The organism is Staphylococcus sp. ZWU0021 (genome assembly GCF_000798895.1).
GTDB classification, from domain to species: Bacteria; Bacillota; Bacilli; order Staphylococcales; family Staphylococcaceae; genus Staphylococcus; species Staphylococcus saprophyticus.
Genome location: NZ_JTLN01000027.1, coordinates 518,652 through 576,322 on the forward strand (window position 1 = coordinate 518,652; position 57,671 = coordinate 576,322).

General features: G+C 33.0%; 55 protein-coding genes, 1 other RNA gene, 1 pseudogene, 1 riboswitch and 4 other annotated features (2 of these 62 cut by a window edge). Of the genes and pseudogenes, 4 read left to right on the forward strand and 53 right to left on the reverse strand.

Features of this window, described 5'->3' with window-relative positions:
* Positions 1-1,588, reverse strand: partial view of a Sal family ABC-F type ribosomal protection protein gene (gene sal / locus L987_RS07945; protein ID WP_081979845.1) — the 5' portion only. The gene continues 44 nt to the left of window position 1, outside the view; the window shows 1,588 of its 1,632 coding nt (coding positions 1-1,588); it begins with the start codon at positions 1,586-1,588; its stop codon lies off the left edge, out of view.
* 293 nt (positions 1,589-1,881) lie between these two features.
* On the opposite strand from sal, the gene L987_RS07950 reads away from it, so the two are divergent.
* Positions 1,882-2,880: an LLM class flavin-dependent oxidoreductase gene (locus tag L987_RS07950; protein WP_047503952.1), complete on the forward strand. Its 999-nt coding sequence runs from the start codon at positions 1,882-1,884 to the stop codon at positions 2,878-2,880.
* Between the two features lie 146 nt (positions 2,881-3,026).
* Here L987_RS07950 and L987_RS13910 read toward each other — a convergent pair whose 3' ends face one another.
* The 3 genes from L987_RS13910 to cymR form a co-directional block, all read right to left on the reverse strand.
* Positions 3,027-3,197 (reverse strand): hypothetical protein, encoded by a 171-nt coding sequence (locus tag L987_RS13910; RefSeq protein ID WP_164905595.1) that lies wholly within the window; start codon positions 3,195-3,197, stop codon positions 3,027-3,029.
* 37 nt (positions 3,198-3,234) lie between these two features.
* Entirely contained in the window at positions 3,235-3,417 is a 183-nt protein-coding gene (locus L987_RS07955; RefSeq protein ID WP_002483111.1) for a CsbD family protein, read from the reverse strand.
* A 126-nt stretch (positions 3,418-3,543) separates the two neighbouring features.
* Positions 3,544-3,963, reverse strand: coding sequence for a cysteine metabolism transcriptional regulator CymR (gene cymR, locus L987_RS07960; RefSeq protein ID WP_002483110.1), 420 nt, complete (start codon positions 3,961-3,963; stop codon positions 3,544-3,546).
* Between the two features lie 86 nt (positions 3,964-4,049).
* Here cymR and L987_RS07965 point away from each other — a divergent pair, with 86 nt between their 5' ends.
* A complete protein-coding gene (locus L987_RS07965) occupies positions 4,050-5,333 on the forward strand; it encodes a replication-associated recombination protein A (protein ID WP_047503955.1) in 1,284 nt (427 codons plus the stop codon).
* A 167-nt stretch (positions 5,334-5,500) separates the two neighbouring features.
* Here L987_RS07965 and L987_RS07970 read toward each other — a convergent pair whose 3' ends face one another.
* From L987_RS07970 to L987_RS08075, 24 genes are all read right to left on the reverse strand, one after another.
* Positions 5,501-6,271, reverse strand: a complete 771-nt coding sequence (locus L987_RS07970; RefSeq protein WP_047503958.1) for a tRNA threonylcarbamoyladenosine dehydratase — start codon at positions 6,269-6,271, stop codon at positions 5,501-5,503.
* A 140-nt stretch (positions 6,272-6,411) separates the two neighbouring features.
* Positions 6,412-6,603: non-coding RNA, 6S RNA (gene ssrS / locus L987_RS13510), on the reverse strand.
* Positions 6,604-6,666: 63 nt separating this feature from the next.
* Entirely contained in the window at positions 6,667-8,433 is a 1,767-nt protein-coding gene (aspS, locus tag L987_RS07975) for an aspartate--tRNA ligase (RefSeq protein ID WP_047503960.1), read from the reverse strand.
* 12 nt (positions 8,434-8,445) lie between these two features.
* The gene (gene hisS, locus L987_RS07980; RefSeq protein ID WP_011302956.1) at positions 8,446-9,708 is read right to left on the reverse strand and encodes a histidine--tRNA ligase; all 1,263 of its coding nucleotides are present in this window, start codon (positions 9,706-9,708) and stop codon (positions 8,446-8,448) included.
* A gap of 327 nt (positions 9,709-10,035) precedes the next feature.
* The gene (locus L987_RS07985) at positions 10,036-10,911 is read right to left on the reverse strand and encodes an N-acetylmuramoyl-L-alanine amidase (RefSeq protein ID WP_047503963.1); all 876 of its coding nucleotides are present in this window, start codon (positions 10,909-10,911) and stop codon (positions 10,036-10,038) included.
* On the reverse strand, positions 10,908-11,360 hold the full coding sequence (gene dtd / locus L987_RS07990) for a D-aminoacyl-tRNA deacylase (RefSeq protein ID WP_011302954.1): 453 nt from the start codon (positions 11,358-11,360) through the stop codon (positions 10,908-10,910). Before dtd ends, L987_RS07985 begins: the two co-directional genes overlap by 4 nt.
* Before the next feature lie 12 nt (positions 11,361-11,372).
* Complete coding sequence (locus L987_RS07995; RefSeq protein WP_002483103.1) at positions 11,373-13,562, reverse strand: RelA/SpoT family protein; 2,190 nt, start codon at positions 13,560-13,562, stop codon at positions 11,373-11,375.
* Positions 13,563-13,887: 325 nt separating this feature from the next.
* Positions 13,888-14,406, reverse strand: a complete 519-nt coding sequence (locus L987_RS08000; RefSeq protein WP_002483102.1) for an adenine phosphoribosyltransferase — start codon at positions 14,404-14,406, stop codon at positions 13,888-13,890.
* Between the two features lie 12 nt (positions 14,407-14,418).
* Positions 14,419-16,698 carry a single-stranded-DNA-specific exonuclease RecJ gene (gene recJ, locus L987_RS08005; protein ID WP_047503964.1) on the reverse strand — a complete coding sequence of 760 codons (2,280 nt, stop codon included), beginning with the start codon at positions 16,696-16,698 and terminating at the stop codon, positions 14,419-14,421.
* A 181-nt stretch (positions 16,699-16,879) separates the two neighbouring features.
* Entirely contained in the window at positions 16,880-19,156 is a 2,277-nt protein-coding gene (secDF, locus tag L987_RS08010) for a protein translocase subunit SecDF (RefSeq protein ID WP_047503968.1), read from the reverse strand.
* A gap of 381 nt (positions 19,157-19,537) precedes the next feature.
* Entirely contained in the window at positions 19,538-19,798 is a 261-nt protein-coding gene (gene yajC / locus L987_RS08015) for a preprotein translocase subunit YajC (protein ID WP_011302951.1), read from the reverse strand.
* Positions 19,799-19,813: 15 nt separating this feature from the next.
* Positions 19,814-20,959 carry a tRNA guanosine(34) transglycosylase Tgt gene (gene tgt, locus L987_RS08020; RefSeq protein ID WP_011302950.1) on the reverse strand — a complete coding sequence of 382 codons (1,146 nt, stop codon included), beginning with the start codon at positions 20,957-20,959 and terminating at the stop codon, positions 19,814-19,816.
* A gap of 20 nt (positions 20,960-20,979) precedes the next feature.
* The gene (queA, locus tag L987_RS08025; protein WP_047503971.1) at positions 20,980-22,005 is read right to left on the reverse strand and encodes a tRNA preQ1(34) S-adenosylmethionine ribosyltransferase-isomerase QueA; all 1,026 of its coding nucleotides are present in this window, start codon (positions 22,003-22,005) and stop codon (positions 20,980-20,982) included.
* A 2-nt stretch (positions 22,006-22,007) separates the two neighbouring features.
* On the reverse strand, positions 22,008-23,012 hold the full coding sequence (ruvB, locus tag L987_RS08030; RefSeq protein ID WP_047503974.1) for a Holliday junction branch migration DNA helicase RuvB: 1,005 nt from the start codon (positions 23,010-23,012) through the stop codon (positions 22,008-22,010).
* 33 nt (positions 23,013-23,045) lie between these two features.
* Positions 23,046-23,648: a Holliday junction branch migration protein RuvA gene (ruvA, locus tag L987_RS08035; protein ID WP_047503977.1), complete on the reverse strand. Its 603-nt coding sequence runs from the start codon at positions 23,646-23,648 to the stop codon at positions 23,046-23,048.
* Between the two features lie 12 nt (positions 23,649-23,660).
* Positions 23,661-24,116, reverse strand: coding sequence for an ACT domain-containing protein (locus L987_RS08040; protein ID WP_011302947.1), 456 nt, complete (start codon positions 24,114-24,116; stop codon positions 23,661-23,663).
* 11 nt (positions 24,117-24,127) lie between these two features.
* Positions 24,128-25,423 (reverse strand): GTPase ObgE, encoded by a 1,296-nt coding sequence (gene obgE, locus L987_RS08045; RefSeq protein WP_047503980.1) that lies wholly within the window; start codon positions 25,421-25,423, stop codon positions 24,128-24,130.
* Positions 25,424-25,554: 131 nt separating this feature from the next.
* Entirely contained in the window at positions 25,555-25,839 is a 285-nt protein-coding gene (rpmA, locus tag L987_RS08050) for a 50S ribosomal protein L27 (protein WP_002483091.1), read from the reverse strand.
* Between the two features lie 11 nt (positions 25,840-25,850).
* Positions 25,851-26,171, reverse strand: coding sequence for a ribosomal-processing cysteine protease Prp (locus L987_RS08055; RefSeq protein ID WP_011302945.1), 321 nt, complete (start codon positions 26,169-26,171; stop codon positions 25,851-25,853).
* Positions 26,172-26,173: 2 nt separating this feature from the next.
* A complete protein-coding gene (rplU, locus tag L987_RS08060) occupies positions 26,174-26,482 on the reverse strand; it encodes a 50S ribosomal protein L21 (protein ID WP_011302944.1) in 309 nt (102 codons plus the stop codon).
* A 13-nt stretch (positions 26,483-26,495) separates the two neighbouring features.
* Positions 26,496-26,569, reverse strand: a sequence feature (ribosomal protein L21 leader region).
* Positions 26,570-26,604: 35 nt separating this feature from the next.
* Positions 26,605-27,123: a rod shape-determining protein MreD gene (gene mreD / locus L987_RS08065; RefSeq protein WP_011302943.1), complete on the reverse strand. Its 519-nt coding sequence runs from the start codon at positions 27,121-27,123 to the stop codon at positions 26,605-26,607.
* A complete protein-coding gene (gene mreC, locus L987_RS08070; RefSeq protein WP_011302942.1) occupies positions 27,123-27,965 on the reverse strand; it encodes a rod shape-determining protein MreC in 843 nt (280 codons plus the stop codon). Before mreC ends, mreD begins: the two co-directional genes overlap by 1 nt.
* Positions 27,966-28,355: 390 nt before the next feature.
* Positions 28,356-28,514, reverse strand: a complete 159-nt coding sequence (locus L987_RS13915; RefSeq protein WP_002483086.1) for a hypothetical protein — start codon at positions 28,512-28,514, stop codon at positions 28,356-28,358.
* A 70-nt stretch (positions 28,515-28,584) separates the two neighbouring features.
* Positions 28,585-29,043 carry a DUF4930 family protein gene (locus L987_RS08075; RefSeq protein WP_011302941.1) on the reverse strand — a complete coding sequence of 153 codons (459 nt, stop codon included), beginning with the start codon at positions 29,041-29,043 and terminating at the stop codon, positions 28,585-28,587.
* A 149-nt stretch (positions 29,044-29,192) separates the two neighbouring features.
* On the opposite strand from L987_RS08075, the gene L987_RS13920 reads away from it, so the two are divergent.
* Positions 29,193-29,372 (forward strand): hypothetical protein, encoded by a 180-nt coding sequence (locus tag L987_RS13920; RefSeq protein WP_011302940.1) that lies wholly within the window; start codon positions 29,193-29,195, stop codon positions 29,370-29,372.
* 356 nt (positions 29,373-29,728) lie between these two features.
* Here L987_RS13920 and L987_RS08080 read toward each other — a convergent pair whose 3' ends face one another.
* The 6 genes from L987_RS08080 to L987_RS08105 form a co-directional block, all read right to left on the reverse strand.
* Positions 29,729-30,010: a hypothetical protein gene (locus L987_RS08080; RefSeq protein ID WP_047503983.1), complete on the reverse strand. Its 282-nt coding sequence runs from the start codon at positions 30,008-30,010 to the stop codon at positions 29,729-29,731.
* A gap of 76 nt (positions 30,011-30,086) precedes the next feature.
* On the reverse strand, positions 30,087-30,767 hold the full coding sequence (gene radC, locus L987_RS08085; RefSeq protein ID WP_011302938.1) for a RadC family protein: 681 nt from the start codon (positions 30,765-30,767) through the stop codon (positions 30,087-30,089).
* A complete protein-coding gene (locus L987_RS08090; protein ID WP_047503986.1) occupies positions 30,764-31,474 on the reverse strand; it encodes a prepilin peptidase in 711 nt (236 codons plus the stop codon). The genes radC and L987_RS08090 overlap by 4 nt, the downstream gene beginning before the upstream one ends.
* Positions 31,475-31,705: 231 nt before the next feature.
* Positions 31,706-32,524, reverse strand: coding sequence for a squalene/phytoene synthase family protein (locus tag L987_RS08095; RefSeq protein WP_047503989.1), 819 nt, complete (start codon positions 32,522-32,524; stop codon positions 31,706-31,708).
* Between the two features lie 382 nt (positions 32,525-32,906).
* A complete protein-coding gene (locus L987_RS08100; protein WP_047503992.1) occupies positions 32,907-34,181 on the reverse strand; it encodes a bifunctional folylpolyglutamate synthase/dihydrofolate synthase in 1,275 nt (424 codons plus the stop codon).
* Between the two features lie 11 nt (positions 34,182-34,192).
* Positions 34,193-36,823 (reverse strand): valine--tRNA ligase, encoded by a 2,631-nt coding sequence (locus tag L987_RS08105; protein WP_047503994.1) that lies wholly within the window; start codon positions 36,821-36,823, stop codon positions 34,193-34,195.
* A gap of 42 nt (positions 36,824-36,865) precedes the next feature.
* Positions 36,866-37,108, reverse strand: a binding site (T-box leader).
* Between the two features lie 58 nt (positions 37,109-37,166).
* On the opposite strand from L987_RS08105, the gene L987_RS08110 reads away from it, so the two are divergent.
* Positions 37,167-37,733 (forward strand): DNA-3-methyladenine glycosylase I, encoded by a 567-nt coding sequence (locus L987_RS08110; RefSeq protein ID WP_047503997.1) that lies wholly within the window; start codon positions 37,167-37,169, stop codon positions 37,731-37,733.
* A gap of 201 nt (positions 37,734-37,934) precedes the next feature.
* On the opposite strand, the pseudogene L987_RS08115 reads toward L987_RS08110, so the two are convergent.
* The 19 genes and pseudogenes from L987_RS08115 to dnaI form a co-directional block, all read right to left on the reverse strand.
* Positions 37,935-38,342, reverse strand: a pseudogene (locus L987_RS08115) (MFS transporter); the annotation flags it as partial.
* A 148-nt stretch (positions 38,343-38,490) separates the two neighbouring features.
* The gene (locus tag L987_RS08120) at positions 38,491-39,561 is read right to left on the reverse strand and encodes an AbrB family transcriptional regulator (protein ID WP_047504298.1); all 1,071 of its coding nucleotides are present in this window, start codon (positions 39,559-39,561) and stop codon (positions 38,491-38,493) included.
* Between the two features lie 91 nt (positions 39,562-39,652).
* The gene (gene hemL, locus L987_RS08125; RefSeq protein WP_002483076.1) at positions 39,653-40,936 is read right to left on the reverse strand and encodes a glutamate-1-semialdehyde 2,1-aminomutase; all 1,284 of its coding nucleotides are present in this window, start codon (positions 40,934-40,936) and stop codon (positions 39,653-39,655) included.
* A gap of 19 nt (positions 40,937-40,955) precedes the next feature.
* Positions 40,956-41,933, reverse strand: a complete 978-nt coding sequence (gene hemB / locus L987_RS08130; protein WP_002483075.1) for a porphobilinogen synthase — start codon at positions 41,931-41,933, stop codon at positions 40,956-40,958.
* Positions 41,923-42,609, reverse strand: a complete 687-nt coding sequence (locus L987_RS08135; protein WP_011302931.1) for a uroporphyrinogen-III synthase — start codon at positions 42,607-42,609, stop codon at positions 41,923-41,925. The genes hemB and L987_RS08135 overlap by 11 nt, the downstream gene beginning before the upstream one ends.
* A gap of 19 nt (positions 42,610-42,628) precedes the next feature.
* Positions 42,629-43,555: a hydroxymethylbilane synthase gene (gene hemC, locus L987_RS08140; protein ID WP_011302930.1), complete on the reverse strand. Its 927-nt coding sequence runs from the start codon at positions 43,553-43,555 to the stop codon at positions 42,629-42,631.
* Positions 43,556-43,608: 53 nt separating this feature from the next.
* Positions 43,609-44,445 (reverse strand): cytochrome c biogenesis protein CcsA, encoded by an 837-nt coding sequence (gene ccsA, locus L987_RS08145; protein ID WP_041079988.1) that lies wholly within the window; start codon positions 44,443-44,445, stop codon positions 43,609-43,611.
* A gap of 21 nt (positions 44,446-44,466) precedes the next feature.
* Positions 44,467-45,798, reverse strand: coding sequence for a glutamyl-tRNA reductase (gene hemA, locus L987_RS08150; RefSeq protein ID WP_047504003.1), 1,332 nt, complete (start codon positions 45,796-45,798; stop codon positions 44,467-44,469).
* Positions 45,799-45,970: 172 nt separating this feature from the next.
* Positions 45,971-46,558, reverse strand: coding sequence for a ribosome biogenesis GTP-binding protein YihA/YsxC (yihA, locus tag L987_RS08155; protein WP_011302927.1), 588 nt, complete (start codon positions 46,556-46,558; stop codon positions 45,971-45,973).
* 176 nt (positions 46,559-46,734) lie between these two features.
* Positions 46,735-47,997, reverse strand: coding sequence for an ATP-dependent Clp protease ATP-binding subunit ClpX (gene clpX, locus L987_RS08160; protein WP_047504006.1), 1,263 nt, complete (start codon positions 47,995-47,997; stop codon positions 46,735-46,737).
* 186 nt (positions 47,998-48,183) lie between these two features.
* Positions 48,184-49,494: a trigger factor gene (gene tig, locus L987_RS08165; RefSeq protein WP_002483068.1), complete on the reverse strand. Its 1,311-nt coding sequence runs from the start codon at positions 49,492-49,494 to the stop codon at positions 48,184-48,186.
* Positions 49,495-49,663: 169 nt separating this feature from the next.
* Positions 49,664-50,590, reverse strand: a complete 927-nt coding sequence (locus tag L987_RS08170; protein ID WP_047504008.1) for a hypothetical protein — start codon at positions 50,588-50,590, stop codon at positions 49,664-49,666.
* A gap of 12 nt (positions 50,591-50,602) precedes the next feature.
* On the reverse strand, positions 50,603-51,214 hold the full coding sequence (locus tag L987_RS08175; RefSeq protein ID WP_002483066.1) for an NUDIX domain-containing protein: 612 nt from the start codon (positions 51,212-51,214) through the stop codon (positions 50,603-50,605).
* A gap of 326 nt (positions 51,215-51,540) precedes the next feature.
* Positions 51,541-51,897, reverse strand: a complete 357-nt coding sequence (gene rplT, locus L987_RS08180) for a 50S ribosomal protein L20 (RefSeq protein ID WP_002483065.1) — start codon at positions 51,895-51,897, stop codon at positions 51,541-51,543.
* A 51-nt stretch (positions 51,898-51,948) separates the two neighbouring features.
* Entirely contained in the window at positions 51,949-52,149 is a 201-nt protein-coding gene (rpmI, locus tag L987_RS08185; protein ID WP_002483064.1) for a 50S ribosomal protein L35, read from the reverse strand.
* Positions 52,150-52,177: 28 nt separating this feature from the next.
* On the reverse strand, positions 52,178-52,705 hold the full coding sequence (gene infC / locus L987_RS08190) for a translation initiation factor IF-3 (RefSeq protein ID WP_002483063.1): 528 nt from the start codon (positions 52,703-52,705) through the stop codon (positions 52,178-52,180).
* Positions 52,706-52,728: 23 nt separating this feature from the next.
* Positions 52,729-52,858, reverse strand: a sequence feature (ribosomal protein L20 leader region).
* A 59-nt stretch (positions 52,859-52,917) separates the two neighbouring features.
* Positions 52,918-54,408 carry an amino acid permease gene (locus L987_RS08195; RefSeq protein ID WP_002483062.1) on the reverse strand — a complete coding sequence of 497 codons (1,491 nt, stop codon included), beginning with the start codon at positions 54,406-54,408 and terminating at the stop codon, positions 52,918-52,920.
* Positions 54,409-54,619: 211 nt separating this feature from the next.
* A riboswitch (Lysine riboswitch) is annotated at positions 54,620-54,792 on the reverse strand.
* A 59-nt stretch (positions 54,793-54,851) separates the two neighbouring features.
* A complete protein-coding gene (gene thrS, locus L987_RS08200; protein ID WP_047504011.1) occupies positions 54,852-56,789 on the reverse strand; it encodes a threonine--tRNA ligase in 1,938 nt (645 codons plus the stop codon).
* Positions 56,790-56,878: 89 nt separating this feature from the next.
* Positions 56,879-57,093 (reverse strand) — a binding site (T-box leader).
* Between the two features lie 47 nt (positions 57,094-57,140).
* Positions 57,141-57,671, reverse strand: partial view of a primosomal protein DnaI gene (dnaI, locus tag L987_RS08205; protein ID WP_047504015.1) — the 3' portion only. Its footprint extends 393 nt past the window's final position; 531 of the gene's 924 nt are visible here — the last part of the coding sequence; the start codon falls outside the window, past its right edge — the gene reads right to left on this strand; the stop codon is at positions 57,141-57,143.

Here is a 57,671-nt window from a genome sequence, read left to right on the forward strand (position 1 = left end):
AATCATTTAATAAATTCAACGTATTCTGCGTATTAATCTTTTGTTCACTATTCATTGTAACATTAAGTAATTGTTTGTTTTTTACAACCCAATGTGTCGCATCAAAATGCTTTTGCAAATATGAATCATGTGTAACAATCAACACTTGTCCTTTGAACTGTTTGATCATATTTAAAATTAAGTCTTGCGTTGTAATATCAAAGTAATTCGTTGGTTCATCTAAAATGAGTAAATTAGCATTTGAAAAAAACAATAGTACAAATTGCAATCTGCTTTTTTCACCCATAGATAAAGAACGAATCGTTTGTTGTATTTTATCTTTATCAAAACCGAACGAAGCCAAGATTGTTTGAGCATAACTACGTGTCATATGATCTATTGACATGACCATATCTAATGGTGTTTGTCTGTAATTCAAATTATTATTTTGTTGATCAAAATACGCAATTTTTACTGAAGCCGTTACATAAACTGTACCTTTATCCGGTTTCACTTGTTGTCTCATAAGCGCAATTAGTAATGATTTACCACTACCATTCGGACCAGTTAATAAAATATGTTCATCTTTTTTAATTTCAAAATTTGCTTTGCTATAAATTATTTTTTGTTCAATACTTATACATATATCTTCTAATTTCACTAATTCTCGATTACGCACTAATTGTTCATCATTAAAATGAAACTTTCTATCTTGTTTATCCGGAGACTCAAACTGCTTTTCATTTAATTTATGTGTTAACTGAGCATTTTTTACTTTTGCTTTTTTAGCTAGTTTGCTAAGACGCTTTTGTTGTTTAGGGTCACGCACACTGGTCGTAGCTTTGGCAGTTGAATGCCATTCATTCACGCGTGCAATTGATTCTTCCAGCGCTTTGATTTCTTTTTGTTGCTTATCATATGCATTTTTATGAGATTGAAATTCTAATTGTTTGACTGAATGGTATTGATTATAATCACCTTGAAATTTTCTCGATGTTTTTCTAGTGATTTCATAAACATGACTCGCAGTCTGATTTATAAAACCACGGTGATGTGAAACGTAGAGTATCGTTTGCTTAGACTTATTTATTTCTATAATTAAATTATCTAACATTGCTTGATCAAGATGATTTGTAGGTTCATCTAATATAATTAGCGGTTTTTCAGATATAAACGCTCTGATTAATGCAACGCTTGTTTGTTGTCCGCCACTTAATAATCGTATTGGCTTATCTAAATCTTGTTCACTTATATTAAAACGCTTTGCGGTAGTAATTATTTTTTGTTCTATCTCATAACCATTTAAAGCGATATAATCACTTATCTTGTCATAATCGGTTACAATTTGCGTTTTCAAAGTTGCAACCTCAGGAATTATTGAAATGATAAAGTTCATCGCGGTTAAATCAAATACTTGCGTCAAGTCTTGCTTCATTAAATATGATTGCGTTTCATATTTTAAATTTAAAGCATTTAACAATGTTGACTTGCCGACACCATTATCACTAATCATTGCAACATGCTCACCTAGTTCGATATCAATATTTACGTCTTCTATCAATATTTTACCAAACTGTTCAAATGGTTTTTCTGAAAAATAAAAAGACATATCATCTTCCTCGCTTTCAATAAGGACATGACACATCTTTAAATATTATAACTGTAAAAGATTATAAGGTGCTTTCACATAAAAATACTAACCAGACAATGCCTATCCCATAATAGTTTTATTTTCTTGTACATCGTTGATATTTACCTTATGAGCATTATCCATAGTATTTTTCTTAAGCCACCTCTCGTTTTAATTTCATTAATTATAACAGTGAGCAATTTCTTACGCAAGTTTAAAAACCACTGTTATAATTCTTTATATTAGTTATCTAAAGGAGGATTACGTTAATTATGAAAGACTTAAAGTTATCGGCACTTAACTTAGTGCCAATTCGTGAAGGTCAAAATGACCAGAATGCCATAGAAGATATGGTGACGTTAGCACAACAATTAGAATCCTTAGATTATGAGCGTTATTGGATTGCCGAACATCATAACGCGCCTAATCTAGTCAGTTCAGCGACCGCATTGTTGATCCAACACACTCTAGAACATACTTCAAAAATACGTGTTGGATCTGGAGGAATCATGTTACCTAATCATGCACCTCTGGTTGTCGCTGAACAATTCGGTACAATGGAAACAGTGTTTCCAAATCGTGTAGATTTAGGTTTAGGTCGTGCACCAGGAACAGATATGATGACGGCTAGCGCGTTAAGAAGAGACCAGCATAATGGTGTTTATGAATTCCCTGAAGAAGTTGAACAATTGGCAACTTATTTCGGACCAGCAAATAAACAGGCTTATGTTCGCGCGTATCCTGCAGTAAACAAAAACGTTCCTATTTATATACTCGGTTCTTCAACTGACTCGGCTCATTTAGCTGCGCGTAAAGGACTTCCTTATGTATTTGCGGGTCACTTTGCTCCTCAACAAATGAAAGATGCTATACAAATATATAAAGACTTATTTGAACCCTCAGAGGTATTGAGCGAACCTTATGTTATCGTTTGTTTAAACGCCATCGTCGCAGATACAGATGAGCAAGCTGAATATTTATCAACGACACAAGCGCAAGTGATGGTCAGTATAACTAGAGGAAGAATGCAGCCAGTTCAACCACCAACAGACGATTTAAGAGGTTTATTAACGCCTACTGAATTTGAATTAGCGAAACAGCGAATGGCACAATCACTCATAGGTTCAGAAGAAACTGTGAAAGCTAAATTAAATTCATTTATAGAAGAACATGGTGAGATAGATGAACTAATGGCAATCAGTTACATTTACGATCAAGATGCACAGGTAGAATCTTACCGTAAATTAAAACATGTGATTGAATCTCTATAACAGTATGTATATACAACGCTAATAAAATTCAATGCACTAGAGCGCGTAAGTGTACTATACATTGGAATATCAACTCAAGTAACAATTAAAAAGCACAACTTACTTTATAAAAGTAAGTTGTGCTTTTTATTTAATCGAATAAACTATTATTTTTCGTCTTTTTCTTTTTTATAATCTTTATTATCGTTATCACTGCCACCAGTGAATTTATCGATTTGTTCAGATGCTTGTTTAGCTTTTTCATTATCTGTATCTTTTAATTTATCTGATACTGTTTTTGCAGTTTCTTTTGCTTTTTCAAAGAAATTTTCAGCCATATGAATCGCTCCTTTTAATTAATTGAATTAGTGTAAATTATTTTTTGAATTTATCGATAACTTCATTAGCTTTATCTTTTGCATTTTCTACAAACTCTTTAGCTTTACCTGAAGTTTTATCTTCTTTACCTTCGTTTTCTAATTCTTTATTATCAGTAACGTTTCCAACTGTTTCTTTCACATTACCTTTTGCTTGTTCAAATTTATTTTCATCTGCCATAATAATTACCTCCTTGCGATATATAATATACATACCACTCAGTAAACTAATAAAACATACAAATAAAAAATTTTTGTTTTTTACTAACATAGATATATAAACTAATAAAAAATGATGGCTTACACATTAAATATAAAACATATAACCGTCTAAGTTATTAGTTTCTTTATACTCAGCTAAATATTTTAAAGATGTATTATCAAGTACATCTCTTACCGCATCTCTCATTCTGATCCAAAGCTGTTTCTGTGCAGGTGGTTCAGACTCTATGCTTTCGACAAAGGTAATTGGTCCTTCAAGTAAGCGTATAATATCACCAGCAGTAATTTCATCCGCTGGTACTCTTAATTGATAGCCACCTTTTGCACCACGAACACTTCGAATTAATCCGGCATTTCTTAATGTACCTACTAATTGCTCTAGATACAGATCACTTAAGTTGTTTTCTTCTGCTATCGATTTTAATGACACACATCCTTGACCTTCTTTTTTGGCAAGCGATATCATTAATGTTAACCCATATCTTCCTTTTGTTGAAATTTTCATTATATTACCTCACTTAATTCGAATACTATATATTAACATTCTATCATTTTTTAAGTTAATATAGAATAAGAAAGGTGTGAAAGATTTTGACAAATGAACCATTAGCTTCAAGAATGCGTCCAAATAATATCGATGAAATCATTTCTCAAGAACACTTAGTTGGACCAAAAGGAATTATTCGAAGAATGGTTGAAACTAAAAGACTTTCTTCAATGATATTTTATGGACCTCCTGGTATTGGTAAGACGAGTATCGCGAAAGCCATATCAGGAAGTACTCAATTTAAATTCAGACAGTTAAACGCTGTTACAAATACTAAAAAAGATATGCAACTCATTGTAGAAGAAGCAAAAATGTCTGGACAAGTTATTTTATTACTAGATGAAATCCACCGTTTAGATAAAGCGAAACAGGATTTTTTATTACCACATTTAGAAAATGGAAAAATTGTGTTAATCGGTGCTACGACGTCAAATCCCTATCATGCGATAAATCCTGCGATTCGATCTCGTGCTCAAATTTTCGAGTTATATCCACTTGACGAAAACGATGTCAGGGTATCATTGGATAGAGCATTAAATGATTCTGAAAGAGGTTTAGCTAGCTACAATCCAAAGGTCGATGAAAACGCTATGGCTTATTTTACAACCCAAAGTCAAGGTGACGTTAGGAGTGCATTAAATGCCTTGGAACTAGCCGTATTGAGTTCGGAAAATATTGATCAACAACGACATATTACTTTGCAAGATGCAAAAGATTGCCTACAAAAAGGCGCTTTTGTAAGTGATAAAGATGGCGACATGCATTATGATGTGATGAGTGCATTCCAAAAATCAATCCGCGGTAGTGATGTTAACGCTGCGTTACACTATCTTGCCCGTTTAATTGAAGCTGGGGATTTACCCACAATAGTTAGAAGATTACTTGTAATCAGTTTTGAAGATGTTGGACTAGCTTCTCCAAGTGCAGGTCAACGTACACTAGCTGCAATTGAATCAGCTGAAAGATTAGGTTTTCCTGAAGCTAGAATCCCATTAAGTCAAGCAGTCATAGAACTTTGTTTATCTCCAAAATCAAATTCAGGTATCAATGCGATTGATGCAGCCCTTTCCGATATTAGAAAAGGTCATGTTGGTCAAATACCAGATCATCTAAAAGACGGTCATTATGCTGGCGCAAAAGAACTTGGTCGTTCTATTGGTTATAAATATCCACATAACTATGAAAATGGTTTTGTCACACAACAATATCTACCAGATAAATTGAAAAATAGAATATACTATGAACCAAAAACAACTTCAAAAAGTGAGCAACAATTTAAAGCTGTGTTCGATCATATTAATCAATCGCAGCAAAAAAATAAAGGCTAAAGCCACATTACCTCAAATATGATGAAATCACTTTCTATTTTAATCCTTACAAATATGAAAAGCGCTAACCCAATGAAGATGGATTAGCGCTTTTTAATTTAGGCCTTATTATTACTTTTAATTGTTTAAATTAAACATCGCACAAAAATAGTCTTTTGTAGCACTTATTATTTTTTATCCTTAATTCTAGTTACAGGTATATCTTTTAAAATGTCATTAACAACGTAACTAGCACTAATTAAACCCACTACACTCGGTACAAAGGCATTAGATGAAGGTGGAATTTGTGCCTTTCTTGTTGAAGCATTTGCGTCTCCAACAGTTTCTTTAACATCTTCTCTAATGACGATTGGACTTTCATCAGAAAAGACCACTGGTATCCCTTTGGTTATACCTAATTTTTTTAATTTTCTACGAATGATTTTAGCCATAGGATCCATATATGTTTCTGAGATATCGGCAATTTGGAATTTTGTAGGATCTGTTTTATTTGCCGCACCCATGCTCGAAATCACAGAAATCCCTCTATCCAAACACTCTTTCATAAGATGAACTTTATACATAATTGTATCACTTGCATCGACAAAATAATCGATATCATAATTATTAAATAATTCCTCATATGTATCCTCAGTATAAAACATATGTAGAGGTGTCAACTTACAATCAGGATTAATAAGTTTAATGCGTTCCTCCATCAATGTTACTTTACTTTGCCCAATGGTTGTTGTCAAAGCGTGAAGTTGTCTGTTGACGTTAGTAATATCAACATCATCTTTATCTATAAGAATAATATGTCCAATATTAGTTCTTGCAAGTGCCTCAGCTGCGAATGAACCTACGCCACCTACACCTAAGATAACAACAGTCTTTTGTTTTAAAAGCGCCAGGCCTTCCTGACCGTATGCTAATTCATTTCTAGAAAATTGGTGTTTCATGTCATACTCCTTATTCATAAAAAATTATTTATTTTAAAAATCATATTGTCAAAATTATATTTTCGTCGTTCATGTATTTTAAAAGTATAGTTTATCGTTTAATATCAAAAAAATACGCAAGACCGAAGTCTTGCGTACCGATAGAGTCCGTTAGTGCCGTAGTTATAAAATGCTTGATCATTCGGCCTGCTTATAACAGGTGGGTGCCCTGTTTCTTGTTTTGCAAGTCCTCCTAAATGAGGCGTGTGCGCTGCAAGAAAACCCATTGGGCTCCCGGATCAAAGAGTGTTAGGCCCAAATATGAAGCAAACTTACGAACACTACAGATGACTACCTTATGGAATAATCATAACACAATATTAAAATATAGCAAGAATTAAAACTTCGTAAACATATTAATGACGTATACGTAATGATAGTTCTTCTAATTGATTTTCAGAAACTTCACTTGGTGCATCTGTTAATAGACACGTTGCTGAAGCCGTTTTAGGGAATGCAATCGTATCACGTAAATTCGTACGACCAGTTAATAGCATAACTAAACGGTCAAGTCCTAACGCAATACCACCATGTGGTGGTGCACCATATTTGAATGCATCAAGTAAGAAACCAAATTGTTCCTGAGCTTGTTCTTCAGTAAAGCCTAAGACTTCAAACATTTTAGCTTGCAGCTCTCCGTTATGGATTCTGATTGATCCGCCACCTAATTCGTAACCATTTAACACAACATCGTATGCATTAGCTTGTGCATTTTCAGGTTCGCTATCTAATTTTTCAATATCTTCTTGTTTTGGTGCTGTGAATGGATGATGTGCTGCAGTATAGCGTTTGAGATCTTCATCATATTCTAATAATGGCCAATCTGTTACCCACAAGAAATTCAATTTAGATTCGTCTATTAAGTCTAACTCTCTTGCAAGTTTAAGTCTAAGTGCACCTAAACTTTGAGCAACAACATTGGGTTTATCAGCAATAAATAATACTAAATCTCCAGATTCTGCATTTGTTAATGATTGTAATTTTTCAATATGTGTTGTTTCAAAGAATCTAGCGATTGGACCACTTAAACCGTCATCAACCACTTTGACCCAAGCCAATCCTTTAGCGCCATAAATATTTACAAATTCAGTTAATGCATCAATATCTTTTCTAGTATATTGATCAGCTGCCCCTTTTGCAACGATTGCTTTAACTTGGCCATCATTATTAACGGCATCTTTAAATACTTTGAAGTCCATCTCTTCGCCAAGTTCAGATACATTAATTAACTCCATTTCAAAACGTGTATCTGGTTTATCTGACCCATAACGTTCCATTGCTTCATTATATGTCATTCTTGGGAATGGACGTGGAATTTCAACATCTTTGACATCTTTTACGACATTTTGCAACATTTCTTCACCCATATCCATGACATCTTCTTGATCAACAAAGCTCATTTCGATATCGACTTGAGTGAATTCTGGTTGACGGTCGGCACGTAAATCTTCGTCACGGAAACATTTGACGATTTGATAGTATTTATCAAAACCACTAATCATTAATAACTGCTTAAAAATTTGAGGTGATTGTGGTAATGCATAAAACTCTCCATCATGTACACGAGAAGGTACAAGATAATCACGCGCACCTTCAGGCGTTGATTTAGTTAATACTGGCGTTTCGATATCAAAAAAGCCTTCTTTATCTAAATATTGTCTTATTGAACGTGTTGTTTGATGTCTCATTTTAAAAGTTTGTGCTAATTCTTGTCGTCTTAAATCAAGATATCTATATTTCAATCGAATGTTTTCATCAACATTTTGATTTTCTTCATTAATAGCAAAAGGTGGCGTTTCTGATTTATTAATGATATTGATTTCTGATACTTGCACCTCTACTTGACCCGTTGCAATTTTAGGATTGACTGTTTGAGGGTCACGTTTTTTAACTAGACCTTTAACCTCTACAACATATTCCGATCTTACAGTTTCAGCAGTTTTCAATGCTTCTTCAGAAAAATCTGGATTAAACACGATTTGTACATAACCTTCACGGTCACGTAAATCAACAAAAATTAATCCTCCCAAATCTCTACGGTTGTGTACCCAACCCTTTAATGTAACTTCTTGATCTAATAAAGATTCTGTTACTAAACCACAATATGTTGTACGTTTACTCATTTTATCTTCTCCTTATTTTTTAAAATAATTAACTAATTTATCTAAATCAACGCTTTCACTTTCACCTGTTTGCATATTTTTAACGTTAATTTTATTTTCTTGTAATTCTTGCTCACCAATAACAATTGTGTAATTAGCATTTAATCTATCCGCTTGTTTCATTTGACCCTTAACTTTACGTTGTAAGTAATCTTTATCTGCCTTAACACCATTTCGACGTAAATCATTAAGTAATTTAACTGCATATCGATCTGCTTCTTCACCCATCGTAACAATGAATAAATCAAAGTCATGTTCAGTATCTAGTTCAATGTTTTCTTCATCAAGTGCTAACAGTAACCTTTCAATACTTAAAGCAAAACCTATACCTGTTTGGTGAGGTCCATCTAATAACTCTAATAATCCATTATAACGACCGCCACCACATAAAGTTGTTATCGCACCATCATAGTTAGGATTATCAATCATTAATTCAAATGCAGTATGCGTATAATAGTCTAGGCCTCGTACCAAATTAGGGTCTTCAACATAAGGTACACCTAAGTCATCTAAATGTTGTTTGACATCTGCATAATACTGCTTAGATGTTTCATTTAAAAATTCTGTAATTCTAGGCGCAGTTTTCACTGCTTCTTTATCTTTATCTATTTTACAATCCAATATTCTCATTGGATTCGTGTGCAATCTTGATTGACAATCACTACAAAAGTCGCCAATAACTGGCTCGAAATGTTTAACTAAAGCTTCGTTATATTCATGACGTGAATCGATATCACCAATACTATTAATCACTAATTTTAAATGTTTTAACCCAAATGATTGATAAATGTGCATTGCCATAGCTAATACTTCAGCATCAACACCAGGGTTTTCAGCACCAATTGCTTCAACTCCAAATTGTGTAAATTGGCGATAACGACCTTTTTGTTTGCGTTCATATCTAAACATCGGACCATTATAATAAAGCTTAATAGGTTGATTTGGTAAACCTTGCATTTTATTTTCAATGTATGAACGAACTACTGCAGCAGTCCCTTCTGGACGTAACGTAATGCTTCTATCACCTTTATCTTTAAAAGTATACATTTCTTTTTGTACAACATCTGTAGAATCTCCTACACCACGTGCAAACAATTCAGTACTCTCAAAAATAGGTGTACGAATTTCTTGATAATTATATACTTCCATTAATTCATCTAATCTTGCTTCTATAAAACGCCATTTTTTAGTTTCATTTGGTAAAATATCTTGCGTCCCTCTAGGTATATTGATCATAGAATCTCTCCTTTTATGCAATAAAAAAACCCTTGCATGACTAATAAGTCATACAAGGGACGAATTTCCGTGTTGCCACCCTAATTGGTTATAAGTTGTAATTTATAACCCACTTCTTACGATTAACGCTCGTTACGCGGCTTTTTAAAAAGCACCTGTTCTTGTGTTATATATTTCTAACTTAATTTGCATAATTTTTCAGCCATGAATTATGTCTCTACACACTTAAAATGCTACCATTTCAATTAGAAATTTCAAGAATCATATCGGTTTTAATATAGAATTCATATTTAATGATAACGACTTTGTTAAAAATATGCAACCATTTTATTCTGAAAAATACGCCCGTAGTCCTTCAACAATTGCTTGTTCTACAATATGACGATGTAATTTTTCTGTAATCATATCTTCATCTGTTGGATTACTAATATAACCTAGCTCTAATAAGACAGCAGGGACGTTTGTTTGTCTCAATACTTGGAAGTTTTCTTGTCTTGCGCCTTTATTGGTTAATAACGCTTTCTTCTGCAAGCTCGCACTTAAGGTTTCAGCTAATACTTTTTGATTGTCTTTAAACCAATAGACTGTACTTCCATTTGCTTTGGAAGATTTAAGTGAATCATTATGTATACTAATATAAGCATCACCTTTAATATTACGGTCATCAAGTGTTACATAAGTATCAGACTCACGCGTCATACTTACTGTAGCGCCTTCTTTCTCAAGAAGTGCCTTTAATTCTTTAGCCGTTTTTAAAGTATATACTTTCTCTTTGCTTTTTTTGTGGGTATTACTTGATGCACCCTGATCACTACCACCGTGACCAGGATCAAGTACAATTGTTTTATCTTTTAATGGTTTAGCATTGGGATTCTTATCTGCTTGAATATTCAAATTGGTATGCCAACCTGCTACCCAACCTTTTTCTTTGTTATTACTGGATACAACTTCTATCCATTTACCAGTTTTGCCTATTTTATGGAAATTTTGTCCTTTGTCAATTGAATGTATTTCAGGATAAGCAGCGCTAGGTCCTGTTCTCAATTCAGCATCTTCAGTAATATAAATCGTACTACTGTCTTCGTCATTATGATTTAAGAAAGCAATGGTCATAAAAACAAAGAGTACAAATGCAACAACGACAATAAGTGTGGGGATGTTTCTAAGATTATGTTTTTCTAACCAATCATTGAACTTCTTCATATGATTTTGCCATCCTGACTTTCATAAATAATCGTTACAGGACCATCATTGGCAATATCAACAAGCATGTCTGTACCAAATTCACCGGTTAATACATTAATACCATATGAGCGTAAAGTATCATTGAATTGTTCATATAATTCATTAGCGCAATCAGGTGACATCGATTGTGTGAATCCTGGTCTATTTCCTTTTCTAACATCTGCATACAAAGTGAATTGTGAAATAGACAATATTTCTCCTTCAACTTGTTGTAAGTTTAAATTTAATTTACCATCTGCATCCTCAAATAAACGTGCATTAACAATTTTTTTCGCTAATGTAGCAATATCTGCTTCAGTTGATGATTTTCCTACACCAACTAATAAACAGTAGCCTTTATTTATTTTATTATCTACTGAGTCATTTGTGACTGAAGCGTGTTTCACTCTTTGAACTACGATTCTCATTTGGTTGCACCTCTAATTCCATACTCTAGTGACTGTGTATACATCGCCGAGCTGTTTAATTTTATCTACAACTTGGTAAACTTCATTTACATTTTTTACCATAACACTAATATTAATCACTGCATTTTTGTCAATATCTGAACGGCCTGAAACTTTGACTAAGTTGCTTTGTGTTGAATTGACAGCTTGTAATACTTCATTTAAAAGACCGTTTCTATCGTAAGCAGAAACTTCTAAATCCACTTGATAGCGTTGCGTTGAATCCTTTGAGCGTACCCATTCAACATGTATCAATCTTTCTTTTTCATTCTTGATATTTGGACAGTCCGTTCGGTGAACTTTTATGCCATGACCTTTAGTGATATATCCAACGATATCATCTCCGGGTATAGGATTACAACATTTTGATAATCTAATTAATACATTTTCAATACCTTCTACATATACACCACTATCGGTTGTAATATCATCTTTAATTGGTACAGATTTAGTAATTTCTTGTGCTTCATTCAAGGCTTTTTGTTTATCGATAATACGTTGTTTTTCAGTTAATTTATTGACTATTTGTAGTGCAGTTACGCCACCAAAGCCTACAGCTGCAAATAAATCATCTTCATTTGCAAAATTATATTTATCATTAACGACAGCGATATTATCATCCGTTAGCACGGTATCAACTCTAAAGCCTTGGTCTTTAATTTCCGCTTCAATCATGAATTTACCTTTTTCAATATTTGAAGAACGGTCTTGCTTTTTAAAGAAACTACGTATTTTACTTTTAGCACTAGATGATTTTACTATTTTCAACCAATCTCTACTAGGACCATAAGAATGTTTACTCGTTCTGATTTCTACTATATCACCAGTTTGTAACACATAATCTATCGGCTCAATTTTACCATTTACTTTTGAACCAATCATCTTATTACCTACTTCACTATGTACCGCATAGGCAAAATCGATAGGAACCGCACCATATGGTAATTCAATTACATCACTTTCTGGCGTAAATGCGTAGACTTTATCACTTTGCAAGTCAAATTTAAGAGTTTCCATAAACTCTTCAGCATCAGAAGTTGTATTATTTGTTTCAGCTAATTCCTTAATCCAATTCAATTTATTATTAAAATTTTGTGACTTCTCAGTTACTTTCTTACCTTCTTTGTATGCCCAATGTGCTGCAACACCGTGCTCTGCAATTTCATGCATTTCAAAGGTTCTTATTTGAATTTCTAATGGATCGCCATTAGGGCCCACGACTGTAGTATGTAATGACTGGTACATATTCTGCTTCGGCATAGCAATATAGTCTTTAAATCTGCCTGGCATTGGTTTCCATAATGTATGCACTAAACCTAACACAGCATAACAATCATTAATTGAATTGACGATGATACGTATTGCTAATAGATCAAAGATTTGATCAAATTGTTTCTTCTGTTTAACCATTTTTCTATAAATGCTATAGATATGTTTAGGACGACCATTAATATCCCCTACAATATTCATACTAGTTAAATCAGACTGAATTTGATTAATCGCGTTTTGAATATACTCTTCTCTTTCACTGCGTTTCTTTTTCATGAGATTCACGATTCTAAAATATTGTACAGAATCTGTATATCTTAAAGCCGTATCTTCTAATTCCCATTTAATCGTATTAATCCCTAATCGATGTGCTAATGGTGCATAAATTTCTAATGTCTCTTTAGAAATTCTAATTTGTTTTTCCCTTGGCATTGCTTTTAATGTTCTCATATTATGTAATCGGTCTGCTAATTTAACTAAGATAACTCGAACATCTTTAGCAATAGCAATAAATAATTTTCTATGATTCTCTGCTTGTTGTTCTTCTTTAGATCGATATTTCACTTTTTTTAATTTTGTTACGCCTTCAACAATTACTGCAATTTCTTCATTGAACATGCCTTTCACATCATCAAATGTATAAGGTGTATCTTCAATTACATCGTGTAAGAAACCTGCAACAATCGTTGGACCATCTAAATGCATTTCCGTTAAGATACCTGCAACTTGAATTGGATGCATAATATAAGGTAATCCATTTTTTCTAAATTGGCCTTCATGTGCTTCGTAGGCTATATGATAACTTTTTAATACAAATTCATAGTCCTCTTTTGATAAATATGATTTTGCTTTAGATAGTACTTCATCTGCACTATATGGATATTCATTGTTCACTTAAGACACCCCTATACTAAATATTAATCGCTATTAGATACCCAGTATTATATTTCGTTAGCTTCAATAGCTTCTATTCATTGTATTATTTTCGATTATAACGTTTTTTTACGTTATTAGGCCAAATTTTGTATAATAGTTATATAATACTACATGTTATTAAATAAATAAATGCGTAGGCCATACGAATAATAAAATCCAGTTTAAAATTATTCTAATTTTCATTTCAAAGTATCATTTAGAACAGTCTATATTTGAATAAATAAAAAAGCCAGATAGCACATGCCTTAAAATGTGCATATCTGACTTCTTTTACTAGATTAATTTAATCTTCATATGAAATTAAACTCATTACATCATAGTCTTTAATTTTTTCAATACCGTTTAAGTATTTTAATTCTATTATGAATGCGATGCCAACAACAATGCCACCTAATTTTTCAACAAGTTTAATAGCAGCTTCAATTGTTCCACCTGTAGCAAGTAAATCATCCGTGATTAATACACGTTGTCCTGGTTTTATAGCATCTTTGTGCATTGTTAACACATTCGTGCCATATTCTAAATCATATTCATAACGGATAACTTCGCGTGGAAGTTTGCCTTCTTTACGCACTGGTGCAAAACCAATGCCCATTGAATATGCCACTGGACATCCAATGATGAAACCACGCGCTTCAGGTCCAACAATAATATCTACGTCTCTAAGTTTCGCATATTCAACAATTTGATCAGTAGCGTAACCATACGCTTCTCCATTATCCATAATTGTCGTTATGTCTTTAAAATTCACACCCGGTTTTGGCCAATCTTCAACTTCAGATACATATTGTTTTAAATCCATTCAAACTTCCTCCTATTTATCTACCAGTTCAGTTTTAATCCATTTTTTTAAATTAGCGAAATCATCATAGAGAAGCACTTTTTCAACTTCTATTCTATCTAGTCTGCCTTGATAGTATTTACTAGATTCTATTTCTCTCTTTGTTGAAACACTATTCATTTTAATTATACCATTTTCATCTTTTATAAACTCTAAATCAAGAAAAACTTTTAGAATGAATTTAAGCATACTTGGTTGTATATTTAAAAATTGGCATAATTGCATGCCTTCTTTAGCTAAATCTGTTTCTTTTTTAGTTGCCAATGCTTTAAAGCATTTTTTGAATGTTTTCATTTTGGGCATACCTTCAAAATAAATTGAGCGTTCGTGATTAAGCACCAAGTATATTTGAGAAACATCAACTGTTTTAAGTGTTGTTTTTATAGCTTGAATTGAAGGTGGTAAATCTCTAAATACATATTTATCATATGATTGGTCAATTGTATCACCATAGTAGTAATAATTATCATCTAATTTTTCACTCTTGTTATGAATGAGATATGCAACGTTACTTGAGTCTTGTTCAAATCCACTCACTTTACTTTTGCTTCTATAATCTAAAATTTGTAAATTATTACTTGCTAAATCTTGAATCATAAATTGTGGAGATTGAAATCCGTTCCATTCATTTATTTGAAGTGTACCTATTACATTTATAGGTTGCTGTTCTCCTAGTTCTTTCACAAGATGACCATTCTGCCAAAAAATAGCTTGCAATTGGCTATCACCTAATACCATTTTCAAATGTTTTTTATCTTGGCCAATGGCTTTAGCTTGATTGACTATGACGCCTTCTAATTCAAAACATGGGCTTGAAAAGTCAGTACCAAATGGTCTAAGTCTTTGAATATCTTGAATATTCTTGATTGTTATATCTGTTTCTGCTACTTTAACATCCACTTTTTTACGCGGTTCTAGTGATGTTGTTGATGCTAATTGTGCCATCCAATCATTTAAGCCTTGTCTTAAACTTTCGATATTTTCAATTGGCATTGTGATTCCAGCAGCCATATGATGCCCACCAAATTTTGAAATTAAATCTGAATGTGCATTTAAAATTTCAAACATTGAGACTTGTTCTATACTGCGTGCAGAACCTTTCGCATGATCTTGTGCTTCATCAATATTTAAAATCAATGTTGGTAAGCTATATGTTTCTACTATCTTAGATGCAACAATGCCAAGTACACCTTCATGCCAATCTGCCTGTGCTAAAAGTAAAAACTTTGTCCCTTGTTTGACTTGATCCTCAGCAGCAGCTAATGCTTCTTCTGTAATTTGGGCAACGATATCTTTTCGTTCTTGATTAAAGAATTCAACTTGTTCTGCTAAAAATTCTGCTTCTTCATCATTATCAGTCATCAATAACTCAGCAGCTAATGCTGCATCTTCGAGTCTACCTACCGCATTCAATCTTGGGCCAATAATAAATCCGATCGTTTCTTCCGTAATTACATCATTATAACCCGCTTGTTTAAGTATTGCCTTAATTGATGCTGGACAATGATCGTTTAGTATTTCTAAACCTTTTTGGACTAAAGCTCTGTTTTCATCAGTTAATGATACCAAATCGGCAACCGTTCCAATAGCAACTAATCCAAGAAAATAAGCTGGCGGTTCATCTAATAAATTTTGCGCTAATTTATATGCAACACCAGCACCACATAAATATTTAAAGGGATAGTCAAACTCAGGATGCATTGGATGGACAATAGCAAACGCACTAGGCATTGTTCTACCAATTTCATGATGATCTGTAACAATAACATCGACACCTAAATCTTGAATCATCTGTATTTCATCATGACCTTGTATACCATTATCTACTGTTATTATTAAGGAAATACCTTCCTCATGTGCATTTTTAAAAGCCATTTCATTGGGACCGTAGCCTTCTGAAAATCGATTGGGTATATACCAACCAACATGTGCGCCTAATGCTTTTAATGTTTCTACTAATATTGTTGTTGATGTTACACCATCTGCATCGTAGTCACCATAAACTAATATTTTTTGATTTTGATCGATGGCTAAATTAATACGTTCTATGGCTTTTTCCATATCGCTCATCAACCAAGCATCATGCATAACTTGTTTATTTTTTAATAATTGATCTATCGCTGCTTTATCGGTAATTTCTTTACTCTCTAATATTTTTTTTACAATAGGAGTTAGTTTTAAATCTAATGAAACATCCTCTGTAATTTCATTTTCTGGTGATTTAACGTCCCAAGTATATTTTGATTTAATCATACTATTCTCCCTCATTTCCACAAGTCATTATACAAAAGAAATCCAAAAATAAAAAGTGGTTCCATTTAAAAATAAAAATCAAGTGCCTGAACAAAGATATAGTTACTACTTTGATAAAGAAAAACGACCTTCTACAATTTATGCAGAAAGCCGTTTCACTATAATTTCAATGACTGATTGTTTATACTAAAATCTTTTCATCATTTGATTTTTTCTCTTTATGAACAATGATTTTGTTATTGTCTGATTTCTTAAGCTGTCGTTTCTTCATAATACCCCATAGCGGTACTGCAATAAATACAGATGAGAATACGCCTGAAATTAATCCAATTAATAAAGCTAATGAGAAGTTAAAGATACTTGGCGCACCGAAAATCAACAATGCAATTACAACAATAAGTACAGTTAGTACAGTATTAATAGAACGTGTCATTGTTTGACGTATAGATCTATTAACAATGTCATCAATTTGTTCATTTTTAGTAATCACTTTTACTTTGTGTAAGTTTTCCCGTACCCTATCGAATGTAACAATCGTATCATTGATAGAATAACCAATTATTGTAAGAACTGCTGCGATAAACGTAATATCGATTTCTATTCTAAATAGACTGAAGACGGCAACTATCATAAAGGCATCATGTAGCAATGCAAGTACAGATGACAGACCCATTCGCCATTCGAATCTAAATGTAATATAAATGATGATACCAATCGCTGCGTAAATGAGTGCTAACATTGCATTTTTAGCTAATTCTTGTCCTATAACTGGTGATACAGTGTTCACAGTCGGTTTATTACCAAATGATTGGTCTACCGTATCTTGAATTTTAGAAACTTCGTCTTTAGACAAGTCATGCTTAAATTGTACTGTTGCGTTTTTATCATTTTCACCAAGAGAAACTTGATCCGGTTTAAAGCCTTTACTTTCTAAAGTATTTGTAACTTTATTCTCGTCGACTTTATTATTAGATTCAAAATCAACTCGAGTACCACTTGTAAAATCAATACCTAAATTTAATCTGAAAATAAATAATATGATAGCACCCACAACAATAATAAGCACGCTTAAACCTAATAAAGGTTTTGCTAATTTCATAAAATCAATGCGCTCGTATGGTGTTTTCAAGTCATGTATTTCTTTTTCTTCATTAGCGTTATGGATATTTTTCTTACTAACACCAAATAGCCATTTGGATTTCTTAAAGAAATTAGATGATATTAATAACGATAATAACCATCTTGATAAGAATACTGCCGTTACGAAAATCATTAGGATACCTAATAATAACATCGTTGCGAAACCTTTAACAGAACTTTCACCAAAGAAGAATAACACTGCTGCTGCAATGACTGTAGTCAGCTGTGCATCGACAATAGTTAAGAAAGAGCTCTTATTAGCTTTTTTATAGGCTTGTTTAAGCGTTCGCCCAATCTTCAATTCATCTTTGATCCGCTCATACATTATAATATTAGCATCGACTGCCATACCTACACCAAGTACTAACGCAGCTAATCCTGGCAATGTTAATACACCAGAAATAAAGTTAAACGCTATTAATGTTAAATAAATGTAAGTTGTTAAAGCGATAACTGCAACTAATCCCGGTAAACGATAGAAACCTAACATAAATAGGTAAATAACAGCAATACCAATTGCAGCCGCTAATACAGTTTTATCTAAAGCGTCTTGACCAAATTGTGCACCTACAGAATTTGAGTATATTTCTTTAAGGTCTACTGGTAATGAACCAGAATTTAATAAATCAGCGATTTGTTTTGCTTTCTCTACGCCTTCTTCACCATTGAAACCACCAGAAATTTCCACACTATCTGAGTTAATCGGTTTGTCTACAGACGCTGCAGAAACGTATTTAGGATCTTTTTTATCCATTTCTTTATGGTAAGTATCACCTTTTTCATGATCTAACCATACAACCATGACATTTTCATCTTTTTTAGAAATTTCTTCAGTTACTTTTTTAAATTTATCGCTATCTTTTAATTTAAAAGTAACTGCTGGTTGATTTGTATTTTGCTTGAATTCTTGTTTAGCTGACCCTTGTTGAATATCTTTACCTGTCAGTTTGACATTGTCATCAGCATCACGAATCGTTAAATTCGCTTGTGAAGATAAGATATCGCGGGCTTGAGATTGATTTTTCACACCTGCTAGCTGCACACGAATTCTATTATTATCTTCGACTTGTATTTTAGGCTCTGAAACCCCTAAGACATTGACACGGTTTTCAAGCGTCTTAGCTGTCGCTTTTACCGCTTTATCATCTATCTTATCGCCTTTTTGTAAAGGATCAACTTGATACAAGACTTCAAATCCACCTTGTAGGTCTAATCCAAGATTGACATCTTTAACTACGTTCTTATATGTAAGTCCCATGCCTGCAAACAACAGAACTACAAGTAATATGAACGCAACTATTCTACTACTTTTCTTCACTTGAACACCTCATTGTAAGCTTATGTTTTAAGAATACTCGATTAAATTATATTAATGCAAGTTTAATGAAACTAGAAAATTTTACTCAACAACCTTATATATCTTAACATATTACAACGAGTGTAAAAACTAACTCAACTAAATTAACCTTGTATATTTCATTGTAACGATAGCAAAGCCCAGTTTTGACTAACATTCGTATAATGTTAAATATATGGTATTACATTAAATTATAACACTCTATAGCGTTAAAGGTCTTACTTGTCATTATAACTAGCTGAAGGTAACCTAATAACCAACATCATCTTATTATATATTAGATCAATTTGATTAAAAGATATAAAAAAAGAACTGATATAAACATATCAGTTCTAACATTTATTATGAAGGATCAACTTGTTTAATAGCTGGTTTTTCTAAAGTGATTTCAGTACCATTACCATTTAAAGTTAATACAACTGTTGTTTCGTCAACACTACGAACCGTACCTTTGATACCGCCGATTGTTGTAACACGTTGACCTGAGCTTACTTGACTAATCATTTCACGATGCTCTTTAGCCTTTTTTTGTTGTGGTCTAATTAAGAAGAACCACATTAATACTAATAATAATATTGGTAATATCAATGAAGTAAATTGCATTATTTTTTCTCCCTTTTAAAAGTTTTTTGGGTTTTCAACATTAAGTCCATACTGTTCAAAGAATTCTTCTTTAAAATCTAGAAGGCGATCTTCACGAATTGCTTGTCGGATATTTTCCATTAATTTCAGCAAGAAATGTAAATTATGATAAGTAGTAAGACGTATTCCAAAAGTTTCTTCTGCTTTTATTAAATGTCTTATGTATGCCCTACTATAATTTTTACAAGTATAGCAATCGCAATTATCATCAAGTGGTCCCAAATCTTCAGCGTATTTGGCATTTTTAATGATTACACGACCATGAGAAGTCATACAAGTACCATTACGCGCTATACGTGTTGGTAATACACAGTCAAACATATCCATGCCTCTAATACTACATTCTATTAATGCGTCAGGCGAGCCAACGCCCATTAAATAACGTGGTTTATCTTTGGGCATAAATTGTTCCGTATGGTGTACCATATCGTACATCACTGGTTTAGGTTCTCCTACAGACAATCCGCCAATCGCATATCCAGGAAAATCTAAAGCTACTAACTCCTCAGCGCTTTGCTTTCTAAGATCTTTATATTCTCCACCTTGTATGATACCAAACAAGGCTTGATCCTCTGGTCTCGAATGTGCTTTAAGACAGCGTTCTGCCCATCTTGTTGTTCTTTCAATCGAGTCTTTCACATATTTATATTCAGCTGGCATAGGTGGACATTCATCAAATGCCATCATGATATCTGAACCTAAGTCATTTTGAATCTGCATAGATTTTTCAGGACTTAAAAATAGTTTAGATCCATTTGTATGATGGCGAAATTCTACACCTTCCTCAGTAATCTTTCTTAAATTACTTAAACTAAATACTTGGAAACCACCAGAATCTGTCAGTATTGGACCATTCCAGTTCATGAACTGATGTAACCCCCCACTCTTTCTGATAATATCATTTCCCGGTTGTAACCACAAATGATATGTATTACCTAGTATAATCTTAGTTTCCATTTGATGTAATTCTTCTGGACTCATTGTTTTTACGGTTGCTTTCGTTCCAACAGGCATAAACATTGGTGTTTCAAACGAACCATGAGGTGTATGAACGATACCTAGTCTTGCACCTGATTGTTTACAAGTTTTAATATGCTCATATGTAACAGCTGGCGTTGGCATATAAAATCCCCTTTCATTCCCTAAATAATTAACATTGCATCTCCAAAACTAAAAAATCTATATTCTGAAGCTACAGCGTGATTGTAAGCATTAATGATATAATCTCTAGAACTAAAAGCAGACACAAGCATAACGAGTGTTGATTTTGGTAAGTGGAAATTGGTAATTAATCCGTCAATTGCTTTAAAATTAAATCCAGGGAAGATAAAAATATCTGTCCATCCACTTTTAGCGACAAATCTATCACTTGATTGCATAATTGTTTCTAAAGTTCTTGTAGAAGTCGTACCAACAGAAATAATTCGATTACCATTGTCTCTTGTACTATTTAAAAGGTTTGCTGTAGCTTCATCCATTTGATAATATTCACTATGCATTTCATGATCATCGATATTATCTACACTAACTGGTCTAAATGTTCCTAGACCTACATGTAATGTAATAAAAGCTATATTTACACCTTGAGCTTTAATACGTTCTAACAATTCATCTGTGAAATGCAATCCTGCAGTGGGTGCTGCTGCCGATCCTGATGCTTTAGCATATACAGTTTGATAACGTTCTTGATCATCTAACCGTTCTTTAATATATGGTGGCAATGGCATTTCACCTAGCTCATCCAAACGCTCTTGAAGGATACCATCATAGTGCAATCGCATGATACGACCACCTTGATCCAGTTCTTCAATGCATTCGGCTATGATTTTCCCTTCACCAAAGGTCAATTTGTTACCAACCTTAATTCTTTTAGCTGGTTTTAATAATACTTCCCAATCATTGCCTTCGATTTGAGTAAGCATTAACATTTCTACCTTAGCACCTGTTTCTTCTTTCATTCCAAATAAACGTGCTGGCATAACCCTTGTATCATTTAATACAAGTGTATCCCCTTCATTAAGGTAATCTGTGACATCTTTAAAATGTTTATGTTCAATATTACCAGATTGTCTGCCAAGAATTAGCAATCTACTTTCATCTCTGTTCTTCAGAGGTGTTTGTGCAATTAATGCTTCAGGCAAGTGATAATCAAATGCTTCAATATCCAAACTTATTCCTTCTTTCTATTCTTCTTGCTAAAATGTTCAAATGCATAAGGTGTCGCTTTTCTACCTCTTGGTGTACGTTCTATAAATCCTTTTTGAATTAAAAATGGCTCGTAAACATCTTCGATAGTTACACGTTCTTCACCAATCGAAACTGCAATCGTATCTAAGCCAACAGGGCCACCTTTATATTGTTCTAAAATACAATTCATCATTTTATGATCAATATAATCTAAACCTTCATCATCAACTTGAAGTAATTGTAATGAAGCTCTTGTTGTGGCAATACTTATTAATTCATCTTCGTTGACTTGTTGGAAATCACGCACGCGTTTCAACAACCTATTTGCTACTCTTGGTGTACCACGACTACGTTTAGCTAACTCAATTGCACTTTCGTCGTCAATGGAGGTACCTAAAACTTCTGCCGTACGTACGATGATTTCTTTTAATTCAAGCTCTTGGTAATACTCAAGTCTTAAATGTACACCAAATCTATCTCGTAATGGTGCAGTTAAGCTACCAGCTCTTGTTGTGGCACCAATTAGCGTGAAAGGCGGTAAGTCAATTCTAATACTCCGTGCTTCCTCACCTTTACCAATGACAATATCTAAAAAGAAATCCTCCATCGCCGGATACAATACTTCTTCAACAACGCTACTCAATCTATGAATTTCATCTATAAATAGCACATCTCCAGGTTGTAAACTTGAAAGAATTGCAGCCAAATCACCCGGCCGTTCTATAGAAGGGCCTGAAATGATTCTGATATTTACTTCCATTTCATTGGCTATAATATTTGATAATGTTGTTTTACCTAAACCAGGGGGACCAAATAATAAAACATGATCTAACGGTTCTTGTCGCATTTTGGCAGCTTTAATAAACACTTCTAAATTTGACTTAATCGTAGATTGTCCAATATATTGGCGTAGTTTCGTTGGTCTTAAAGATAACTCAAATGAAGATTCTTCATCATGCATAGATTGATCAACCATTCTATCATCCATTTTTTTACCCCCTTTTTAAATATAATTGTATATTTATGCTATAAGTAATTGTAAGCCTCGTTTAACCGCATCGTCTACTGAGTCAAATGTTTCTTTACTCAATGATTTTTCAACTTTTGTTAATTCTCGTTTAGAGTACCCTAAAGCTTCTAGAGCAAGCAAAGCTTCTTTAATAATCGGTGCATTAGCGTGGTCCTGAGTATCCATATTTAAAATTTGGCCACTGTCTACATCATTAATTTGGACCTTGCCTTTAAGATCCAATACAATTTGTCTCGCTGTTTTTTTGCCTATGCCAGGAAATTTTGTTAAGTAAGCATCATTTTCATTTTCAATTGCTATTTTGACATCGTTTGGTGAACTACTTGCGAGTATAGCCAATGCTGATTTAGGTCCGATGCCAGTTACCTTAATTAGGCTTAAAAACATATCTTTTTCTTCTTGATTTATAAAACCGTAAAGCAATTGTGCATCTTCTCGCACGATAAGTGATGTATGTACAACCACTTCATGGTCCATGTATTTCTGAAAACGATAAGAATTTGGCGTTTGTATTTCATAACCAACACCTGAAGCCTCAACAACTACGTGTGTAGGGTTTAATTCAGTTAATGTGCCTTTAATATATGCGTACATGAATACACTTCCTTATATAGTCATACTAATTAATTCCACTTTAGAAACATGATCAACGATTCTTAATGCTTCCATTACATCATCAATCTCTAAATCGGTACTTGTAGCATCCAATGAAAGTGTGATGGTTGCTCTACCTTCCATCGGTATACTTTGATGAATTGTCAAGATAGATAAATCTAAATTCGATAATGTATTCAGTACTTCTGCTAACATGCCTACAATATCATTTACGTATAATATCAACGTAAACTCTCTTGTTGATTCGATTTTTTCATCAATTGGAAATATCGTATCTCTGTATTTATAGAATGCACTTCTTGATAAATCAAATTGCTTAACAGCTTCAAATATGGACAGTGATGGATCATTTTTTAAGACTTCTTTTATCTTTAAAGTTTTCACAACAGATTCAGGTAATACATCCTCACGAATTAAGTAAAACTTTTTGTAATCTTTTTTGTCCATATTATGCACTCCTATTCAACAAATTCAAATTCTCCACCTAAAATTCTCACGATATCACCATTTCTACAACCACGTGCTCTTAAAGCATCATCAATACCCATTGAGCGCATTTGACGTGCGAAACGACGTACTGCTGGATCACTATTGAAATCAGTCATCTTGAACATTCTTTCAATTGCCTTACCACTAACAACGTATGCAGCATCATCATCTCTAGTAATAGTGAATTTATCTTGACTAGGCGTATGTTTATAAACAACTCTATTCACACCTAAATCTTCTTCCTCATCTTTACTGAAGTCAATGTCTTTAACTGCTTCTAATTTATCAGCAATCGCATAAAGTAATTCATCTATGTGGTCATGCTTAAATGTAGAAAGCGGTATAATGTGTACTGAATCGTCGTTTATTTCTTCTTTGAATAAAGCTAAATTATCTTCTGCATTCGGCATATCCATCTTATTTGCTACCACTATTTGTGGTCTTTCTTCTAAACGATGTTCATATGCGCTTAATTCTTCGTTAATTACTTTATAATCTTCATAGGGATCTCGTCCTTCAGAACCACTCATATCTATCATATGTACGATTACTTTAGTACGTTCAACATGTTTTAAAAATTGATGCCCTAATCCAACACCTTCGGAAGCACCTTCAATCAGACCTGGTAAGTCAGCCATAACAAAGCTTCTTTGATCTTTAGTAGATACTACACCTAAATTTGGTTTAATTGTAGTAAAGTGGTATGCTCCAATTTTAGGTTTAGCTTTAGAAACGATAGATAACAATGTTGATTTACCGACACTCGGAAAACCTACAAGTCCAACATCCGCAAGTAATTTCAACTCTAAGGTTACTTCAATTTCCTCGCCAGGTTCTCCGTTTTCACTAAAATCAGGCGCAGGGTTTCTTGGTGACGCAAATCGAGAGTTTCCGCGTCCTCCACGTCCCCCCTTAGCTACAACGGCACGTTGGCCATTTTCAACTAAATCTGCTAATACTTCTTCAGAATCTGCACTTTTAATAATAGTGCCTGGTGGTACCTTCAAGACAAGGGGTTCAGCGTTTTTACCGTGCATATTGCTGCTTTGACCACCGTCACCTCTTTTAGCTTTGAAATGTGTTTGGTATCTAAAATCCAATAAAGTTCGTAAGCCTTCATCAACTTCAAATATAATAGACGCGCCATCTCCACCGTCACCACCGGCTGGCCCACCAAATGGTACATATTTTTCTCTGCGATAAGCTGTAATACCATTACCACCATCGCCTGCTTTAAGCGATATTTTAACTTGATCAACAAACATGATTTCACCTCTTTTTTTCAAATTTTAAACTTCTATATCTTTTTTATTATATCATTATCTCATTAACTAGAAAATAAAGACAAAAAATAAACACCAGAAGTGATCACTTCTGGTGTTAACGATGACAAAAATTACTCAGCTGCTGCGTATACAGAAACTTGTTTTTTGTCGCGACCTTTGCGTTCAAATTTAACAACGCCGTCGATTTTAGCGAATAATGTATCGTCGCCACCACGACCTACATTTTCACCAGGATAAATTTTAGTACCACGTTGGCGGAATAAAATAGAACCACCTGTAACGTATTGACCATCAGCACGTTTAGCTCCTAAACGTTTTGATTCTGAGTCACGACCGTTTTTTGTAGAACCAAGTCCTTTTTTAGATGAGAAAAATTGTAAGTTTAATTTTAACATATTCTTGCACCTCACTTATAATTTAGTCTAATATTTTCTTTATATTCCTCTTCAATTGTTTGCAATGATACGAGCATTGCTTGAAGAATTAATTGCGCTTGTTCATTTGTAGTGTCTACACTTCTAACGTGGAAATATCCACCGTCATCATTGTAATCAATGTCGGGCTTCTCACTTGTTAATCCCATTATAGCATTAACACTTCCGAAGAGAACTGCGGATGCACCTGCACAAACTATATCATGTCCATATTCGCCATGTTCTGCATGACCATCCATGATAACATCAGTTACTTGACCGGCATCGTTCAATGTAACATCAACAGTAATCATAATTACGCGTTGATTTTGTCGATTGTTAATTTAGTGTAAGGTTGACGATGACCTTTTTTACGTTTTGAGTCTTTACGACGTTTGTATGTGAATACAGTGATTTTTTTACCGCGACCTTGTTTTTGTACTGTAGCAGTAACTGAAGCACCTTCAACAGTTGGCGCACCAACTTTAACTGCATCTCCACCTACAAATAATACTTTGTCAAAAGTAAATGAATCACCTTCGTTAACATCTAATTTCTCAACGAAGATTTCTTGTCCTTCTTCAACTTTAACTTGTTTTCCACCTGTTTCAATAATAGCAAACATACTTTGCACCTCCTAATAATTTAAGTCACGCCAAACTCAGGTGACATACATGTACTTTAACCTGAATCCGAGCGGTTGTATGTAGCTAAAAACTACTCAACTACTGCATTTTAGCATTACGATTACTTACTGTCAATCTTCATTTGTACTTTTCTGAAGAATTTAGTAATAATTGGATATAGTATCACTAATAAAATGAAATTTAATATTAGTGTTGGTATTAGTCTGAAAACAATAAAGTCTATAAAATTAAATGCAATTAAACCTAATATACTATAAATGATTGCAACGTATATTTCTAAGAATATCGTACTTAACCAAACCGTAATAAATAGCATCGTGTTATCTCTATAAAACGTTTTAAAGAAAAAGTCCATGATGACAACAAATAAAATGAAGCCAAATAAATATAATCCGTAAAAACTACCGAAATAAAGGTCCGTTACTATTCCAAATACAGCAGCTAAAATCATAGCAACACCAAAGCTTCTGTAAACACAAATTAATAGTAAATACATAAGCGTCAAATGAGGTACAAAAACAATGTCCTTATCCCCTATTTGCATTGGAATGACTAACCCAATAACTGTGTCAATATAGAATAAAACTATACCGATTAGAAAGTAGTATAAAGCTCGCATTAATTATCCCCACTTCCATCGTCAGGTATCGTCTTAGGATCTCTTTTAGCTACATAAACATGGTTTAAGTCTGATAAATTAGCTGCCGTTTTAACTCGAACCTCTTTCGATAGCCCATACTCATCATTTTCAACTTTAGATACTTCTCCTATGTAAATACTGCTAGGTAGTTGATCCGCTAAACCACTCGTAACAACTTTATCTCCTTTTTTAATGCTATCTTTGTTATTAATATCAGTAATTACTAATTCTTCACTTTTCGAATCATAATGATCAATTAAACCAAAGACATTTTTACTATCGTGTTGGATATTTACTGATAATCGATTGGCACGTGTATTGGTTGAAATCAAATCAACCTGAGATGAAAATTGATTAACTTTAGAAATACGACCAACTAAGCCTTCTGATGTCATGACAGCCATATTATTTTGAATGCCATCTTTAGACCCTTGATTAATGATTAATGTATTCATCCACTGATCTGGATTCCTAGATAAAACCGTACTAGAGATGGGTTCAAACTTAGATATATCTTCAATATCCAATTCTTTTTTATACTTTTTATTTTCACTTTCTAATCTTTCATTTTCAGCTTCTAATTGCTTCAATTTTTTCGATTGCTCTTTTGAACCATCGTTTGAAAATAGATTATTAATTGATCCAGTCACAAATTGCACAGGATAACTTACCGCTTTTTGTCCAAACGCTACAGAATCCCCTACGTATTGTTCTACCGGTGATTGCGATTGCGAACGTAAAGACACGCCTATTAAGGCAATAAACACAATGATTGCACACAAAATAACAATCAATTTGTTGTTTTTAAAAAACTTTGACAACCTAAACACCTCTATTACACGACTATTTTATGTTCTTCTATCATTTTATATTACTCATAGTTTGAAATAAAGCACGAACCTCAATAATTTTCAAATCAGTTCTTTTTGTTTAGGTATTCTACAAATACAAACTTTAACAAACTACTTTTAATTAATATATAAGAGAACGATACATTGTATTATAACAATTTTCAACGTGAATAGTGTATTAAAATGATCCATATTAAATAAATAAAGTGCTAAGACGTATTATCTATATAAAACATAGTATAGTTACCCACCCATTGTTCAAATCTGAAACTACAATTCAAACAAATAAAAGTCGTTACATTATAATAAAATAAGCCTGAAACGTTTTGGTTTCAGACTTAATTACCTATGAACTAAATATTATGATTTATCTTCTTCTGAAGTTTCAGTGTTAGCGTTCTTTTCGGCTTCTTTTTCATCTTCTTTATATAATGTTTCTTCTTTTCTCCAACGTGCAAATAGATTTTGTGCTTTAGCTTGCTCATCTACTTTTTTATCATTAGATTTTTCTTCACTCATAATTAGACACCAACCTTTAACGTTTTTACTTATATAAGGCTAACGCATTTTAGCATAGAATTCAAACGCCTTACTCGTAGCTTGAAGGTGGTAATAGTTCTATATGTTCACCCAGTTGGTTTAAATCTTGCTCCATCTCTATTTCTGTTCTATATACTCTGATTGAATCTGAGCCAAATTTATAAATAATAAATTCATCTCCGCGCTGACCAGCTAAATAATCATCACTGTATCCCATCCTGTATATGCCAGATACAGACATGAATTCTTTTTTATCTATCCAATCAAAAACATTTTTAGTTTGGCTGAGTGGCACGTTATTCAATATATCATTATCTTTAACAGTATAACGTTGACCTCCAGCTAAATCTTTTTTCGTTTGCGTATGGTTTACAGATGGTTCATCGTTACTAACTGGATTCCATTGTTGGTCTTTTAAAAAAGGTGCATATTTAAGCGCAAAGAATACAATAATAACGATTGCTATAATTGCTACAATATTTTTAATGATGCTAAATATAAAACGCATGAACCATCCTCCTATTAAGTCATGTTAAATTATAAAATTTTACCCATAAAAAATCATCAGTCTGAAGTAGTATTTAAAAAGTTCCCCATAGACTGATGAATAGTCATTCAATTCATAGTACAATTAAAAGCAAAGGGAGTGAACATAGAATGAATATTTTATCTATAATCCTGCTTGCCCTCTTGGTTATACTATTATTTAGAGTAGGTTTATCTTTATTAAGAGTTTTAATATATATTGGAATCATTGTATTATGTATCTACTTAGGATATCAAGGAATTCTTTGGATCATGGATCATTTTAACTACTATTTCAACTTTATAAATTAAATTAATATTTATGAAATTGGAAAACAGTGAATAGATTCATTTGAGTAAGATGCATGTGAATAATCTGAGCCTGAGGCATGAATAGATGCCTCAGGCTTTTTTAATGCATAGTGATAAACATCTCTACGTTATAAAACTGTTTTTAACTCAAAATTAGCGATGGTTTTGCATGCGCTTTAGTTTATAGATGAACCGTAACATTGTCATCCATTCTTGAATTGGAGCATGAAATGATTAATCGAAATTTTGATTTTAGCTTTCTACATCAAATTATTTTTATAATGCATTCATGGTTAAAATTTAATCATACTTAATTCAGTCATACATCAACTATTACTATATTTAAGAGAAACAACTTATTTTTTTACATTATTAGAAAGTATTTGATAAACATAATAACACGCGCTTAATAATAATGCCCATACGATTGATACAATGATTGCACTGATAACAGTATGCCATATCTCAATTTTCGCATGATTAAAGACAATAAATAAAATGGTTACTATTAAAACACTAATGATCGAGATGACAATTGTATTTATTGTCCGTTTCAAATTAATAGCTACTTTCTTTTTTGTCAGTTGCATTAAATATACAAATGGAATTAATAGCCCAATTAAAAATAAAATCCCCAAACATTCTCCCTCCTTAGTTAACTATTTCATTATACCTCATCTATTTTATAACAAAAAATTGAAATTAGACATTCTATTATATGTCAAAGTAACCTTCTTCAACCATACTTAAATATGTATGATCACCAATAATGACATGATCTAATAATTGTATGCCTAATATATCTCCACATTCTCGTAATCTATCTGTAGTTTTAATATCCTCTAGTGATGGTGTAGTATCGCCTGAAGGATGGTTATGAAGGACAATAATTGCATTACTTGCACATTTAACTGCTTCACTGTAGATTTCTCGAGGATGCACAATAGCACTATTCAATGTCCCCATAAAAATTGTTTTTTGCTTGATAATGATATTCTTAGAATTTAAAAATAACGCTATAAATTTTTCTTGAGTTAAATGTTCCATTTTCCCCATCATAAAGTCTGCTGCATCTTTAGGGTTATTGATTTGAATTTTATCATCAACACTTCCAGAATGCATTCGTTCACCTAATTCAAAAGCAGCTTTTAAAGTGAGTGCTTTGTATAGTCCAACGCCTTTGATTTTATTTAAATCATTAATTGATAGATGCTTTAATTCTTTTAAATTCACAATAGATTTAAGTAATTCATTCGCAATATCTAAACTAGAATATCCTTTTCTACCAGTATTAATTAAAATTGCTAGTAATTCAGCATGTGATAGATGAGAGGCACCATAATTTAACATACGCTCCCTGGGTTTTTGATGATTTGCGAGATCATTTATTTTCATAAGAACTTCACTCCGTAGCTTATACTTTGTTGGAATATGATTGTGAGATTAAATGCAAAAAAGATAAAAGGAATCAGTGGTACACACTGTTTGGTATTTCTAAAAAATATGAAATGAAATAACGCAAATACGCCACCGATAATAAAAGTAAATAAAAAAAGGTATCTAAATAAAGAAAACGGCAGTGCTAATGCTAATACAGAGAAGACAAGAATGTCTCCGTATCCAATTGATTTATTACAAAAGAAATATATTAAATGAAGTAAACTACTTACGAGTAAAAAAGAAATGAAGTGTATCGGTACTATAACACAAATACAAAATGTAAAAATAAACAGCATATGTAAGGGGATTGAAAAGGTAGCAATATCATAAAGTGCAAGCACAAGTAAGAATAAATAAATGAGTAAAAAAGTGGAATAATCTATGTTTAATAAAGTGTTATATTGTAGTACAAAAAATAATGGTAATAAAGCAAGACTTTCACCAACGAAATAACAACGATTGAGTTGTTTATTACAACATGTCGTTTTACCTCTTTGAAATAAAAAGCTAAATATCGGGATCATTTCATAAATTCGAAGTTGTCGATAACAATAATCGCAATGCGAACGTAATTTAAAGTAAGTCAAATCAAGCTTCTCTACAAAACTTAACTGATATAAATAACTAAATAAAATAGGGCAAATTAAAAACAATAGAAACACTTAAGCACCTCCTATCACCCATTATAACATGATTTATTTATTAAATAACAAAATTAACAAAAACAGATAATATTAATATAATCTTAAATTTAAATTTATTTTTTGTTCTGAAATGAAAGTTATAATTAGCAATAGTTTGTATATACTCACTAAAATAAAGAAACAGCAATCAAATATAAATTTGATTGCTGTTTCTTTATTAATTCTAACTGAGACATTTTTAATGCATCATTAATCTTTTTGTATTTCTTCAACTGTTTCTTCTACTTCAGAACGTGATATTTTTTCACGTCCATTTTGCATCGCTTTAAGCGATTTATGTGCAAGTGCCAATGGTAAGCGACAAAATAATAATATTGTCTTTTTATTAATGTCTTTCATATAAGCATCAGCTTTAGCTAAATTATCTTCAGCATATTCGAACAAGTCATCTCTGGCCCAATCATCTGGAACAAAACTTACGCCTCGTTCTTCATAATCTTCATGTTGATTTCTCAGAATATTTACAGCTTGTAAACCTCGACCATATCCTATAGCTAAATCTCGGTCTGTTTTAACGCCAGCGCAAAGATCCCAAAGTTGTGAAAGCATCACACCAACAAGTCCTGCAACATAATATGTATAGTCATCTAAATCCGCTTTAGTATGGATATCCCAATTGGCTTTCGCCCATTTTGCCATACCATACGCCATCTCACTTGAAGCCTCTAATACAACAGCTCTCGTATGTTCTGGACAAGCATCTATCCATTCGCCTAATCGTATTGTAACTTCAGGCATGTCATTTTTAACAGGCGCTAAAATTTGTAAATATTTATCCTCGTCGAATGTTTCCTTAAATAATTCACTTATTTGCATGAGCGTATTGTATTTCATATCGTTACTTAATGCTTCATGGTCTTCAATTTCATCTATTGCTCGTAATACGAGATACGCAGAAGCTACCGTATGCTTTAATTCTTTTTCTAAAAAAGTAATCGGTATATAAAAAGTTCGGCTTGTCTCTTTTAAAACTCGCATTGCATCTTTTGGGAATTTCTTGTCTGCCATTTTATTCTCATACCTCCCCTTCGTAAATACTATCATATAACACCAAATTTAAATAGGAAATATATGTTTCATTTTTAGACGAAATTCAATACGCTTAGCGCCCGTTTACTACGTTGAATTTCTATCATAAATACATATTTTCTTCATAATAATATATTACCTCACACGTATATCATTGAAACTAAAACAACAACAGGCTGAAACATCAATGATGTCTCAGCCTGTTAATCTTAAAGTTACGCTTCACTAAAGAACTTTAACATTAGTAAACCATATAGAATTTTAGTAGCACTTACGAATAAGTTTCAGTTTAGGTAGTATTAAACTCAAGCTCATATAACTAGACATATTGCTATACTTTAAAATATGCATCATTTATGTCCTAATTGCTCTCATTAAAATTCACTTTAGATTTTACTTCGCTAATAAAGTATAAACTGCCAGTAATGATTAAACCTTCACCCTCATAAGTTTCTATAAACTTAACATAATCATCAACAAGTGCTTTTTGATCGTATCTGACGTCTTCAAAAATCTCTTCTTTTGTTAAGGCTTTCGGGAAATCAAAATCAGTAATATAGAATGTCGATGCAATCGTTTTAAGTTGATCTACCATGGCATTGATGGGCTTTCCTTTAATTGCTGAAAACAAGATATCTATATTTTCTATGTTGTAATATTGCTTAATTGTGCTAATTAACGCTTCTACGCTTTCTACATTATGCGCTCCATCCATAATCATTAAAGGCTGATCTTTTACTTGTTCAATTCTACCAGTCCAACTTACGGATTCTATACCATCTATCATTTTATTGAAATCTAAATCAACGATACCATCTTCATTTAATTCAATTAATGCCGTAATCGCTAGAGCTGCATTTTCTTTTTGATGTTCACCGACCATATTCAGAAGTAGTGTTTCTAATTCATAATCTTTATAGCGATAAGTAAATTCTTCATCTTCTGAAATAATACTAATATCGCGATCTAATTCGATGCCTTCAGCCTCTTGTTGCTCAAAATAATCTCTAATCACTTTAAGTGCTTCATCGTTTTTCACGGCATAAATAACAGGTGTATTAGGTTTAACGATAGCGCCTTTGTCTTTCGCGATATCTACATAAGTATCACCTAAAAGGTCTGTATGATCTAACCCAATACTTGTAAGGATTGATAATATTGGTTTAAATACATTAGTCGAATCATTTTTAATACCTAATCCTGCTTCGACTATAACAAAATCTACTGGATGAATTTCTCCAAAATATAAAAACATCATTGTTGTTATAATTTCAAATTCGGTAGCAGTGCCAAGTTCTGTTTCTATTTCTAATGCTTCACTGACGGGTTTGACGTGTTGAACGAGTGCAACAATCTCATCATCACTTATTGGATTCCCATTTAAACTAATGCGTTCATTGAAGGTCTCGATAAATGGTGAAGTGAATGTGCCCACTTCATATCCGTTATCAACAAGTGCTGATCTCAAATATGAAACGGTCGATCCTTTACCATTTGTACCACCTACATGAATACCATTTATATTAAATTGTGGATTATTCAAGCGCTCTAGCATCCATTCCATGCGTTTGACGCCTGGCTTTATACCAAACTTAGTTCGCTCGTGTATCCAATATAAGCTATCTAGGTAATTCATCTTAAGGACTCCTATGCTTTTAATTGATTAATTCGTAATTTAACACCATCATATTTCTCTTGATAGGTTTGCTTTTTCTCACGTTCTTCATTAATCACTTTTTCAGGTGCTTTATTGACGAAGTTTTCATTTGCTAATTTTTTATTTACTCGATCTAGCTCTTTTTCCCATTTTAAAAGTTCATTTTCTAAACGTGCAATCTCTTTATCCATATCAATCAAACCTTCTAATGGAAGTACAACTTCACCGGCTGTCGTTACAGATGTCATTGCTTTTTCAGGAATTTCAATTGTTGTATCAATCGTTAATACACTTGGATGACAAAATCTATCTATATAATTTGAATTATTCAACAATGTTTCTTTAATATTTTCATCTTTTGCTTTAATGAAAATTGGAATCGCCTTAGATAAAGGTGTATCCACTTCTAAGCGTGACTGTCTCACAGATTTTATAATTTCAACGAGTTGCTGCATTGTTTCTTTACTGTCATCAAAAACAAGCGCTTCGTTTACTTTTGGCCAAGCAGCTTTAACAATTGTTTCACCTTCGTGAGGTAAATTTTGCCAAATTTGTTCAGTCACAAATGGCATGAATGGGTGTAGCATTCTCATCGTATTATCTAGTACATAAGTAAGTACAGAGCGCGTGATTTGTTTCTGTGCTTCGTCTTCACCATTCATTGGTATCTTACTCATTTCAATATACCAATCACAGAATTCATCCCATATGAAATTATATAACGTTCTGCCTACTTCACCAAACTCATATTTATCACTTAATTCCGTTACATTCTCAATTGTTTCGTTTAAGCGAGTTAAAATCCACTTGTCAGCAAGTGATAAATCACCTGATAAGTCAACTTGTTCTACCGTAAAGTCTTCACCAATATTCATAATACTGAATCTCGCAGCATTCCAAATTTTGTTAATAAAATTCCATATAGACTCCACTTTTTCAGTAGAATAACGTAAATCATGACCTGGTGACGATCCTGTGGCTAAGAAATAGCGTAAACTATCAGCGCCATATTCATCAATAACATCCATTGGGTCAACACCATTACCGAGCGATTTACTCATCTTACGGCCATCTTCCGCACGAACCAATCCATGTAATAATACATCATTGAACGGACGTTTTCCAGTAAATTCTAATCCTTGGAAAATCATTCTAGCTACCCAGAAAAAGATAATATCATAACCAGTCACTAAAGCATTTGTTGGGAAATAACGTTGGAAGTCATCTGCTTCGACATCAGGCCAGCCTAGTGTAGAAAACGGCCATAAAGCACTGGAGAACCAAGTATCCAAGACATCTTCATCTTGTACCCAGTTTTCAATATCTTCTGGTTCATGCTCACCTACAAATATTTCACCAGTTTCCTTATGGTACCATGCTGGAATTTGATGCCCCCACCAAAGTTGTCTAGATATTGTCCAATCTCGAATTTCTTCCATCCATCGATTAAATGTTTTTTCAAAACGGGCTGGAACAAAATCGATTCTGTCGTCTGTTTTTTGGTTATTTAATGCTTGTTCAGCAAGTGGTTTCATCTTAACGAACCATTGTGTAGATAAATAAGGTTCTACGACTGCACCAGAACGTTCAGAATGACCAACTGAATGTTCATGCTCTTCAATTTTAATGACTAGGTTTTCCGCTTCTAAATCTTTTACTAATTGTTCACGACAATCAAAACGATCCATGCCTTGGTATTTATCAGCTTTGTCATTCATCTTACCTGATTCATCCATGACAATAATACGCTCTAAATCATGTCGATTACCTATTTCAAAATCATTTGGGTCATGCGCAGGTGTAACTTTCATCGCACCACTACCAAATTCAATATCTACATATTCATCAGCCAATATTGGTAATTCTCTACCTACAATAGGTAAAATAACTGTTTTACCTATTACGTCTTTATAACGTTCATCATTCGGGTTAACCACAATTGCAGTGTCACCTAACATCGTTTCTGGACGCGTCGTTGCAATTTCAATATAACCATTACCATCTGCATAAGGATATTTAAAATGGTAAAATTTGCCTTGCACATCTTCATGTATAACTTCAATATCAGATAAAGCCGTGCGCGCAATAGGATCCCAATTAATAATATATTCGCCACGATAAATCAAACCTTTATTGTACATATCAACGAATACTTTTTTAACTGCTTTACTTAAACCTTCATCCAATGTGAATCTTTCTCTACTATAATCTAGACCAAGACCAATTTTAGCCCATTGTTGTCTGATAAAGTTTGCATATTCCTCTTTCCAGTCCCATGCTTGCTCCAAGAATTTTTCTCTTCCTAAATCATGTCGAGATAAACCTTGTTCATTTAATTTTGCTTCTACTTTAGCTTGTGTCGCAATGCCTGCATGATCCATGCCTGGCAGATATAAGGTATCGTAACCCTGCATGCGTTTCATACGTGTCAATATATCTTGTAATGTTGTATCCCAAGCATGACCAAGATGTAATTTACCAGTTACATTTGGAGGCGGAATAACGATTGTATATGTTTCTTTAGATTGATCATCTTTTGCTTTAAAATATCCACTGTTTACCCATTGGTCATAACGTCCAGACTCAACGTCCCTTGGATTATATTTTGGTTTCATTTCCATGTGTTAAAATCCTCCTTAAAAATAAAAATATCCGCCCTATCAAAATAGGACGGATATTCCGTGGTACCACCTAAATTCAAGAAATTACAAACTAATTTCAAGCACTTAATTACATGATTAACGCTCAAGCACGCTTTAACCTATTAAACAGATATCTTCATATGATTAGTGTTCAGTTAAAGTTCAATGTGGGCTACCTTCAATAAGTTAAATTGTACATTTTCAGCATTCTTGTACTCTCTGTTAAATTCAAGCCTATTTACTCTTCCCAGTAGACAATATTTATTTACTTAATTATAGTATAATGGATGTTAAAATAAGTCAATAAAATGGAGTGAAATTTATGAACGACTGTGCATTTGGTACCAAAAATCCAATCTATTTAAAATATCATGACGAAGTATGGGGGCAACCACTATATGATAGTCTCAAATTGTTTAAACTCTTAGCACTAGAATCTCAACATGCTGGTCTTTCATGGTTAACAATATTAAAGAAAAAAGAATCCTATGAACAAGCATTTTATGATTTCGATCCTCATCAAATTGTAAAAATGACAGATAAGGATATTGATCAATTAATGACTTTCCCTAATATCGTACATAACAGAAAAAAATTAGAAGCAATTGTAAGTCAAGCAAAAGGTTACTTTGAAATTGAAAAAGACTACGGTAGTTTCAGTGATTATTTATGGTCAACTGTTGATTATGAACCCATTAATTGTGGTTACAAACAACCTAGTGACCGAATTACTGTAGATGAACGTGCAACAAAACTTTCAAAATCTTTAAAAAGTTATGGGTTCAAATTTTTAGGTCCAGTAACAGTTTTTTCATTTTTAGAGGCTGCTGGATTGTATAATGCGCATTTGCAGTCTTGTCCAAACAATCCGATTTATAACCATAACTAAATAATTAGATGATTAAAATTTGTTAAACTAAATTACTTGTAAAAGTGACTCGTATATATTCATAACCTATATGCTTATTTTTAAATAAAAAAATACTTTTCAATGATTTCATTTGTTATAAGTAAAATGAAATCATTAAAAAGTACATCGCTGTTTCATAATGTAATTAATAGATTATTTATTTTGTTGGCTTTCTGAATGCTACCATAATGAATCTTTAGGGTTTTCAACAGCTATTTTAAATTCTTTTTCATTAGAAACAGTTGGATAAGAGCCTTTTAAAGACTGTTTTGAAGTGTCTTTAAATAAAAACACGACAACTATAAGGCAAATAATACTCACTATTAACCAATAAAAGCCTGGGGCAAGGTTGTTTCCAGTTTCATGTACCAACCATGTCGCTACTAAAGGTGTCGTACCACCAAACACAGACACTGAAATGTTAAATGTCCAAGACAGTGTTCTATAACGAACATTTGAAAAGAATAGTGTCGGTAGTGTGCCTGGCATTGTGCCTTCGTAGACTGATAATACGATACCGATCATTAGTAGACCTATAAATAAGAATATTAAGTTACCCATATTTAAAAATTGGAATGAAATTAATGATAATCCCCTTAAAATGTCTGATTATTATTTTATGCATTTTGTTTTCATTAAAAAATAACCTTCTATTCATAGAAGGTTATTTGTGAACAATATTTCATTTTAAAATACCTAATCAAACTCAATAGTAAATCAATAAATTCTAATAGCTCTAAGAATGTGATCTATCTATATATTTGAGTAAATGACCTAATAAAGGTGCAATTAAGAATAAAATAAAGAATATCCTAAAAATATGATAACTCGATATCAGCGCCACATCGGCACCTGTTTCAATTGCTACTAATACGATTTGGCTCATGCCACCAGGTGCAGCACCAAGGAACAATTCATTTACAGAATGATTAGACACCATCGAAATTAGCAACACCATGATAAAGGCAAGTAATATCAAAAGTACATTTTGAAATGCAATCGCAACTGCAATTCTCCCTTTCATTTGATCTAGCAACTTAGCTATTTGTAGACCAATGCGAATCATATAGATCACCTGGGCCGACGCAATAATATAATTATCTAGAGTAAATGTTACACCTGTAATTAAATTCCAACTAATAAGTACTATAATCGGTGCTAGTAACTGTTTCGTTGGAAAATTAATCTTACTCATTATGATATAAACAATAAAAACTGCTAATGCTAAAAGTAATATTTGGGGAATTGATACTGCATCTGTCAGTACCTTCGTTGTCGCCTTTTCAAGGCTACCATTACTACCATTATCTCTGAAAAAGTAAGAAATAAATGGTACTAGAATAACTACAAAAATAATCCTTGAAGTTTGTGTCAAACTGACTACCATAATATTTGCTCTTTTATTTTCTTCCGCCATGATTAACATTTGACTTAAAGCCCCTGGAATCACACTAAGAATAGCAGTTTCCGTATTAACTTTGGCAATTTTTTTGAAAAAGAATGCTATCACTAATGCTAGGGCTAACAACATGACAGTAATCAAAATAATCGTTAACCAATCATCTTTAATATCTAATATTACATTTTTAGTGAAAGTTGAACCAATTTGAACACCTAGCAAAACCAAACCTATCTGACTAAGCCAAAATGGCCATTCAATCTCTAGACGAAAGACCCTCACACAAATCACACTTGCAATAATAGGACCAAACATGAATGGCAACAATATATGCGCTGCGTTTAATATCAAACTTAATATCACGGCGAACAGTAATACGATCATATTATTTCTTAATTGCTTATTCATGTTCTCACAACTTTCATCATTATCGTCAATCACAGTCAATCCAAATAAAATGCCCGCTCAACACATTGGTTGCTCGGGCATCATTTAAACTTTATACAATTCGACTTAATGCTGTATCAAATGCTTGTATGGTTTTGTTAATATCTTCTTCAGTATGTGAAGTAGAAAGGAACGTTCCTTCAAATTGTGAAGGTGGTAAAAATACGCCCTCTTTTGCCATTTCTCTATACATTTGGCTAAACATTTCTAAATCGCTATTGTTAGCTTGTTCAAAATTCGTTACTGGCCCTGCATTTAAGAAATATCCTATCATAGAACCAGCACGATTTACAGTGATTGGCACATTATGTTTGGCAAAAACATCTTTTAAGCCTTGCTCTAGTAAATCACCTAATTTATTGAAATAGTCATACGTTTCAGGTGTTAATTGACTTAATGTTTCGTAGCCGCTCGTCATGGCTAATGGATTACCGGATAATGTACCAGCTTGATAAATATCACCTGTTGGGGCAATTTGATCCATAATTTCTTTTTTACCTCCGAATGCACCTACTGGCAATCCACCACCGATTACTTTACCTAAGCAAGTTAAATCAGGAGTGACATCGAAGTATCCTTGTGCACAGTTATATCCTACACGGAATCCAGTCATTACCTCATCGAAAATCAATAACGAACCATACGCTGTTGTGATATCTCTTAAGCCTTGTAAAAAACCTTCAACTGGAGGTACCACACCCATGTTACCAGCTACAGGCTCAACAATTACGCCTGCGATATCGTCACCGAATTCTTCAAACGCAACTTTGATTGCATCTAAATCATTATAAGGTACTGTAATTGTGTTTTTTGCAATACCTTCTGGCACACCCGGTGAATCAGGTAATCCAAGTGTTGCTACACCAGAACCAGCTTTTATTAAAAGTGAGTCACTATGACCATGGTAACAACCTACAAATTTCACAATTTTATTTCTACCTGTATAACCACGAGCCAAGCGTAATGTATCTAACGTCGCCTCAGTACCTGAAGATACCATACGCACTTTTTCTATAGATGGTACACGTTCGATAACAAGTTCAGCTAATTTATTCTCCTGTAATGTTGAAGCACCAAAACTTGTTCCTTTGTCCACCGCTTCATGTATCTTTTCAATGACTTGTTTATTTTTGTGTCCTAAAATTAAAGGACCCCAACTTAATACATAATCGATGTATTCATTACCATCAATATCATAAATTCTTGAACCTTCACCATGATCCATAAATATGGCTGGTGTATCAACAGATTTAAATGCTCTTACTGGACTGTTTACACCACCAGGCATTAATTCTTCGGCTTTAGCCATTGCTTTTTCTGAGTTACTGTAACGCATTCACATAACCTCCTAATCACTATTGTTCGTCTAAATAACGACAAATATCTTTTGAAAAATACGTAATAATCATATCCGCACCAGCACGTTTCATGGAAGTCATTTGTTCCATAACAACTGCTTTTTCGTCTATCCAACCATTCAATGATGCGGCTTTAGTCATACTGTACTCACCACTTACATTATATGCAACAACTGGAACGTTCGTAGTATTTCTAACATCTCTAATAATATCTAAGAAGCTAAGGGCTGGTTTAACAATCATCATATCTGCGCCCTCACGTAAATCACTATCTAGTTCTCTCAATGCTTCTCTACGATTAGCTGGATCCATTTGATAAGTCTTACGATCTCCAAACTGTGGTGTTGATTCTGCAGCATCACGGAAAGGACCAAAGAAACTTGATGCATATTTAATTCCGTAACTCATAATTGGGACATTATAATATCCAGCGTCATCTAGACCTGCTCTGATTTCAGCAACAAAGCCGTCCATCATATTACTAGGTGCAATGATATCCGCACCAGCTTCAACTTGTGATATAGCTGTTTTCACTAATAATGGTAGTGATTTATCGTTATCTACATCTTTCGTTTGTTCATTAATGACACCACAATGACCGTGGTCTGTATATTCACATAAGCATGTATCTGCAACAACTAATAAGTCATCATACATAGCCTTTGCTTTTCTTGTAGCTTCTTGAACAATCCCATTATGATCATATGCACCTGTTCCTATAGCATCTTTTTCATTTGGAACACCGAAAAACATAACACCTCTAATGCCTAAATCATATGCTTCTTTAATTTCTTCGTCTAATACATTTAAGCTTAATTGGTAAACGCCAGGCAATGATTTAATTTCTTCTTTAACATTATCACGTTCTACTACAAAGATTGGATAAATTAAATCTTCTTTGTTCACATGTGTTTCTCTAACTAAATTTCTCATTGATTTACTACTACGTAAACGTCTATGTCTATCAAATTGCATTTTCTTCCCAACTTTCTAAAATTTTATTAACTAAAGCATCTAATGTCTGTATATCAGCAACGATACCTTGTTTTTGATAATGATTCAATGTATCTAGCGTTTGTTGCCCTATCACAAAATAATTATTAAATGATACGTTTTGATTATCTTCAAAAAAATAACGCACTGCGGATGAACTTGCGAATGTAATTGCATCCACTTTGCCTTGCTCAATCAACATTTTAACATGCTTAATATGCTTTGTATGTGGCACAGGCTCATATAAATCAATCTTTTGAACATTATAATTTTGTTGTTTCAATCCTTCTTCAAGCGTGGACCTAGCAGCTGCACTAGAAGGTAATAAAATATTGCTTTGTTCATGTGTTTTAAATGCTTTCAGAAATCCTTCTTGCGAATAGTCTTTAGGACAAAATGATACTTTCAATCCAATTGAAGTACAATAATCTGCAGTTTTTTCACCAATCACAGCAATTTTTTTGTAATTCAGTTTAGATAAGTAGGGTTTGAAGTATTCCACAGCTTTTTTGGACGAAAAAATAAGCCAGTCATAATTAACATCGAGTAAATTCAGATTAAATGATAATGGTTCTACATTTATGAAAGGTTTATGTAGTATACATACATCTGATTTATAAAATTCACTCGTTTGAGTCATTACTATAACTGGTCTCATTTATTTTCACCTCGAAGTATTATTGTTCTTCGTTTAGTGCTTTAATTATTTCATACGCGCCTTGTTCATTTAATACTTTAGTCACTTCTTCACCTAATGCAACAGGATCTGTGCCGCGTACAGTGTGCTGATATCGTTCTTTACCATCTGGAGACATGATTAACCCTGTAAATTCGATTGTGCCATCAGCTTCTTTTGTTGCATAGCCACCGATTGGCACCTGACAACTACCATTCATACGAGTTAAGAACGTACGTTCAGCAGTGACACAATCAGCAACATCTTGATTATGAACTTTGCTCAATAGTGATAAAAGGGTCTCATCATCTGAACGACATTCAATGCCTAATGCACCTTGACCTATTGCTGGAATTAATGTTTCTTTGTCTAAATAGCTCGTGACGATATCATCAGACCAACCCATACGTTTTAATCCGGCAGCAGCTAGAATGATTGCATCATAATCTTCTGTTTCAAGTTTATTTAAACGAGTATCAATATTTCCTCGTATCCATTTAATTTGTAACTTAGGATATTTTGCAAGAATTTGTGCACCTCTGCGTAACGAACTTGTTCCCACAATGCTATTATCAGGAAGTTCATTTAAAGGAACATGATTTTTTGCAATATATGCATCGTATGGATTTTCACGGTCAGGGATACACCCTAAAGTTAACCCATCAGGAATGACGCTAGGTACATCTTTCAAAGAATGTATCGCCATATCGATGCCATGATTAAATAATTCATTTTGAATTTCTTTCACAAAAAGGCCTTTTCCGCCTACTTTCGATAATTGTTTATCTACGATGAGGTCACCCTTTGTCACTATTTCTTTAATTTCTATTTCTAAACTTGGGTCAATAGCTTTTAATTTATCTATAAATTGTCGACTTTGTGTTAAAGCCAATTTACTTCTTCTTGAACCAACGACTAACTTACGCATTTTGCGTAACCTCCTAGCAATTTAGCGTTTTATCATTTATATTTAGTATCTCTTTAAATCCCAGTCCATTGATGAAAATCAGAAACATGGGAAGTGAATAATAAATTAATCATGTTTAAACAAAATAGAATGATATTAATATAAATCAACTTATGTTTTGATATCGACTGCCTTACTCTTAATAATAAGTATAAACCATACAATATCGTAATAATTACAGACATAATTACTTTCGGATCTACAAAAATATCCATCCCAATCGTATTGATGCCCCATTGAGCACCTAAAATAATGCTTAATATGATAAATAAAAAACCCACTAAACTATTATAAAATACAACTTTTTCAAGTGTAGCTACACTACTAATTCTAAAGTATTTTTGAGTAAATCGCTTTTGTTTCAAATTTTTAAATTGAATTAAGTATAAAATGCTATTCACAAATGCAAAGGCAAAAACAGCATAACTTATTATCGCAAACGTTACGTGTACAATAAGTAATTCATTGATTACATTCAATTTTTCACCAGCACCTTGATAGTGCATAGGTTGAAATGTACTAATTGCGATAAAAACGAAGCCAATTATATTAAATAAGAAAATGGATATATTGACTTGTTTAATCACACTAATCACGATTGATATCGAAATAATCAACCACGCAAGTGCAAATAATACATCAAAAACATTGCCCAATGGCACTTGATTTGTTGCGGTTACATAAAAAGATAAGGAGATTGTTTGTAACACCCAAACAATCCCCAATGTAACAAATCCAATGTTTCTAATCTTATAAAACCTTTTAATAAAATCAAAAAAATAACAAGCAATACTAAATAGATAAATTAATAATATTAGTTCATTTAACCTTATGAATAATAGTTCTTGCATATTATCACCATTTGCTAATGCTTATTCAAAACTTAAGATTTGACCTGTTTTCATATTGTTCTTTTGCTTTTTAGCTTCATATGCATTTTCAGCTTCAATATCAAATATGCTTTGAAATAGCTCTAATTTTTCGTTACTTTTCTTATCACTACTCAATTCTTTAGCTTGTTTTATAGGATCTTTCAACATTTGGTTTATAATGCTTTTTGTATGTTTTGAAATGATTTTGCGTTCTCTTTCAGATAATCCAGGTAATTTTCTGTCTATACTATCCATTGTATCCTCTTGAATTGACATGGCCTTTTCTCTAAGTGCGCGAATAACTGGCACAACACCTAACATATTAACCCATTCATTATGTGCTTCAATTTCATTTGGAATGTTTTGTATAATTTGTTCTGCTGCTAGTTGGCGTTCTCTCAGATTAGCATCTACTAAACCTTTCAAATCATCAACATCATAGCTAAACATATCATGGATTGTATCTATATTCGGTTCAATGTCCCTAGGAACCGCAATATCAATCATTACTAATGAATCGTGTTTACGTTCAGTGCTAATAGATTGCAACATTTCATTTGTCACAATATAATTTTCTGAACTTGTTGAACTTATTACTATATCTACGTCTGCTAAAAGTCTTGGTAATGATTCCATTGGTTCAAATTTAACATGATGTTTCATTGCTAAATCTTGAGCTTTACTCAATGTTCTATTTACAATTGTGATATCAGTTACACCTGAACCAATTAAATTTAAGAGTGATAATTCACTCATATCCCCTGCACCTATAATTAAAGCTTGCTTATTATTGACTTTGCCAAACACTTTTTTACTCAGTTCAACAGCCGCATACGAAACACTTACTGCATTATCAGCAATATCAGTCTCATTATGTGCTTTCTTCGCAAAAGTAATTGCTTGTTTAAATAGATGATTAAAGATAGTGCCTGTTGTATCTTCTTCTTGAGCTAAAAAGAATGCGTTTCTAATTTGCCCTAGAATTTGTGTCTCACCTAGTACAACAGAATCTAAACCTGAAGTGACTTGCAATAAATGTTTTACTGCTTCGTCCCCCACTTTTACTTCAGTCATATTTTTAATATCCTCAACATCTAATCCAAATGATCTCGCTAAGAATCTCTGTATATAATAGCGACCCGTATGAATTTGATCTGCAACAGCATATACTTCTGTTCGGTTACAAGTTGATAGTATAACGTTTTCTAAAATAGATTTCGTTTCATATAAATCAACATTGGCTGAACGTATGGCATCATCTTTGAAAGCAACTTTTTCTCTAAGTGCTACATCTGCAGTACGATGATTAATGCTTACCGCAATTAAATGCATTTATAACGCCCTCCATACATATTACAATAAGTTTATTATAACACAATTATGACATGCGTTAAGTAACTCGTCCTGTAAATTAGAAGAATTATAATCTGTAGTCATATTGTTGTCATAATTATACTTAATTTTCTATTATATGTAATGATAAAAAGCCTGTTCTTTATAATAATTACAAATACTTTTCTATAACATTCCAAATTTGTTGTTGTTTATTATTTTTCACAGATGAATAACTTATAATTTCATCTTCAGGTTCCATTTCTAATTTTTGTTGAATATTTGCTAAGTGTTTTTGTACTTTGCCTTTTGCAATTTTGTCTTCTTTAGTTGCTACTACAAATGTAGGAATTTCATAATATTTTAAGTAGTTATACATTAAAATGTCATCCTCTGTTGGGTTATGTCTTAAATCTACAAGTTGAATGACTAATTTTAATTCTTCTCGCTGTGAAATATATTTTTCAATCATTTTGCCAAAAGCTTCACGTTGTTTTTTGCTCACTTTAGCGTATCCGTATCCTGGTACATCGACAAATACAAGTTGATTATCTATGTTATAAAAATTAAGTGTTTGTGTTTTCCCAGGTTGTTGTGACGTACGTGCCATATTTTTTCTACCAATCATGCTATTAATAAATGTAGATTTTCCTACATTAGATCTTCCGCTTAAACCAACTTCACTTAGACCTGTTTCAGGATATTGTTCTGGTTTCACCGCACTTATCAATAATTCAATCTCGTTAGGATTAACTTTCATTTTCGTCCCTCTTTTCTGTTAAACTCTCTGATTCATTATATTACACAAATTATTAAATGAATATGTATTCTCACTATAAAGTGGTTATTTTGAAAAAAATAAAAATAGGAGTGGGTTAGCAATCTCAATTAACTTTGATTGCTTAGTCCCACTCCCAGTTTACTACTTAAAATATATTAAGCAGATGTTTGTTCTTTATTTACAAGATTTCCATCTTTATCGTAAAGTTCAGGTTCATTTTCATCATTAATCGTTTCTGCAGTAATTACTACTTTAACAACGCCATCAGAAGATGGTACATCGTACATAATATCAATTAATGCTTCTTCGATAATTGAGCGTAATCCACGCGCACCTGTTTTACGTTCTATTGCCTTATTACTAATTGCTGACAATGCTTCATCTGTAAATTCTAATGTGACATCATCTAGTTCAAGCATTTTAGTATATTGTTTAACTAAGGCATTTTTCGGTTGCGTTAAGATGTTTTTTAATGCGTCTACATCTAATGTCTCAAGGTTCGCTACAATTGGCACACGTCCAATAAATTCTGGAATTAAACCATATGATTGTAAATCTTCTGGTCTAATTTGTTCAAGAATCGCATCTTCATCATACTTAGATGCTTCGCTACTAGAGAAACCAATTACTTTTTCACCTAATCTACGTTTGATTACTTCGTCAATACCATCAAAGGCACCACCAAGTACAAATAAGATGTTAGTCGTATCAATTTGAATTAACTCTTGGTTTGGATGCTTACGTCCGCCTTGTGGTGGAACACTTGCTGTTGTGCCCTCTAAAATCTTAAGCAATGCTTGTTGGACACCTTCACCAGATACATCACGTGTAATCGACGTGTTTTCTGATTTTCTGGCAATTTTATCAATTTCATCGACATAAATAATACCTTTTTCAGCTTTATCTATATCAAAATCAGCAGCTTGGATTAAACGTAGTAATATATTTTCAACATCATCACCGACATAACCAGCTTCTGTTAAACTTGTAGCATCAGCAATTGCAAATGGTACATTTAATGTTTTAGCTAATGTTTGTGCTAGAAGTGTTTTACCACTACCAGTTGGACCGATTAAAGCAACATTACTTTTTTGTAATTCCACTTCGTCTTCGTTAGGTCCTAATTGTTGAACACGTTTATAATGATTATAAACAGCAACAGCTAATGATTTTTTAGCTTTTTCTTGTCCAATAACATAATCATTTAATTTGTCCATAATTTCTTTAGGTGTTGGTAATTCAGTTAGCCCTTCAGGCTCTGATTGAGCTAATTCTTCTTCAACTATTTCTGAACATAGCTCGATACACTCATTACAAATATACACGCCACTTCCTGCTACTAGTTTTTTAACTTGGTCTTGATCTTTACCACAGAAAGAGCATTTTAAATTTTCTTCATCTTCATTGAATTTGAACATTCTATTTACACCCCTATTCCCTAAAGACTATACTAGATAGTATTTTAATATGCAACTTACACCTTTCACAAGTTATTTGCATAAAATAGTGTAGCAGACACATTATTTGAATGCATCTGCTACTAGTTTACTATATTAAACGACTAACATATAATTCACAAAACAATTTGCTCTATTTATATTTAGTTACGCTTCTGAGTCATCTTTAGATGGTTCTACTAATTTAGCTTCATCAACTAATAAGTCGATAACTTTTTGAATACGTACATCATTTTTAACGATATCCGTATTACCTAGTGTTTGTTTAATATCTTCTACTGAAATATTAAATTGTTCACTCATTTTTTCTAATTCTTTATCGATATCATCATCTGAAACTTCAATATCTTCTGCATCAGCGATAGCAGTTAATGTTAAGTTTGTTTTAACACGTTCTTCTGCATCGTCTTTCATTTGTTCTCTTAATTGTGATTCATCTTGACCAGAAATTTGGAAATAAGTTTCTAAATTAAGACCTTGTTGTTGCATACGTTGTCCAAATTCTTGAACCATGCGATCTAACTCAGTATTAATCATTGCATCTGGAACATCAATTGAAGCATTGTTTGCTGCTTTGTTAATTGCTTCTTCTTTTTGATTGTTTTCAGCATCTGTTTCTTTTTGTTCAGTTAGACGTTTACGTAAGTTTTCTTTATATTCATCAACAGTGTTTGCTTCTGAATCTAATTCGTTAGCAATTTCATCTGTTAATTCTGGAACATCTTTATATTTAATTTCATTAACTTTTGTTTTGAATGTAGCTTCTTTACCAGCTAATTCTTCAGCATGGTATTCTTCTGGGAATGTAACGTTAACATCTTTTTCTTCACCAGTTTTAACACCTACTAATTGTTCTTCGAATCCTGGAATAAATGAACCTGAACCAATTTCAAGATCGTAGCCTTCAGCTTGTCCACCTTCAAATTGTTCTCCATCAACATAGCCATCAAAGTCAATGTTAACTGTGTCGCCATTTTCAATAGCGCCATCTTCTTTAACAACCATTTCTGCTAAATGACCTAATTGATGATCAATTGATTCTTGTAATTCTTCATCAGTTAATTCAACATCTTGTTTTTCAACTTCTAAACCTTTGTAGTCACCTAATTGAACTTCTGGTTCTACAACAACATTAGCTTCAAATGTCATTTCTTTACCTTTTTCAATTGATGTTACATTGATTTCTGGTTGGTCAACTGGTTTAATTCCAGTTTCGTCAATAGCTTCACCATAAGCTTCTGGTAATAAGATATCAACTGCATCTTGATATAAAGCTTCTACACCAAAGCGTTGTTCAAAAATTGGACGTGGAACTTTCCCTTTACGAAAGCCAGGTACATTGATTTGTTTAACTACTTTTTTGAAAGCTTGATCAATTGCTTTGTCTACTTTTTCTGCTGGAACTGTAACGCTTAATACACCTTCGTTACCTTCCTTTTTTTCCCAAGTTGCTGTCATGTATAAAAACCTCCATGATTATCCTATTTTATTTTTTCAACTTCACTATTATAGCATAGGACTATTCACTACACAAACCCTGTGCTTATAACATTTTATTTTCCTGTGAAATTGAAATTATTTGCTTTATTATAACACTATTTTTTACAATTACCCGAAATACAAATGATTAATTATTCAATTTATCTATTTCAGTAATAAATTGAATGGCCGCATTAGACTCATCTAATGATTCTAAACCTATCATCGCTTTAAAGTAATTTGTATATGCCTCAACCCAAACATCTATATGAGCGATTCGCTCGATATCCAATGGATAAAATAAAATGGCATGATTATTCATTAAATGAAGCGCTTCTTCTATCAATTGCGCAGCATCTTCTTCAATGTGCTGAATCACATTTGGAATGATGTTAAGTTTAAATTCAGTATGTTCTAATCCTGGTAATTTGCTAGGTATAACAGACATGTCAAAATTGTATTTTATTATATCTATCTCTTGATCATATTCTGCAAAACGTAAATATTCAAGCATGATACTTAACACATTAGGTGTGAGAGTAACATGCTCAATAATATTCACAACCGTATTTTTATAGCTGAACTGACTATAATCAATTAATGTAAGTATCGTATTAATTTGATCACGAAGTGAAATTGAGTCGAAATCTTGAAGCATTTTGGTAGCATGTTCATTATGGCTATCTATTTGACTCATTGCATATTCTTTAATCGGGAACAATTCCATTCTAGTTCTATGGTCATTAACTTCATCTATAATTTGATTGATGACTTCTACTACTTGAAAATACTGTCCCAAGCCGTTTAAACTTTTCACATAATAAACCATTAAATCATCATACTTTGTCGTTCCTTGCTTAAGTAAAATAATGGCCTCTTCACGTAATTCTAGAAAATGCTGCATATTATATAACATTGAACATTTTAATAAAGCCATTTGTTCATCTAATTCGAAGTGTTCTTCAAAGTCTTCAAACAATTGATACATTTGCTCTAAATCATTGCTATTAAACGATTGCTTAATTTCTCTAATCAGTTTTTCTTTTGATCGAGGAAAAGGAATGACATCGGACATCTTTATACACCCCTACTGTTTAGCTTGTAATATTAAAGCGCTCCATGATTCAAATTCATCATAGTTATCAATTTTACTTTGATCTACCCATTTTATTCTCAATGTGTCGGTTTCTTTTGATTCTACATCATTACTATTTACATTGATTTTAAAGACGACACCTAGATGTACTTCGCCTACTTCATTCGTGTCATCATTGATGAAACCGATGTAAGCTAAATTCTGAGATTTGCTATCAGATAAACCAACTTCTTCTTCTAATTCTCTTTGAGCATTAACTCTCAACACTTCATTTATAGATTCAGCACCCTTAACATCATTCATATGACCACCAACACCGATTGACGATTGACCATGTAAACGTGCCTCTCCACCACCAGACAAACGTTCATAAACTAAAATTTCATCATGTTCATTTTCTAATATGCAATATGAAATTAATTGTTTGTATGATGGGTCTTCTTCCATATCACCGCGTCGTTTTATCTCATATTTTGAAAGTGTGTCAAAAATATCTTGACCTTTTGTAGTATTTTTATCTAAGAAACCATTAAATTTATTTTTTTCATTATCAAATAAAATTGTTCTTGGAACTACTGTTATCATTTCATCAAATTTAGACATTAGTTTCTCCTTCATATATGACTTCTTCATTATTTTATCAAACCGTAGTTATTTATCAAAATGATTATTCAAAATCATATTGTAGATTGTTAATATAACTTTAGAAATTACAAAAATTAATTTGCTATGTATTTTAATCTCATTCATTAAATTTAAGACAACAAGAGAAAAGTTGAATTTTCATTGTTTAACTTTTCTAGAATTAAATTGAAACGAATCGATAAACATAAATGATCTCCAATATAGAGATTGCATTTCAACCATCTTTTGTCCTATATGACAAAGAGTCTGAGACAATAATTCATGTCCCAGACTCTACTTGATTATTATTTTAAAGCATCTTTTGCTTTAGCTACTAATTCACCAAAAGCTTTTTCATCTGAAATTGCAATTTCAGAAAGCATTTTACGGTTGATATCAATTTCAGCTTTTTTCAAACCATTCATTAATCTTGAATAGCTCATGTCATGTTGACGAGCTGCTGCATTGATACGTGTAATCCATAATTTACGGAAATCACGTTTTCTTTGACGACGGTCACGGAATGCATATTGACCTGATTTCATAACTTGTTGTTTTGCTACTTTATATAATGTACGTTTTGAACCGAAGTAACCTTTAGCTAATTTAATCGTCTTTTTACGACGCGCTCTTGTTACTGTTCCACCTTTAACTCGTGGCATAATAAATTCCTCCTCTAAATATGTTCGATCTTATCTTTTTTATATCGTTAATTATTTTTTATAAGCTAATAATTGTTTTACACGTTTCATATCTGATTTGCTTACTAATGAAGCTTTACGTAATTTACGTTTTTGTTTAGTACTCTTGTTTGCAAATAAGTGAGATGTGAAAGCTCTAGAACGTTTTAATTTACCTGAACCAGTTCTTTTAACACGTTTAGCTGCTCCACGGTGTGTTTTCATTTTAGGCATGATTCATTTCCTCCTGTAATATCGATTATTATTTTTCGTTAATTGGACTTAACATGATGAACATTTGACGTCCATCCATTTTAGGTCTTTGTTCAACTGTAGCGATGTCTTTGCATTGTTCTGCAAATTTTTCTAATACACGTTGACCAATTTCTTTATGCGTAATTGCACGACCTCTGAAACGAATTGAAACTTTACATTTATCGCCTTTTTCTAAGAACTTACGTCCATTTTTCAATTTTGTTTGGAAATCGTGTTCCTCAATTGTTGGACTTAAACGAATTTCTTTAAGGTTGATTGTTTTTTGTTTCTTTTTCATTTCTTTTTCTTTTTTCTGTTGTTCAAATTTGTATTTACCGTAATCCATAATTCTAGCAACAGGTGGTTTAGCGTTTGGAGCCATAATGACTACATCTAAACCAACGCGTTCCGCCATTTCTAGTGCTTCATTTTTAGTTTTAACACCAATTTGTTCTCCGTCTTGACCGATTAAGCGTAATTCTTTTGCACGAATCTTTTCGTTAACTTGAGTTTGATCTTTTGCTATGGTTGACACCTCCAAGATTTTTACGAAATTATCCCAAGCAAAAAGAGCGAGTATATAATATACCCGCTCTTCTCTACACATGAAATTAACATGTATATATAAGACCTGCCAACTGCCTATAGCGTCGCAACAGGTGAGAAGCGGGAGCTTCTACTTGGTTCGTTTCGTATTCAACGTTACCTATCTTATCAATAATACATATACAAGTCAATAGCTTTTTATTATTTATTAATTTCTTCCATATCAACATCTTGTCGTAAGTTCACTTTTTCCAATGGAACCATTTTCGTTTTATATCTCACTTTATGATAAATGAAGAACGCCAAGAATACTGGAATTCCCATATAAGTGATAACAAACCTGTTAAGGTCAAAGTCACCTGTTTTAATAAAATCTACATCTTGTCCAATAATAACTAATACACACAAGATACCAGCAAATATAGGTCCAAATGGGAATAATTTCGCTTTATATTTCAATTTAGACTTATCATAATCTTGTTTATCAAATGCTTTTCTAAATCTATAATGACTCACAGCTATACCTACCCATGCGATGAAACCAGTCATACCACTCGCAGCTACGATATATTCATATGCATCACCACTCAAGTGTTGCAATATAAATATGCCTATAACTATGATTGCTGTAACGATTAAAGATACATAAGGAACACCGCTTTTATTTGTTTTACCAAATATAGGGTATGCCAGTTTATCTTTACTCATTGAATAAAGCATTCTAGTTGAAGCATACATACCTGAGTTACCTGCAGAAAGCACTGAAGTTAAAATGACTGCATTCATGAATGACGCAGCAAATGCTAAGCCTGCATTTTGGAATACTAATGTAAATGGTGAAGTAGAAATATCATCTCCGCCGCCCATTAACGCTGAACTATCGTAAGGTATTAGCATACCGATTACAAATATAGCAAGTATATAAAAGATTAATATTCTCCAAAATACTTGTTTAATTGCTTTTGGAACTGCGCGTTCTGGATTTTCAGATTCACCAGCAGTAATACCAATCAATTCTGTACCTTGGAATGAGAAACCTGCCACTAAGAACACACCTAAAATAGTAAGTAAACTACCTCCAAGACCGTCACCTAAAATAGGTCCACCGCCTTTAGTAAATGTATCAAAGCCTACAAATTCGCCTCCCATAATACCTAGAATCGTTAATAGACCAATTGCAATGAAAATAATTACAGTAACTACTTTAATTAACGCGAACCAATATTCACTTTCGCCATAAACTCGTACAGATAATGCATTAAGTCCAAAAATAATAATTAAAAAGAGACAACTCCAACTCCAAGCCGGAATACCAGATAACGGCGTCCAATATTGAATAACTTGCGCAGCTATTGTAACATCGGCAGCAACAGTAATTACCCAGTTAAACCAGTAGTTCCATCCCAATGCAAATCCTAATGAAGGATCTACAAAGCGTGTAGCATATGTACTAAACGATCCAGATACAGGTAAATACGTCGCCATCTCTCCTAATGAAGTCATAAGAAAGAAGACCATTGCTCCAATGATTGCATATGCTAAAAGCGCACCAAGTGCACCAGCATCGTGGATCGCACCACCGGAAGTCATGAATAGTCCTGTTCCAATACAACCCCCAATAGCAATCATGGAAATATGACGGTCTTTCAACCCTCTTTTAATCCCAGTGTTTTGATTTTCTTGATTTGCCATAGAAGCTCCCTTTCTTTAAATTTAGAGGCTAACTTTCTATATGATTAATCCAATACGTTTATAGTAAAACATTGTCATCTGTATTCAGTATATCCATTACACATGACTTCATATTTTCGCTCTATCCCGTTAATGTATTTTCAATAATCATTAAACCAAAACAAAATGGTTGCATACCCATTAGATATGCAACCATTTTAATAATAGCATTTATATAGGTAGCACATCACATATGTGACAGTCCAGTTTCTTTCGATAACTGTCCCAACCTGTATTGTAAATGGTCAATACAGGTTTCGGCATTTTCACCTTTCATGCATTCAACATATGCCCCATCTGGCTTCTGAATCATTACTCTTTAAAAACGCAACCTCTAACTCAAATTTAATTTTTTTATTACTCACTAAACTGTAATATACATGATTTTAACAATAGTTTCAAGACTATCTTTGTTTTTTCAATCTGATTTCATCAACTAAGTTCCAAATAAATTCATCTTTTTCAAGCGTTTCTTGATCTTGGGAACCATATTTTCTAACATTTACTTCTTTGTTTTCAACTTCTTTGTCACCAACGACTAGTTGATATGGGATTTTTTGCATTTGTGCTTCTCTAATTTTATAACCCATCTTTTCATTACGATCATCAATCTCTACACGTACACCTTGAGATTTTAGTTCATCTTGAATAAGTCTTGCATAATCATAATGTAAGTCAACATTAACTGGAATAATTTCTACTTGTTTTGGTGCTAACCAAGTTGGAAAGGCACCTTTAGTTTCTTCCGTTAAGAACGCTACGAAACGTTCCATAGTTGATACAACACCACGGTGAATAACTACGGGTCTATGCTGTTCGCCGTCATTACCTATATAAGTCAATTCAAATTTTTGTGGTAATAAGAAATCAAGTTGCGCTGTAGATAAAGTTTCTTCTTTTCCCATCGCTGTTTGAACTTGTACATCTAGTTTAGGACCGTAGAATGCCGCTTCACCGATGGCTTCTTCATAGTCTAATCCTAGTTCATCAACCGCTTCTTTTAACATACTTTCAGCTTTAATCCACATCTCATCGTCATCAAAGTATTTCTCTTTATCTTCTGGATCTCTATAACTTAAACGGAAGCTATAATTCTCAAAATTAAAGTCATTATAAACATCTATAATTAAATTAACTACGCGTTTAAACTCTTCTTTGATTTGATCTGGACGAACAAAAATATGCGCATCATTTAAAGTCATACCACGAACACGTTGCAATCCTGAAACCGCACCACTTGCTTCATAACGGTGCATTGTACCAAGTTCAGCAATTCTAATTGGTAGTTCACGATATGAATGCGGTTTATTAGCATAAATCATCATATGATGTGGACAGTTCATCGGTCTTAATACCATTTTTTCATATTCATCTAATTTCATTGTCGGGAACATATCTTCTTGATAATGATCCCAGTGTCCAGATGTTTTATATAAATCAACGTTTGCCATTACTGGTGTATAAACGTGATCGTAACCCATACTCACTTCTTTATCTACGATATAACGTTCAATTTCACGACGGATTGTTGCACCATTAGGCAACCATAGTGGTAAACCTGCGCCTACTAACGGATTATTAGAAAAGAGTTCTAACTCTTTACCAATTTTACGATGGTCACGTTCTTTTCTTTCTTCAAGCATTTGCAAATGGGCTTTTAAATCTTTTTTATCAAAGAAAGCTGTACCATAGATACGTTGCAACATTTTATTATTGCTATCGCCACGCCAATAAGCACCCGCAGTTGATAACAATTTGAATTCTTTAATTTTTGAAGTTGATGGTACATGGACCCCACGACATAAATCAGTAAATTCTCCTTGTGTATACAATGTCACATTTTCATCTTCTGGAATCGCATCAATTAATTCTTGTTTATACGGATCATCTGAGAAAAAAGCTTTTGCTTCATTACGTGACACAACTTTGCGCTCAATTGGATAATTTTCGTTCGCAATTTGTTTCATTGTTTTTTCAATTTTTTCAAAATCATCCGATGAGATACTTTCTTCCATATCAAAGTCATAGTAGAAACCACCTTCAATAACAGGTCCAACACCAAAATGAACCTCACCATACAAACGTTTTAATGCTTGCGCCATTAAATGTGCTGTAGAATGACGTAAAACTTCCAACGCTTCATCTGAACCAGGTGTCACGATTTCAATATCTCCATCACTTTCAATAGGTCTAGTTAAATCAATTAATTGTCCATTCAACTTGCCTGCCACAGCTTTTTTTCTTAATCCTGGGCTGATGGATTGTGCGATATCTTCAGTTGTTGTTCCTTTGTCAAATTCCTTTGTATTACCGTCTGGAAATTTAATTTTAATTTGATCCATGTCACATTCCTCCTATTTTTTTCAAGCTCTTAAATCTTTACGAATCACCCTATGTTACTACTCAAAAACACAAAAAGACCTCATCCCAAAAAAGGGACGAGGTCTTCGTGGTACCACCCTAAATTAAAGTTATTCAACAAAAATATTGCATAATAACTTTACTCTACATAAGATAACGGTCTTGAGCCGGATGTTTATTACAACATCATTGACGAAGTAGTAATCAATAAATATACCTACCAATTCTCAACAAACATTGGTTCTCTGTGAGGTATCCATTTATTCATCTTGTCTCCGTATTATTTCGTAAGATTTAGATTTAATTATATTATACAACATTTATTTCAAATTTCAATCATTCCGGTAATTTTTTCCTTCTAGATAATACGGTATAGAAAGTGTTTTAATTCGCTCCATAATTCTGGCAGCTTTTGTCTTTTCAGTGCCGTCTCTCGTAACTGAAAGATGATATTCTAATTCTTCGAAACTTAAATTTGAACTGAAGAAAGTTGGCAGTTCTTGAACCATTCTATAATGTAAGAGCGGGCCAATGACTTCGTCTCTTGCCCATGGTGTAATTTCTTCAGCACCAATATCATCCAACATGAGTATATTCGCTTCTCTGACTCTTTGAAGTTTAGACTCAAAACTACCGTCTTTAAATCCGCCTTTTAACGAACGAATAAACTCTGGTAAATAAACGATGGTCGATGATATTTTTTCAGTTTTCAATTGATTCGCTATAGCACCTAATATAAAAGATTTCCCCGTTCCAAATGGCCCGTGTAGATATAAACCTTTCACTTGCGATTCGTGATTTGTAATTTTGTCGCAGATTTGGTTTGCAGCCATAGCAACATCTAATCTATCTCTTCTGTCCAT

Excerpts from the sequence above, each read along its gene's own strand:
- radC (WP_011302938.1), bottom strand. The coding sequence starts at position 30,767 with ATGAAAATAAATGATCTCGCAAATCATCAAAAACCCAGGGAGCGTATG.
- yihA (WP_011302927.1), bottom strand. The coding sequence starts at position 46,558 with ATGAAAGTTAATCCTAACGAGATTGAATTATTGATAAGTGCGGTGAAA.
- L987_RS13920 (WP_011302940.1), top strand. The coding sequence starts at position 29,193 with ATGAATATTTTATCTATAATCCTGCTTGCCCTCTTGGTTATACTATTA.
- L987_RS08075 (WP_011302941.1), bottom strand. The coding sequence starts at position 29,043 with ATGCGTTTTATATTTAGCATCATTAAAAATATTGTAGCAATTATAGCA.
- hemB (WP_002483075.1), bottom strand. The coding sequence starts at position 41,933 with ATGCAATTTGATAGACATAGACGTTTACGTAGTAGTAAATCAATGAGA.
- L987_RS08095 (WP_047503989.1), bottom strand. The coding sequence starts at position 32,524 with ATGGCAGACAAGAAATTCCCAAAAGATGCAATGCGAGTTTTAAAAGAG.
- L987_RS08195 (WP_002483062.1), bottom strand. The coding sequence starts at position 54,408 with ATGGCAAATCAAGAAAATCAAAACACTGGGATTAAAAGAGGGTTGAAA.
- L987_RS08170 (WP_047504008.1), bottom strand. The coding sequence starts at position 50,590 with ATGTCCGATGTCATTCCTTTTCCTCGATCAAAAGAAAAACTGATTAGA.
- hemA (WP_047504003.1), bottom strand. The coding sequence starts at position 45,798 with ATGCATTTAATTGCGGTAAGCATTAATCATCGTACTGCAGATGTAGCA.
- hisS (WP_011302956.1), bottom strand. The coding sequence starts at position 9,708 with ATGATCAATATACCTAGAGGGACGCAAGATATTTTACCAAATGAAACT.
- clpX (WP_047504006.1), bottom strand. The coding sequence starts at position 47,997 with ATGTTCAAATTCAATGAAGATGAAGAAAATTTAAAATGCTCTTTCTGT.
- yajC (WP_011302951.1), bottom strand. The coding sequence starts at position 19,798 with ATGCAATTTACTTCATTGATATTACCAATATTATTATTAGTATTAATG.
- ruvB (WP_047503974.1), bottom strand. The coding sequence starts at position 23,012 with ATGGATGATAGAATGGTTGATCAATCTATGCATGATGAAGAATCTTCA.
- L987_RS08105 (WP_047503994.1), bottom strand. The coding sequence starts at position 36,823 with ATGGAAATGAAACCAAAATATAATCCAAGGGACGTTGAGTCTGGACGT.
- L987_RS07950 (WP_047503952.1), top strand. The coding sequence starts at position 1,882 with ATGAAAGACTTAAAGTTATCGGCACTTAACTTAGTGCCAATTCGTGAA.
- L987_RS13910 (WP_164905595.1), bottom strand. The coding sequence starts at position 3,197 with ATGGCTGAAAATTTCTTTGAAAAAGCAAAAGAAACTGCAAAAACAGTA.
- hemL (WP_002483076.1), bottom strand. The coding sequence starts at position 40,936 with ATGCGTTACAGTAACTCAGAAAAAGCAATGGCTAAAGCCGAAGAATTA.
- mreD (WP_011302943.1), bottom strand. The coding sequence starts at position 27,123 with ATGCGAGCTTTATACTACTTTCTAATCGGTATAGTTTTATTCTATATT.
- L987_RS08175 (WP_002483066.1), bottom strand. The coding sequence starts at position 51,214 with ATGTCTAAATTTGATGAAATGATAACAGTAGTTCCAAGAACAATTTTA.
- L987_RS13915 (WP_002483086.1), bottom strand. The coding sequence starts at position 28,514 with ATGAGTGAAGAAAAATCTAATGATAAAAAAGTAGATGAGCAAGCTAAA.
- aspS (WP_047503960.1), bottom strand. The coding sequence starts at position 8,433 with ATGAGTAAACGTACAACATATTGTGGTTTAGTAACAGAATCTTTATTA.
- recJ (WP_047503964.1), bottom strand. The coding sequence starts at position 16,698 with ATGATTAAATCAAAATATACTTGGGACGTTAAATCACCAGAAAATGAA.
- rplT (WP_002483065.1), bottom strand. The coding sequence starts at position 51,897 with ATGCCACGAGTTAAAGGTGGAACAGTAACAAGAGCGCGTCGTAAAAAG.
- hemC (WP_011302930.1), bottom strand. The coding sequence starts at position 43,555 with ATGCGTAAGTTAGTCGTTGGTTCAAGAAGAAGTAAATTGGCTTTAACA.
- L987_RS07985 (WP_047503963.1), bottom strand. The coding sequence starts at position 10,911 with ATGAAGAAGTTCAATGATTGGTTAGAAAAACATAATCTTAGAAACATC.
- L987_RS08055 (WP_011302945.1), bottom strand. The coding sequence starts at position 26,171 with ATGATTACTGTTGATGTTACATTGAACGATGCCGGTCAAGTAACTGAT.
- tig (WP_002483068.1), bottom strand. The coding sequence starts at position 49,494 with ATGACAGCAACTTGGGAAAAAAAGGAAGGTAACGAAGGTGTATTAAGC.
- L987_RS08110 (WP_047503997.1), top strand. The coding sequence starts at position 37,167 with ATGAACGACTGTGCATTTGGTACCAAAAATCCAATCTATTTAAAATAT.
- L987_RS08135 (WP_011302931.1), bottom strand. The coding sequence starts at position 42,609 with ATGAGACCAGTTATAGTAATGACTCAAACGAGTGAATTTTATAAATCA.
- L987_RS07955 (WP_002483111.1), bottom strand. The coding sequence starts at position 3,417 with ATGGCAGATGAAAATAAATTTGAACAAGCAAAAGGTAATGTGAAAGAA.
- obgE (WP_047503980.1), bottom strand. The coding sequence starts at position 25,423 with ATGTTTGTTGATCAAGTTAAAATATCGCTTAAAGCAGGCGATGGTGGT.
- L987_RS08120 (WP_047504298.1), bottom strand. The coding sequence starts at position 39,561 with ATGAATAAGCAATTAAGAAATAATATGATCGTATTACTGTTCGCCGTG.
- tgt (WP_011302950.1), bottom strand. The coding sequence starts at position 20,959 with ATGCCAACGCCAGCTGTTACATATGAGCATATTAAAACTTGTAAACAA.
- L987_RS08100 (WP_047503992.1), bottom strand. The coding sequence starts at position 34,181 with ATGAATTACCTAGATAGCTTATATTGGATACACGAGCGAACTAAGTTT.
- dtd (WP_011302954.1), bottom strand. The coding sequence starts at position 11,360 with ATGAGAATCGTAGTTCAAAGAGTGAAACACGCTTCAGTCACAAATGAC.
- rplU (WP_011302944.1), bottom strand. The coding sequence starts at position 26,482 with ATGTTTGCTATTATTGAAACAGGTGGAAAACAAGTTAAAGTTGAAGAA.
- rpmI (WP_002483064.1), bottom strand. The coding sequence starts at position 52,149 with ATGCCTAAAATGAAAACACACCGTGGAGCAGCTAAACGTGTTAAAAGA.
- rpmA (WP_002483091.1), bottom strand. The coding sequence starts at position 25,839 with ATGTTAAAATTAAACTTACAATTTTTCTCATCTAAAAAAGGACTTGGT.
- cymR (WP_002483110.1), bottom strand. The coding sequence starts at position 3,963 with ATGAAAATTTCAACAAAAGGAAGATATGGGTTAACATTAATGATATCG.
- ccsA (WP_041079988.1), bottom strand. The coding sequence starts at position 44,445 with ATGCAAGAACTATTATTCATAAGGTTAAATGAACTAATATTATTAATT.
- L987_RS07970 (WP_047503958.1), bottom strand. The coding sequence starts at position 6,271 with ATGAAACACCAATTTTCTAGAAATGAATTAGCATACGGTCAGGAAGGC.
- L987_RS08000 (WP_002483102.1), bottom strand. The coding sequence starts at position 14,406 with ATGGATTTAAAACAATATGTATCTGAAGTTGAAGATTGGCCAAAACCG.
- L987_RS08040 (WP_011302947.1), bottom strand. The coding sequence starts at position 24,116 with ATGGACAAAAAAGATTACAAAAAGTTTTACTTAATTCGTGAGGATGTA.
- thrS (WP_047504011.1), bottom strand. The coding sequence starts at position 56,789 with ATGGATCAAATTAAAATTAAATTTCCAGACGGTAATACAAAGGAATTT.
- ruvA (WP_047503977.1), bottom strand. The coding sequence starts at position 23,648 with ATGTACGCATATATTAAAGGCACATTAACTGAATTAAACCCTACACAC.